The sequence below is a fragment of the Halomonas garicola genome (assembly GCF_055382465.1).
This window is the reverse complement of record NZ_AP043931.1, coordinates 2,820,044-2,875,695: the sequence shown is the minus strand read 5'-3', so window position 1 is coordinate 2,875,695 and position 55,652 is coordinate 2,820,044. Positions and strand designations below refer to the sequence as shown.

Below are 55,652 nucleotides of genomic sequence, written 5' to 3'. Positions count from 1 at the left end.
GGCTGGCGGTCAGGCCCAGCGCCTCGGCGGCGACGACTTCGCTGCCGTAGAGCGCCACCAGCCAGTGCACCGGGCGGGAGAACTCGGTGCGGGTGTCGCCCCAGCGCATGTACTTGGGCACCGGCAGGGCGCTGATGGCCTTGTGCAGAATGCCGGGCAAAAGCGCGCCGACGCTCTCGCCGGTCTGTTGTTCGCGGTAGCCAAGCCAGGTGCCCTTGGCGGTTTCAAGCTCGATGAGCTGATCGACGCCGACCCCGCAGGAGCGGGCAAAGCCCTCGGCGGCCTTGGTCGGCGCGCCGTCCTTGAAGGCGGCGGCGAGGGCGGGGCCGCGGCGCTCGACTTCGCGGTCGGGCTGCTTGTCGGCAAGCGCGCTCACCTGGACGGCCAGGCGGCGGGGCGTGGCCAGGGCGCGAACCTCGCCAAAGGGTACGTCGGCGGCGTCCAGGCCGTTTTTGATGCCCTCGGCAAAGGCATCGGAGAGCGCGTCAAGGGCCACCGGCGGCAGCTCCTCGCAGCCGAGTTCGAGTAACAGCGTATCCGTGGCCATTCAGGCGTCTCCCTTGTCGTTGACACTTTGGTCGTCAGCGAGCAGCTCGTCTCGCAGGGCCTCGGCGGCGAGCGGGAAGCCCGCCGCCTTGCGCGAGGCGTAGTAGGCGCTACCCACGTCCCGGGCCAGGGTACGCACGCGCAGGATGAAGCGCTGGCGTTCGGTCACCGAGACGGCGTGGCGGGCGTCCAGCAGGTTGAAGGTGTGCGATGCCTTGAGCACCTGCTCGTAGGCGGGCAGCGGCAGGCCGGCCTCGAGCAGGCGGGCGCATTCGCCTTCCTGGTGGTCGAAGGCCTTGAACAGGTAGTCGACGTCGGCGTGCTCGAAGTTGTAGGCGGACTGCTCGCGCTCGTTCTGCAGGTAGACGTCGCCGTAGGTGACCCGGCTGCCGTCCGGGGCGACCGTCCACACCAGATCGTAGACGCTGTCCACGTCCTGAAGGTACATGGCGATGCGCTCGAGGCCGTAGGTCAGCTCGCCGGTCACCGGGAAGCACTCGATGCCGCCGGCCTGCTGGAAGTAGGTAAACTGGGTGACTTCCATGCCGTTGAGCCAGACCTCCCAGCCCAACCCCCAGGCGCCGAGCGTGGGCGATTCCCAGTTATCTTCGACAAAGCGCACGTCGTGGACCAGCGGGTCGAGCCCCAGGCGTCTGAGCGAGCCCAGGTAGAGGTCCTGGAAGTGGGCCGGAGAGGGCTTCATCACCACCTGGAACTGGTAGTAGTGCTGCAGGCGGTTGGGGTTTTCCCCGTAGCGGCCGTCGGTGGGGCGTCGCGACGGCTGCACATAGGCAGCGTTCCAGTTTTCCGGGCCGATGGAGCGCAGAAACGTCGCCGGGTGGAAGGTGCCCGCGCCCACTTCCATGTCCAGCGGCTGCAGCACCACGCAGCCCTGCTCGGCCCAGTATTGCTGCAGGGCCAGAATCAGTCCCTGGAACGTCGACACGTCGGGTGTCGAGCTATTGGTTGAAACACTCATCGAAGCACCGTTGACCATGAATTCATAGAGCGTCAAGTATACAATTCATGGCAGACAGGTTATAGGCGCGTGCCGCTTCGGGCGCAGGGCAATGGCAGCTGTATATGCGCAGGAGAGTCGGTAACAGGTCAAAGAGAGGGTTCTACGCCAAGGATGGCGTAGGTAGCGTCCAGGGATGGATTCATAGCGCCCTCTCGGCGACCTGTTGCCGGTTCTAACTGCGATAGTTCTGCGATAGCTCCGGGGGCGTAGAGCGCGGCATCAATAGCATACGAGACAAGCAGGAGCGAACATGATCGTAGTCACAGGCGGTGCCGGGTTTATCGGCGCCAATATCGTCAAGGCGCTGAACGCGCGGGGCCGCACCGACATCATGGTGGTGGACGACCTGCGCGACGGCACCAAGTTCGTCAACCTGGCGGACTTGACGCTTGCCGACTACCGCGACAAGGACGCCTTCATCGCCGACGTGCGCGCTGCCCTTGCCGGCGAGCCCACCGATCTACCCCGGATCGAGGCGATTTTCCACGAGGGCGCCTGCTCGGACACCACCGAGTGGGACGGCCAGTTCATGCTGGAGAACAACTACGCCTACTCGCGGACGCTGCTCGACTACTGCGACCGCTACGGCGTCGCCTTTCTCTACGCCTCCTCGGCGGCCACCTACGGCGGCAGCAGCGTGTTCAAGGAAGACCCGGCGTTCGAGCGCCCGCTCAACGTCTACGGCTACTCCAAACTGCTGTTTGACCAGCACGTGCGCGCGCGCTGGGATTCGCTTACCACCCAGGTAGTGGGCTTTCGCTACTTCAACGTCTACGGCCCGCGCGAGCAGCACAAGGGCAAGATGGCAAGCGTGGCGTTCCATCATCACACCCAGATCAGCGGCGGCGACAACCTCAAGCTGTTCGGCGCCTGGGACGGCTATGAGGCGGGCATGCAGAGCCGGGATTTTGTCTACGTCGGCGATGTGGTCGACGTCAATCTGTGGTTTCTCGATAATCCCGGGCGCTCGGGCATCTTCAACCTGGGTACCGGCCGCGCCGAGCCGTTCAAGGCCATCGGCGAGGCGGTGATCGACTTTTACGGCCGGGGGCAGATCGACTATATCGACTTCCCCGACGGGCTCAAGGGCCGCTACCAGAGCTATACCCGGGCGGATATCGAACACCTGCGCGAGACCGGCTGCGACGTCGAGTTCAACACCGTCGCTGAAGGCGTCAGAGCCTATCTGGAGTGGCTGAATGGCTAAAGCGGTAGAGCACCTGCTGGTGGTCGGGCCGTCCTGGGTGGGCGATATGGTGATGGCGCAAAGCCTGTTTATCACGCTGAAACAGCGCTACCCCGACGCCACGATCAGCGTGGTAGCCCCGGCGTGGTCGGAGCCCATCCTTGCGCGCATGCCCGAGATCACCGAGGTGATGCCGCTCGCCGTGGGTCACGGCGAATTCGGCTGGGGGGCGCGGCGCGCAATGGCGCAGCGGATGCAGGGGCACTTTGACCGCGCCATCGTGCTGCCGCGCTCGTGGAAGTCAGCGCTGGTGCCGTTTCTGGCGCGAATCCCCGAGCGGGTGGGATTTCTCGGCGAGCAGCGCTACGGGCTATTAACCGAGCACCGGTCGCTGGATAAAAGCGTGCTCGACCAGACGGTCAAACGGTTTGTCGCCCTGGGGCTGCCCGCCGCTGAAGCGGCGCCGGGCGATTTTGCCATTCCTGCGCCGCGCCTTGAAGTCGACGCTGATAATCAGGCGAGCCTGCGCCAGCGCCACGGGCTGCCCGCGCGCCCGGCCATCGGCATGATGCCCGGCGCCGAGTTTGGGCCGGCCAAGCAGTGGCCGCTTGAATACTTTCACGAACTGGCGAGAAGATTAATCGACGACGGCTTCGCCGTGCGCATCTTCGGCGGCCCCGGGGACCACGCGGCCGGGGAGACCATCGTTAGCGGGCTTGCGCATGCTCACAACCTTTGCGGGGCCACCTCGCTTGCCGATGCCGTGGACCTGCTGGCGGACTGCGCCCAGGTAGTGACCAACGACTCCGGGCTGATGCACGTGGCCGCCGCGGTGGGCACCCGGGTGCAGGCAATCTACGGCTCCTCAACGCCCGACTACACGCCGCCGCTGACCGATAACGCCCGTATCCACTACCTGGCGCTTTGGTGCTCGCCGTGCTTCAAGCGCGTGTGCCCGCTGGGGCACACCAACTGCCTGAACCACCTCTACGTCGAGCCGGTGTACCGGGCGGTGCGCGAAAGCGCCGAGCCTCCCCAGACGCTGCGCCCTCAGCCGTCGATGCCCAGGCGTTAATGCTCAGTCGTTAATGCCAGTCCTTAGGGCCTGTTGACGTTTCACATTGGTAGCCATAAAAAGCCGCATGCCAAGGCCACCATGCTTTCGTAATTTCGTTTGAGCTTATCGTAGCGCGTCGCAATGGCGCGATACGGTTTCAATCGAGCAAAGGCATTCTCAACCAGATGCCGGTAGCGATATAACCCTCTGTCCAGATTGGCATTTCCTTTTTTCGAGTTACGCCTGCGTGGAATGACGGCAGCCATTCCTTTGGCTTCGACCTGCTCACGGATACGTTCACTGTCATAGCCTTTGTCAGCCACCAGCGCGTCACCTGCCGGCAAACCGTCAATCAATGCCTGGGCTTCCGTGCTGTCGTGCACTTCACCCCCGGTTATTCTGAAGGCGATCGGCAACCCATAAGCATCCACGGCCAAGTGGATCTTGCTGGTATTGCCTGCACGACTTTTGCCAATGGCTTCTGCATCTTCCGTGGCAGCCCCAGTGCTATCTTGGTGAGCCTTGACGTAGGAACCATCAATAAATAGCCACTCGACATCAGGATCTTCCACCAGAGAGATGAAAATCCTCATCAGCTTTCCACTCGCTGACCAGGCGTTGAAGCGCTTGTAGACCGTGTTCCAGGGGCCAAACGCCTCCGGTAGGTCCCGCCACGGGCAGCCGGTTCGCATCCGATAAAGGATGCCTTCCACCGTGGTACGCAGATCGGTCTTGTCATAAATACCTTGTTGAAGCAGGATAGATTTCAGCTTCGGCCAGTGTTCATCCGTGAGCATTTGTCGGGGCATGGCAGGCTTGCAGTTTGTTGGCTTAGGAACCTTTATTCTGTGAGCTTGCCCCTATCCTGCCAATACCCCTGCCATGAAACGTCAACAGACCCTAATAATTGTCCTGGGGCGGCTCCTGGTCCTCGCGCCGCTGGGGCGCAAGGCCTTCCCAAAGGCGATGCTGCAGCTCGTTTTCTTCCAGCAGCCGGGCGTTGATCTTGTCCTTGCCGTAGCGCTCAAGCAGGGTGTGGGAGTCCGGCTTCAACAGCGACGCGCCGAGCCCGGCCCGGTGCTCTGCGGCCGGGTAGCCCATGGCGTCGAGGATGGTGGGAAACAGATCGACGATCGAGGCGCGCCGGGAAATTCGCCGGGGTTCCAGGCCGTTGCCCAGCAGCATAAAGGTGTTTTCCCGGGGCAGGCCGACAAGCTCGTCCCAGACCGAGACGCGCATGGACAGGTGGTCGCTTGCCACCACCACCAGGGTATCGTCCAGCAGGCCTTCGTCCTCCAGCCGCTCGACCAGCCGGCGGGCCAGCCAGGCCGAACACTTCACCGAGTAGAGAATGTCCTGATCGTCCCATTCGCCCTGGCGCTCGCGGCAGCTCTGGGCCGGGAAGCCGGCGGGCGCATGGGCGGACAAACTGATGTTGACCACCCCCCAGGGGCCGTCGCTTTCGGCGTCCAGGCGCTTGATTTCGTCGACGGTGAGGTCGTAAAGGGTGTCGTCGTAGAGCCCCCAGTCGTTGACGTAGTCGGGGTCGTCAAGCCCGTCCTTGAGTTCGTCGAGGCCCATGACGTTGTCGAAGCCGTGGCCTTCGTAAAAGCGCCCCTTGCCGGCAAAGGATTTGCTCGCCCCGCCCAGGTAGCTGAGCCGGTAGCCCTGCTCGTCGAGCAGGTCGCCCAGGCACTTCACCCCGGGTACCACTTCGGCCAGCGGCTCGAACTGGCGGTCGTGAACCAGCCCCGCGGGCATCAAGGGAGTGCCGCACTGGCTGCCGATCATGCCGGCCATGGTCCAGCCGGTGTTGTTGATCTGCTCGACGCCTTCAAACACCACGGCGTCTTCGCCAAGCTCGCGCAGGTCGTCGTAGGTGTCGCCGAAGGTGGCGTCGCCGTAGGTGCGCTCCAGGCTTTCCAGGTAGAGGATCACCAGGTTGGGCGGGTCGTCCTGCCTGTCGATGGCGGGGTGCTGGTAGTGGCGGTCGAGCCAGCCGCCGTCGTCGGTGACCACCGCGGCGCTGCGCTCCCCGAGCCCCAGCAGCAGCGGGTTGCCCACCAGCAGCGCCAGCGCAATCAAAGGCTCGATGCGCCGCAGCCGGGCGTCCCGGCGCACCAGCCAGGTAAAGGCGCATAAAAGCCCGATCATGCACAGCGTATAAACCCCGGCGGCGATCAGGCGCTCGGTGCCGCCGTGGTCGGTAATCCCCGCCTGAAGGTGGAAAAACACCGCGCCCAGGTCGACGTTGCCGAAGCTGTCGGCAAGGTAAACGTAAAGGCCCCAGAGGCACAGCGGCACCAGCGACCACGGCCAGGCCCGGCGGTAGCCGCCAACGTTGCTGCCCACCCGCAGCTGCAGGCCCAGGGCGCCGGCCAGCACGGCCACGCAGGGCAGCGTCCACCAGGGCAGGCGCGTCAGAGTGATCAGCGTATAGCCAAGGCCGAGGCCAAGCGCCGTTGCGGGGAGCCAGGCGGCGAGCTTTAAACGGGCAAGCATGGGGCAGTTTTCCTGATGGTAAGGCGTTGCAGCCCGCCAGGCGAGGCCGCGTCAGCCATTGGGGGTCAACGCTGCTCCGTCGGGCGGAGAGCGCCCGCGGCAATGAACAAAAGCTTATCACGAGATACAAAAACGGCACGACCCGAAGGCCGTGCCGTTACCCCTGTACCGCCGGGAAAACGCGCTGCCGCCGCGGCAGCTCAGCGCTTGGACGCGTGATTGGCCGCCAGAACGTCGGCCTTGATCACGCTCTGCTCGGCGATCAGCTCGTTGACCACCGCGCGGCTTTCCTTGTAGTGCTCGGTGGTCTTGTGCTCGGCAAGCGCCTCCTTGCTTTCGTAGATTTCGTAGAGGTGGAAAAGGTCGGGACTGTTCTGGTCCTCGAGCACGTCGAAGACGTAGCAGCCCGGCTCCTCGCGCACCGAGGCTTCGGCGTTGGGCAGCATGGCGCGCAGAAACTCCTCGCGCTTGCCGGGCTTGAGCTGGGTCTGAACAATAATGCAGTACATGGCATCTCCCTGGGTTGACGGCTATACTGGCGGACAATAACGTAATGGAAAATATTTCCATAGTCCGCCCGGTGGCGGCGATTTTCCACCACAACCCATCCTTGTTTCAACTCACGGAGCTTTTATGCAACGCCCACCCGCCTTTAACGGCATGCGCCATATCGCCCTGCAGGTACAGGACCTGGAAGCCTGCGAGCGTTTCTACACCGAAATCCTGGGCATGTCGCTTCTGCGCCGCGCCCACGAAAACCTCGTCTACCTGACGCTTGGCAACGACAACTTCTCGCTCGCCCGGGCCAAGGAAGACACCGGCGGCGACCCCCAGCGCCTCGACCACTTCGGCTTTGTGGTCGATAACAAGGAAGATGTCGACAAGTGGTACGACTACCTGGTCGCCCAGGGCATCAAGGTCTCGCGCCCGCCACACGACCACGGCGACGGCGGCTACAGCTTCTACTGCCTCGACCCCGACGGCAACAGCGTCCAGCCGCTCTACCACCCCAGCGTCTCCGGCCAGACCTTCAGCGAAGCCAAGGGGTAAAGTGCCGCCTGCTGCCCTGCCGCCGGGGCGGTGGCACAAGGCCCTGGTGGCAGCAGGGTGTTGTGGGAGCTGACTTCAGTCAGCGATGATGTAGCCACCAAAGAGCTACTCAGTCACTGCCGAAAAGATCGCGCGTATAGACTTTATCCTTGACGTCAGCGAGCTCGCTGACCATACGGTTGCTGAGGATCACATCGGCTTTGGCCTTGAAGGCGTCCAGGTCGCGCATCACCCTCGAGCCGTAGAAGGTGTCCTCTTCCAGCACCGGTTCATACACGATCACCTCAACCCCCTTGGCCTTGATGCGCTTCATCACCCCCTGCATGGCGCTGGCGCGGAAGTTGTCCGAGCCGGCCTTCATGATCAGGCGATAAACCCCCACCACTCCCGGCCGGTGGTTGATAATCTGTCCGGCGACAAAGTCCTTGCGGGTGCGGTTGGCATCGACGATCGCCTGAATGATGTTGCTGGGCACGTTCTGATAGTTGGCCAGCAGCTGCTTGGTATCCTTGGGCAGGCAGTAGCCGCCGTAGCCAAAGCTGGGGTTGTTGTAATGATCCCCGATGCGCGGGTCGAGCCCCACCCCCTCAATGATCTGGCGGCTGTCCAGCCCGTGGGTCTCGGCGTAGGTGTCCAGCTCGTTGAAATACGCCACGCGCATGGCGAGGTAGGTATTGGCAAACAGCTTGATCGCCTCGGCCTCGGTGCTGTTGGTCAACAGCCAGGGGATGTCCTGTTTTTCCGCCCCCTGCTTCAGCAGGCCGGCAAACCGCTCGGCGCGCTCGGAGCGCTCGCCGACAACAATCCGCGAGGGGTGCAGGTTATCGTACAGCGCCCGCCCTTCGCGCAAAAACTCCGGGGAAAACAGCAGGTTTTCCGTACCAAAGCGTTCGCTGGCCCCCCGGGTGTAGCCGACCGGCACGGTGGACTTGATCACCATCAGCGCCCCGGGGTTGACCGCCATGACGGTCTGGATCACCGCTTCCACGCTTGAGGTATCAAAGGTGTTGGTCTTCGGGTCGTAGTCCGTGGGCGTGGCGATCAGCACGATATCGGCCTCGCGGTAGGCTGCTTCGGCGTCCAGCGTAGCGCGAAAGCTCAGCGAGCGGTTGGCGAGAAAGTCGCTGATCTCGGCGTCCTCGATGGGCGAGATGCCGTTATTCAACAGGCCGACTTTTTCCGCCACGATATCCACGGCGACCACGTCATTATGCTGGGCCAGCAGCATGGCGTTGGAAAGGCCGACGTAGCCGGTACCGGCAACAGCGATGTTCATGGGGGAGTCCTTTTCATTGGTTGTGCTTAAAAGAGCAGCGTGCATGCCCGATATGTCATGGCGAGCGCAGCGCGATACCCGCTACGTCACGGCGAGCGCAGCACTACCCCCACTACGTCATGGCGAGCGAAGCGTGGCCATCTCGGGTTTTGCCCGATATCGGCCCAAGAGATCGCCACGTCGCTACGCTCCTCGCGACGACGGTAGCGGGCGGTGAGCGCCATATCTACTACCAGTCATGGCGAGCGAAGCGTGGCCATCTCGGGTTTTGCCCGATATCGGCCCAAGAGATCGCCACGTCGCTACGCTCCTCGCGACGACGATAGCGGGAAGCGTACACCATCCTCACGACGGCGATAGCGAGCCGCGCGCTCCGTCAGCGGGCGTAGCCCTGGGGGTTGGCCTGCTGCCAGCGCCAGGTATCCGCAAGCATGTCCTCGAGCCCGCGTTCGGCGTGCCAGCCGAGTTCCTCGCGGGCCAGCGCCGGGTTCGCCCAGCACTCGGCGATATCGCCTTCCCGGCGGGGCTCCACTCTGTACGGCACAGGGCGGCCCGAGGCGCGCTCAAAAGCACGAACCATCTCCAGCACCGAATAGCCGCGCCCGGTGCCCAGATTCCAAATGCCAACCCCTCGGCGCGCGGCCAGCACCTGCATGGAGGCCAGGTGGCCCTCGACCAGATCCATGACGTGGATATAGTCGCGCACGCCGGTACCGTCGGCGGTGGGGTAGTCGTTGCCAAAGACCGACAGCGCCTCCCGCCGGCCGACGGCCACCTGGGCGATAAACGGCACCAGATTGTTGGGCTTGCCGTTGGGGTCTTCGCCGATGCGCCCGCTTTCGTGGGCGCCCACCGGGTTGAAGTAGCGTAAAAGCGCAATCGACCAGCGCTCGTCGGCGCGGGCGAGGTCCTGCAGCACGTTCTCCACCATCAGCTTGGAGGTGCCGTAGGGGTTGGTGGGCTTCCCCGTAGGCAAGCCCTCGTGAATCGGCATCGGGTGGCCGTCGCCGTACACCGTGGCCGAGGAGCTGAATACCAGCCGATAAACCCCGGCTGCCGCCATGGCCTGGCACAGCGTCAGCGTGCCGGCGACGTTGGTTTCGTAATAGCGCAGCGGCTCGGCCACGCTCTCGCCCACCGCCTTCAGCCCGGCAAAGTGCAGCACGTCGCTGATCGCGTGGTCGGCAAACAGCGCATCCAGAGCGTCACGATCGCGGATATCGCCTTCAATGAAGGTGGGCGCCTTGCCGGCCAGTTCGGCCACCCGGCGCAGCGCCTCCCGGCTGGCGTTGGCCAGGTTATCGAGCACGACGACGTCGTGCCCCGCCTTAAGTAGCGTCAGCACCATATGCGAGCCGATATAGCCCGCGCCGCCGGTGACCAGTATTGCCATGGTTAACTCCCTGGGTTGGATTCGTCGTGAACCTGAGTCTGGCGGCCGCCTGCCCGCTGTTCTGCTGCCCGTCGCAAGGCCGCCCAGCAAATCACACACAGGCCAAGATAACCGCTGAGCCCGCGCACGTCGCGCAGCATCGACTGGGTCAGGCCGAAGTCGATAAAGGCGATGGGAACCATCATGCCGGCGGTCGCCAGCGCGCTCAGAGCCGGGTCGCGGTGCGAGCCCTTCGCACGCCGCCAGAACAGCCACAGCGGCACGCCGTAGAGCACTAGCAAGGTACCCAGGCCAAGCAGCCCGCGGCGCGCCGCGGTGTCGATCATGTCGCTGTGCAGCTGGTCGTAGCGGCTGATGCCGGGCGGGAACTCGCCCTTTGCCACAAGCCGGTCGCGGGCCGCTTCCAGGTGGCCTTCCCCCCAGCCGGTCAGCGGCCGCTCGGGGAAGAGTGTGGCCCCGGCGCGCCACATCTCCAGCCGCAGGCCCACCGAGGTCCCGCGTGACTCACCCTGCCAATACTGCTGAAGGTTGCTGACCGCCTGATCCACTCGCGCCACCACCCCGCTCTGCGGCAGCAGCACCACGCCCAGCAGTATGGCGACGATCCCCGCGGTAATACCGCGGCGAAGGCCGGTAGGTACCAGGCCGCGTGCTGCCCGATACACCAACAGCAACAACAGCGGCGCGGCGATCCAGCCGCCGCGGGTACCCGACAGCAGCGAGCCGGTCAGGCCTGCTGCCGCGCCCAGCAGGCTCAGCGCCAGCAGGCCGCGCCGGCCAGAGAGACCGCGGCCCAAACACCACAGCGCGCCCATCAACGAGAGCGCCCCCAGCAGCAGCGCAAGGTTGCCGAAGGGAATAGCGTTCATACCGTTGGCGGCGCGCGCCTGGCCCAGCACCAGCCGTTCGTAAAGCGCGATGGCGCCCGCGCCCAGCGCGCCGCAGCTTGCCGCCCACCATAGCGTTTGCGTCGGCGGCGGAAAGCGGCGCAGCCACACCAGCAGCGCCGCGGCCAGCAGTGGCCATAGCGGCAGCAGCACGCCCTGATTGCCTTCGCCCACCGGCCAGATTCCCGTACGCCACACGTCGCCAAGCCAGAGCCCGCCATAGGCCAGCAGCGCGGCCCCCAGCAGGGCATCGTCGCGGTCGAGCCGGCGCCAAAGGCGCTGCGGCGGAGTGAGCGCCAGCCCCGCCAGCAGCGTCACTCCCGCCAGCAGCGGCACCATGGCATAGCTTAAAGGCACCACAATCAGCAGCGCCACAAAGGCAAACACCCAGACACCGTTCAAACGCGTTAACAGGCGCCCGAGCTGCATGTTGTTAATAGTCACTTCCTCCCGGCAAAGCGCCCTCCACGCCATCAAGTACGAGATCGCCACGTCGCTACGCTCCTCGCGACGACACGCCCGTCATAGCGAGCGCAGCACTACCCCCACTACGTCATTGCGAACGCAGTGAAGCAATCTCGGGTTTTGCCCGATATTGGCTCAAGAGATCGCCACGTCGCTACGCTCCTCGCGACGACGGTAGCCGGGAAAGGCGCCACCGCACTTCCTGCGTCATAGCGAGCGAAGCGTGGCTATCTCGGGGTTTGCTGACAGCCCCCACACCGTCTACGTCAAGGCGAAGACCAGCAGGCACGGCTACGCTTGATGAATAATCCCACCAAGGCAACCCTCGCCATGCCGGAAAAAACGTATTACGTCTACATGCTCACCAACCGGCACAACCGCGTCTTGTATACAGGGGTTACCAATGACCTGGTGCGCCGCCTCTATGAACACAGAAACAATCTGGCACCGGGGTTTACCAGCCAGTATCGCTGCCACAAACTCGTCTGGTGCGAGCTATATGACCACCCCCAAGACGCCATTCAACGCGAAAAGCAGCTTAAAAAAGGCTCACGAAAGAAAAAGATCGCGTTGATTGAAGCAGAGAACCCCAGCTGGGAAGACCTGATGCCGTGGTGAAGCCGTTACAATGCCACCGCACTCAAGAGATCGCCACGTCGCTGCGCTCCTCGCGATGACGCGCCCGTCATAGCGAGCGAAGCACCACCCCCACTACGTCATAGCGAGCACTACCCCCACTACGTCATTGCGAACGTAGTGAAGCAATCTCGGGTTTTGCCCTGACGAATCCCCACGAATATGTTGCTACTCGCCGCATAGGCTCTGCTCCCTGACTTCCTCGCGAAGTCGTGCTCGGAGGGTTGTCCAAGCAGGCCAAGGCACGGCGTCGGGTTGATGACGACGAAGACATTCCAAGCCCAGGCGCCACACGGAAAGCACGCTCCGGTGCCGGATACTGTTGCTCTGATAGCGCCGCTGTTGCCCCCGGGCTCGGACATCCAGGCCGGCCACCATCATGGCCACGTTCGCCAACATGGCGATCAGCAGCAGGACCTCGATGCGCTTGCCCTGGCGAGACTGATGCATGCCGAAGCCCAGCCCGAACAAGGGACTTTTGACATCGCGGAACCCTTCCTCAATCTGCATGCGCTGTCGGTAGATCGTTACCACTTTATTCGCCAGCGTTGAGCGGTCCGGCAGATTGCTGACCAGCACCCAGGGCTCCTGCTGACGCCGGGCGATCGTCCGGCTGCCGCCGTCCCGAGAGATCCGGCCTTGTTTATTGCGATGCTTACGTCCCCGTGGCGGTCGATAATAGAGCACCATCTGAGCGCGGAACGGATGGTTTTCGGCGATCCGGACGGAGCCCCACGCCTGCGGTTCCGATGTCGCGTGTTGAAACAGGGTCTTCACGGGTTGCCATGCTTCGCCTGACGCCTGGTAACGGGCGGGCTGACGGACCCGTCCAACGATATACCAGCCGCGCGCTTCAACGGCCCGAAACCACGGGTTACGAAAGCCGGCATCGGTCACCAGGATCGGCGTGGCCTTGTCGGGCAGGATCCTTGCCAGCGCATCCAGCAGATAGGCTTCACAGTATGGGCATCCTTCCTTGTGATGAACCTTCTCGAAGATGGGCAGCGATCGCCCGGCGAAGGGCACCGCCGCACGCAGCAGGAAATGCCTGCCGCGGTCATCAATCGGCGACCAGTCCACCAGAATCAGTGGGCGCGTTGTATGGCCGATCAGCAGCGAGGCCATGAGCCAATAGAACAGCGGTCGTTCCTGATGAAGGTGAGGGTTGCCTAATAGTCGATCGACTCGTTTGATGGCGTGCTTGGCATCCGTCGAGCTCGGCAACGCACGGCCAATGGCCGTTAATCCCAGACGTCGCTCGCCCAGCAGAGCGCCAACGGTATCGAGGACGGTCTGTAGCCGCTTGGCATGGATCACGGAGAGTGAAGACGTCAGCAAGTTATGCAAGAATCGAGGGGCCTGCATGGGTCTCCTTCGCATGTTGTTGTGTGTCGTAACTCACAACATGCATGACTCATGCAGGCTTTTTCAATCCTATCATGCTGATTTTATTACCCATTTCATGGGGATTCCTCAGGGTTTTGCCCGATATCGGCTCAAGAGATCGCCACGTCGCTACGCTCCTCGCGACGACACGCCCGTCATGGCGAGCGAAGCACTACCCCCGCTACGTCATGGCGAGCGAAGCGTGGCCATCTCGGTTTTTCTCTACAGCGCCACCGCACTGCACAAGATCGCCACGTCGCTGCGCTCCTCGCGACGACACGCCCGTCATGGCGAGCGAAGCACTACCCCCGCTACGTCATGGCGAGCGAAGCGTGGCCATCTCGGTTTTTCTCTACAGCGCCACCGCACTCAAGAGATCGCCGCGTCGCTGCGCTCCTCGCGACGACACGCCCGTCATGGCGAGCGAAGCACTACCCCCGCTACGTCATGGCGAGCGAAGCGTGGCCATCTCGGTTTTTCTCTACAGCGCCACCGCACTCAAGAGATCGCCGCGTCGCTGCGCTCCTCGCGATGACACGCCACTACGTCATTGCGAACGCAGTGAAGCAATCTCGGGTTTTACTGACCGGGCCCCGCAAGTACGAGATCGCCACGTCGCTACGCTCCTCGCGATGACGGTAGCCGGGAAAGGCGCCACCGCACTTCCTACGTCATAGCGAGCACTACCCCCACTACGTCATTGCGAACGCAGTGAAGCAATCTCGGGTTTTACTGACCGGGCCCCGCAAGTACGAGATCGCCACGTCGCTACGCTCCTCGCGATGACGATAGCCGGGAAAGGCGCCACCGCACTTCCTACGTCATGGCGAGCACTACCCCCACTACGTCATAGCGAGCGAAGCGTGGCTATCTCGGGTTTTGCTGACCGGGCCCCGCAAGTACGAGATCGCCACGTCGCTGCGCTCCTCGCGACGGCAAATCCCCCTCACTCAAGCCTCAGGGCCAAGTGGCCCAGCGCTTCATACATTGCCCGCTCGGTCTTGTGAAGGTGGCGGGCAGAGGGCAGCCAGTAGCCCAGCGAATGCTGTTTGCCGACGTCCAGTAAGTAATGCGTCGGTGCGGCGACGGGGGTCAGGCCCGCCTTCTGGAAATGGCGCATCGCGCGCGGCATATGCGAGGCGGAGGTGACCAGTACCACGGTGGCGCCTTCGCCAAGCGCCTCACGCACCGCCTGCGCTTCCTGCCCGGTGTCGGTAGCATGGTCAAGCAGACGCAGCCTGGTTTCGGGCACCCCAAGCGCCTTGGCCGCGTCGCCGTAGCCCCGGGCAATCGGCGCCTCTCCAGGGTCACGGCTGGCGCCGGTAACGATCAGCGGCAGGTCAGATGCCTGCTGCCATAGGCGTATTCCCTCCATCAAGCGAATAGCGGAGCTGTTATTCAAGCGCCCAACACTCGACCAGGGAGCGCCTGGCCGCCAGCCGCCGCCCAGAACGACGACGGCCTCGGCCGGGGGCGCCTCCGGCAAATCCTGAAGCGCCGGATAGCGGGTTTCCAGCGGCATCAGCAAGCGCTCCGCCACCGGCCCCCAGCTGGCCAGCGCCAATACCGCCGCCCCCAAAGCAAAGGCCGACCACCCGGCCCGCCGATAGCGGCATTTCAGCAGCACCGCCCCCAGCGCCAAAAGCCCCATGCAAAGGGGTAACGGCATCAGAAGTTGGGCGGCCAGCGTCTTGACCAGCTCGTACATATGGCTTTCTCGCAGCTCGGGGCGCTTAACATGCCCCTGCGCTCCGAGCTCATGGCGAGGCCGCTAACCGTGTCAGGGAGTGGGGCATTACTCAGAAGAAATCTGCGCACCGCCTGGGTATCACCCAGCCCCGCCTCAACGACCTGCTGAACGGTCGCATGGGAAGCCCTGTCCCTTTAGCGACGGCTCCATATCGAGGGGGTGACTGCCTCGATAGCGCTGGGCGCGTTTCCAAGACGTCGAAAGCTCGCCTGGAAGGGTACGAGCATGTCGGCGACCTCAGCCTCGTCCAGCGCCTCCGGGTCGAACTTGCCACCGAGTACCTCCAATAGCTCTTGGCCGTGTTCATCCTGTTCGCCGGCGGCGGCCGCCTTCAACGCCTCATAGCCCACCGTGCCGCCGATGTCTTCTGGCGGGCAGGCCATGGCACCGTCAATAAACCGCGGGCAGGGGTCGGTCTTCTCCAGCTCCGTAGCCTCGATGATAAGGCGGTGTTCCCAGCCGTCGCCGAAGTCGTAGAGGTAGTGAAACGCATTGTCCCTGACACGTGCAGCCATCGCCTTGAGCCTGGCGTTGCGTGCCTGCGCAATAGGCAGGTCGCTCCACTCGTCCGGCTCGCCGTAGTAGCGGCCGTTGCATTCGAACTCATAGAGGTGGCAGTCCGCCCAGCCCATCACGTCCTGGATCAGTTCGTGGAGGCGGTGCAAGTTGATTTGTTCAGGCACCACCACGCGGCGCCAGACCAGCGGGTCGGTATTGAGCAGTTCAATGCGCAGGCGAATGTCGGCCATGGATGGGCTCCGGCAAGTAAGGGTGTAGCGCCATGGTAGCGCGAGTTCTCCGCGGGTCCAGCCCCCGGAATCAGAAGACTCCAAAGCTCATGGACAATAAGGCAACGCGGTATGGCCCGACGAGCGCTGCCGGCGCGCCCAGTCGCGCTGGAAGGCGGCAATCTGCGCCGCGGCGATCAGCAGCACAATAAAGCCGGTAGCGCCGGCATGGTAGAGCGGCATGGAAAGCAGGCAAAGCACCAGCACCGTGACGCCGCAGCTGAGAAGGCCAAGGCCCCACATGGCGTGCCAGTGGCGGCTCAAGCAGGCCCAGGCCAGCGCTTTCAGGGGCAGCAACACGACGGCGGCAAAGCCGAGCAGCCCCACCAGCCCCAGGCCGGTGGCCACGCTTGCCAGCAGCGAGACGTAGTCGCGATAGCCCGCCAGGGTACCCTCCCCCGTCAGCGGCGCAAGGTGGCCGGTGCCCAGCAGCCAATGCGCCTGGAACACCTCCCAGGCCTCGCCCCACAGCGCCACGCGTTCGACAATACCGGGATTCAGCGCCCGGGCCTGGTCGAACGCGCCGTTGAGGATCAGGCCAATGGCCTGCAAGGGCTCGACCAGGCGCTGAGTCAGCGGCGAGGCGGTCGGCAGCAGCCAGTCGTGGCTGACCGTCCCCAGCAGCAGTACCGCAAGTAGCGCGATCACGCCCAGCCGACCCAGCCGATAGCCCTGATGGCGCCCCAGCACCGTGGTAGCGACGACATAAACCCCGCCACCCGCGGCCGCTGCCAGCCAGGCCGTGGTATAGCCCGTGCCCATCAGCACCATCATGGTAAGCACCGTGACCAGCGAGGTCAGCAGCAGCTGCGCGGAAGGGCGCCAGCCGGTGCCCAGCCGCTGCAGGCTGGCCAGCAGCATCGCCAGTACCATCACCAGGCCAACGCTTGCCATAAACCCGGTCTGCGAAGGTACGCCCCAGGCGGCAGGCTGGCTGAAATGCATATGCCGCAGCAGGGTGTTCTGGTCAAGTCAGAGCGGACACATTTTCAAGCCACAGCTGCCAATTCAACCTCCCTCGGCGTCTGGTAGCCCAGGGTCGAGTGGAGTCGGCAGCTGTTGTACTCCATCTCGATGTACTCGATCACGTCACGCCGCGCTGCCTGTCGGCTCACATACCGCTGGCCTGCCAGCCACTCGCTTTTCAGTGAACCGAAGAAGCGCTCCATGACGGCATTGTCCCAGCAGTTTCCCTTCCGGCTCATCGAGGCCTGGAACCCGTGCCGATCCAGCGTGGAGCGGTAGTCACGAGACGCATACTGACTGCCGCGGTCGCTGTGATGGATCAACCCGCTATCAGGCTGCCGGCGCCCTACGGCCATCTCCAGGGCGTCCAGCACCAGCGACGTGCGCATGTGGTCAGCCATCGCCCAGCCCACGAGCTGCCGGTCGTGGAGGTCGAGCACCGCCGCTAAATAAAGCCATCCTTCCAGCGTCCAGATCGCGGTGATGTCGGCCACCCAGGTCTGGTTCGGCTCCGCCACCATGAACTGGCGGTTCAGCAGATTGGGCGCCACCGGGAGGCTGTGCTCACTGTCGGTTGTATGACGCCAGCGGCGCCGCTGCCGTGCCGCTACGTCGGCTTCTCGCATCAGGCTACGGGCCTGGTACCGGCCGACGTCGTGGCCGCGGCGTCGCAGCTCTATGGCCATGCGGCGGCTGCCGTAGCTGCCGCGCTTCCGGCGATGGATCTCTCTGACCTCGCGGAGCAGGGCCTGACGATGGTCATCAGGGCCACGCTGTCGCCAGGCATAGAAGCCACTCCGGCTGACCCGCATGACTCGGCACAGCACGGCTACGGGATAGGTGGCCTTCTCCGACTCGATGAACTGATATCTCAGCTCGACTCTTTGGCGAAGAAGGCCGCCGCCTTTTTTAAAATATCCTTTTCAATCTGAAGCTTACGAACCTCTTCGCGAAGCTGTTTGATCTCGGCGTCACGATCATTCTGCTGCCATTCTGGGGTGCCGGAGACCCGCTGTCGGTGCTTGCGGCACCAGCGATCCAGCACGCTACGCTCCACGCCCAGCCGCCGGGCAGCCTCGGATACGGAATACCCCTGGTCAATCACCAGGCTCACCGCATCCGCCTTGAATTCATCGGAAAACCGACGTCGAGTCTTCTTGGTCATGAACACCTCCATTGCCTCCATTATGAGGCTTATCGGGGTGTCCGCTCCAATTAGACCACTTCATCTTGCCTTCTGCGGTCCTTCGCGCAACGTACACCTTAGTTGGCTCGTGGCCTCGCATTCGCACAATCGCCGCGCGATAGATGGCAGCATTGAGCTGTCTGTGTCCACCCCTGTTGATTCTATATCGGCCTGATGTCATGCCTGATGAGGCGGGAATAGGGCTAATGCCGGCCAGCTTTGCCAATGCCGCCTCGGATTTGATCCTTTCAGGATTATCTCCCACAACAATCAGTATTTCTGCTGCCGTGTGAGTGCTGATGCCATACGACTCGACCAGCTGCGGTACGGCTTCTTGGACAAGGTCATAGATCATTTTATTCAATGCACCGGCTTCCTCATCCAGAGAAATCCAGCGCCGAGACAGGGAACGAAGCGTATGTTTAATGCTATCTGTCGTATTCTCCAACAAGCTGGGACGTAGCCTGGAAAATTTGTGTGCAAGCGCCAATGGCGTTTTCGCTTCAGCGCTAGCCCGGACATCGTCTGGTGCATGAACCAGCATGGCCTTCAGGGTCACCATGGCCGCTGTACGGGCTTTGACGGCCGTATCATAAGCCACCTTCAGCTGCCGAACCATTTCAGCAGTGCCATCGGTCACCTTGGGTATAGCGGTTGCCGTTCTGGACAGAACAGCACGGGCGGCATTCTCGGCGTCTAGGGTATCGGATTTTCCATTCAGCCGCCTGAGACGGCGATTGGGGCGACTCACCTCGATGACCAACGTGTCATGCCGGCGAATGAAGGAAGTCAGAGCGGCGCCGTAGGAACCGGTGCCTTCCACACCAAAGGCCAGGATTCGACCAAAAGAGCGTGCCCAGGCCAGCAGCTTTTCAAAGCCGTCACGGTCCGCCGTAACTGAAAGCGTTGATCGTAGGCCAGCGGTTGTATCTACAACGGCAGCAACATGGATATGCTTATGCGTATCCACCCCAACGACGATATGGCCGGAAGGTGCGATATCAGGTAACTGTAAAGCCGTCATGTCAGCCTCTGAGTATGTCGAGTTATGGTCTCCAGAATCGGCCAAGTGGACAGGACTGTCATGAGAGTATATGCCTTCAGGCTCCTATTAAGTCACAGCTTCGCCATACTGGATCAGGTGCCCGGTCCGGAGCTGACAGATCAACGCCAAGGCATGCAACGGCCAATCATTGCAAGAGTCAAGCCACCAAGACCAGGTCTTCCGGATCGATTATGAATCCGACGTATAAAGACTGACAGTCGTTGCTAACCCTTGGCCGGCTGTACGACGGGGTGATGCCCAGATCGTAGAGCTTCTCCAGGAAGGTCGCCGCCTTCATCGGACTGCCGTTATCGGAATGCAAAATCAAGGGTTTATGAGGGTCTGTCAGATGCTCTCGCCAGCAGGCTTTCTGGATCAGTTCGGCGGCCAGTTCGCCGGTTTCCGTTTCGTAGACCTCGTGCCCGACGATCTTGCGGCTGAAGATGTCCATGATCAGGTACAGGTACCACCAAGTACCGCGTGCAGGGCCCGGTAACCAGCTGATATCCCAGCACCAAAGCCGGTTTGGCGCCGTGGCCTGGTGCGTGGTCGGCGGTCGCTTGCGCTGTGGGGCCTGCTGTCGGCCCCGATGGTGTTGCTGGTCATATTCATGAAGCACTCGGTACATCGTCGACTCAGAGGCCAGGTAGCGGCCCTTGTCCGCCTGATCGGCCACGATGAAGGCGGGAGGGCGGCTCCGATACTCCGGGGCGTTGCACAGCGCCACAACAGCCTCTCGTTCCTCGGGCGACAGCTTGTTGGCCGGCTCCGGGCGGTCGGCGTCGGGGCGGCGATCCGCCGTCACTTCGCCTTCCGCAACCCAGCGGTAATAGGTTCGCACATTGATGCCCATCACCTGACAGGCCTTGGCCAGCCGAGCACCGTCACGCTGGGCGTCTTGCACCAGAGTCACGATACGCTGGCGATCCGGGAGGCTGGTCAGTCGTCCTCGTCGTTGGTCGTGCCCCAGATCGCCTCGGCTTTTTTTGACAGGGCCAATAGCGCCGCCGTCTCGGCCAGGGCCTTGTCCTTGCGGTGCAGCTCGCGCTCCAGCTTACGGAGTCGCTTCTGCTCCGCCTTACGCGCCTGTCGAAGCTGCTTGGCCTGCGCTGCCGCATCATCGTTGGCGTTCATGCAGGCATCCCGCCAGGCCTCCACCTGCTCGGGGTAGAGCCCGCGCTCGCGGCAGTAGGCGCTGACTTCCGCCTCGTTCATCGGAGCTGTCTCCAGGACGATCTGGAACTTCTCCTGGCTGGTCCACTGATCGGGTTGGGTGGAACGTGATGGCAAAACCTGTCCTCGTGCTCTGGCCTGTTTCCGCCAATTGTAGAGGGTTGTCGCGGTGATGCCTTCCTGCTCGGCTAATTCCGGGATGGTCATGCTCATGGGCGGTGCCATCTTCTTGAGGATGGCTTCCTTACGCTCTGCTGGGTAACGCATGTTGATCACCTCTCAATCCGTTTGGGTGACAACTACGCTGGCAGATAGGGATTCGCCGGCATGACACGTTAGTCATCGAGGTGAGTCGCCCCAATCGCCGTCTCAGGCGGCTGAATGGAAAATCCGATACCCTAGACGCCGAGAATGCCGCCCGTGCTGTTCTGTCCAGAACGGCAACCGCTATACCCAAGGTGACCGATGGCACTGCTGAAATGGTTCGGCAGCTGAAGGTGGCTTATGATACGGCCGTCAAAGCCCGTACAGCGGCCATGGTGACCCTGAAGGCCATGCTGGTTCATGCACCAGACGATGTCCGGGCTAGCGCTGAAGCGAAAACGCCATTGGCGCTTGCACACAAATTTTCCAGGCTACGTCCCAGCTTGTTGGAGAATACGACAGATAGCATTAAACATACGCTTCGTTCCCTGTCTCGGCGCTGGATTTCTCTGGATGAGGAAGCCGGTGCATTGAATAAAATGATCTATGACCTTGTCCAAGAAGCCGTACCGCAGCTGGTCGAGTCGTATGGCATCAGCACTCACACGGCAGCAGAAATACTGATTGTTGTGGGAGATAATCCTGAAAGGATCAAATCCGAGGCGGCATTGGCAAAGCTGGCCGGCATTAGCCCTATTCCCGCCTCATCAGGCATGACATCAGGCCGATATAGAATCAACAGGGGTGGACACAGACAGCTCAATGCTGCCATCTATCGCGCGGCGATTGTGCGAATGCGAGGCCACGAGCCAACTAAGGTGTACGTTGCGCGAAGGACCGCAGAAGGCAAGACGAAACGTGACATTGTCAGGTGCCTCAAGCGTTACATCATTCGTGAGGTTTATCGTCTCCTACGGTATGGCCCCAAAGTAGCTGAATACGCGACTTGACAGATATAGGAGCATCAACGCCTTCGCCGAGTCGGCCTTCAAGACACTGAAGTACCGGCCGGGATTCCCCGCCGACGGCTTCGCCACGCTGGCCGAGGCACAAGACTGGGTCCAGCAATTCACCGAGTGGTACAACCATGAGCACCGGCACAGCGCCCTGCGCTACGTCACGCCGAGCCAGCGTCACAACGGCGAGGCCAAAGGCATTCTGACGCAGCGCCGAGAGGTTTTTGAAGCCGCGAAGCAGCGCCACCCGGAGCGGTGGTCAGGTGAGATCCGGAAACTCAGCCTGCCGGATGTAAGTGCTTACGCATAATTAATCGTGTGTTCCGTCCCGTAACCTTTGAGCAGTCGATGGACTTCATCGCAGAGCCGATCAAATGATAGATAGGCATCGAGGGGCAGCCAGTGGTATTTGACCTGCCGCCAAAGGATCTCGATTAAGTTCAGCTCTGGCGAGTAAGCGGATAGGTAAACCAGATGCACGCGATGCGACATCCATTCCAGAATCTTGCGCTTAAACGCTTTGGAGCGATGCATACTGGCATTGTCCAGCACGACGATGGCGAAGGCCTCGGGGTCTTTCTGAGCCACAAATTGATCAAACGCCTCGATGACGGTCTCCGTGGTGACCGACTTGGTGGTCGTATGGTAGACCAGCTTCCCTTTTCGGCTCACAAAGCCCAGCACGTTCAGCCTATGGCTATGTGAGTACGCCGTCACTTCCCATGGCTTGCCGACGGAGCTCCATGCATAAGGTATCGATGACGACTGGGAAAAGCCGGATTCATCGAAGTAGTAAAGCTCGTGTTCGCCTCGATCCTCTTGCTCTTGGAGCACTTTCAGAAGGCCCTGGGTATTGCGAAAATCCGTCTCATCGCGTCGGCCCTTTAGTGAGTGCCGAATGCGCTTGAAGCTATTTTGATTTTTTTTTCAATGCCCGGCGCAAGGTGTCCGTGCTGAAGGTTTTTCCTGTTTCCTCCTGAAGCCTAGCCTGCAGGGTGCGTAGCTGATGAGGATGCTCCTCCACCAAGGTCTGTAGCCGCTCTCGATCGCTGTCATCAAGAATTGGGGTGCGGCCACTACGGGGCTTATCAACGAGCTCTTCGAGACCGGAGGCTTCCCACTTCTTGAACCAGATCGTCAAGGTATTTCTTCCGACCACTAAAATGTCGCCGATCTGGGCGATGGTGTAGCCTTGGTCGCTCAAGAGGATCGCATGAGCGCGACGGCGCGAGGCGCGTTTCTGCCCGTACTGATGGACATGGGTCAACGCCTGTCGGTCGGTTTCTGTCAGAGGAGAGATGAAGCGCCTTACCATGCTGCCGTCCTAAGCTGATATTATACCGACATTATGCATGAAAATATTTGCCTAGGCACTTAGTGCACCTGAATCCCGAACGGGACCCAGTACCACAGGCCGCAGGATTTTAAAGAGCCGAAGTCATTTTATATGGCAACTATGTTGACAGACTCCGACGATCTGGGCGCGCTGCTCGTAGGGAATTAGCGTTTTCTTCCCTTTATTGAGGTTAAACTCGTCCGTGGAAACGGCGACGACGACGCGGTCGGCCATCTCGCTCAGGCGGCGCAATAGTTGAAGATGCCCCACGTGGAACATGTCGAAGGTGCCGTAGGTGATGATTGTTTTGGTCATGGTCTCTTTTTTGGGAGTCGTTGAAGATAGTGTCAGTGTGATGCTGTTTTAGCGTGTTAGAAATGCAGTATTCGGGCCTTTGATGAATAGATCAAGAAGTTTCCCAGTGGTTAGCAAAGGAGGGCCGCTATAGGCAGTTTTATCATTGAAGATTCTGCACTAATAAGCATTTTTATTATTAAAGCCTTTGAAGACCGTCAAGAAGATGATACGCAAGTCCAGCCACAGGGACCAGTTGTCGATATACCACAGGTCACACTCGATACGCTTGGCAAGATCGGTATCACCTCGCCAACCATTGATTTGTGCCCAGCCCGTAATACCAGCCTTGACCATATGTTTTTGCATGTAACCGGGTATCTCATGTTTGAATTGATCGACGAAGACCGTGCGTTCCGGCCGCGGACCGACAATCGACATATCCCCCTTGAGCACATTGATGAACTGAGGCAGTTCGTCCAGACTGGTGCGACGGATGAAGGCGCCGAACCTGGTGGTGTTTTTCTTCTGCGCACCGCCCCACTGCACGCCATGCTTCTCGACATCCACCGGCATGGAGCGGAACTTGAGCATCTCGAAGGACCGACCGTTCCAGCCGACGCGTTCTTGCCGGTAGAAAACGGGGCCCCGAGAAGACAACTTAACTCCTATGGACACCACCGCCAGAATCGGGCTGATCAACAGCAGGATGATAGCCGCGATCAGCCGATCCTCACCGGCTTTGAGAAAGCGACTCCATCCCGTCATGGGACTGCAGCTCAAGTCCAGCAGGTAGAGATCGGCCACGTTCGAGACACTATGGTTGATCAGGCGAAAATCATGCATATCCGGCATGTAGCGCACATTACTGGTAGAGAGGCTCAGATTATTCTGAATCTCACGAACCGCCTTTCCTTCCGATACGGGAAGGCAGATCCAGACCTCTTCTTCTTCGTGCTCGATGGGAATTCCAGGAAAGTATTGCTGAGGGTCTCGGCCTTGGAGTTCATCTTGATCATCATCCCCGACCAGTAGAATGCGATTCACGTCGAAGCCGGCCGACGGTACGCGCGTCAGGTGGGTATAGGCAGTAGCGCAGGAGTGCGCATCACCGACTAACAGAACGCGACGCCGGTTCTTGCCGCGCGCGCGCAGATTATTCAGCACCGGATAGGCGATGGCGCGTACCAGGATAGACAGCAAAGCACCATTGAGCATCCAGCCAAATACCCACAACCGTGAAAAGTCGAGGCTTCTGCCACTAAAGAAGGCGACAACAGTAAGCCCCGCACCGATGACTAGGTAAGCAACAGCCAAGCGCACCATCAGCTCGGCACGCAGCCTACCTCGCCAAGACTGATAGAGACGAAAGCTGGGCAGGATAACCGACGCCAATACCACACCGATCGTCACTGCCCACACATAGCGCTCGGACATTCCCAAGGTGCCAAAGCGCATGATATGCGCCAACATAGCGGCTAGTACGACAATAAGCAGGTCGGCACTGCGCGTCAGGATATGAGTATAGCCTTGGAAGCCGCTGATCTGGCGCGTCCTGGTTGATATGCTTGACATCGAAAAACCCTTTACCCGATGAACCGCTGACTATTGTCGACCATACCAGTCCTCGAACCGCACGATGTCATCTTCGCCCAAATAAGAACCCGATTGAACCTCAATGAGTTCCAGAGGAATTACCCCGGGATTCTCCAAGGAGTGCGTTTTCCCGATAGGGATATAGGTCGATTGGTTTTCCGTCACCAGATAGCTCTTGTCGCCATTAGTCACCTTGGCGGTACCGCTGACAACGATCCAATGTTCGGCGCGGTGATGATGCATCTGCACGGAAAGCTTGGCGCCCGGCTTCACGGTGATACGCTTAACCTGATAACGGTGCCCCTGATCCACCGAGTCGTAGACTCCCCAGGGACGATAGACCTCACGATGATTGTGGTACTCACTGCGCTCCGCCTTCTTCAGCCTGGCGACAACTTGCTTGACGTCCTGCACCTTACCCTTGTGCGCCACCAGCACGGCATCCTTGGTTTCGACCACCACTAGGTCCTCGACCCCTAATGTTGCCACCAGGCGATGTTCAGCCTGTACCAGGGTATGGGACGTGGCCTCAGCGAGCACATCACCGCGCAGCACGTTGTCGTTGGCATCCTTGTCGCTCACCTCCCAGAGTGCTGACCAGGAGCCGATATCACTCCAGCCGGCATCCAGGCTGACCATGGCGGCACTCTCGGTTTTCTCCATCACAGCATAGTCGATGGAGTCTTCAGGGCAGGCCGCAAAGGCGTCCTTACCTACCCGCAGGAAATCTAGATCTCGCTTTCCTTCCTCCAATGCCTGCCGACAAGCCGTCAGTATCTCCGGGGTATGGCGCTGTAGTTCTTCCAGGTAGCGACTGGCCCGGAACAGGAACATGCCGCTGTTCCAGAAAAACTCCCTACTGGCCAAGTAGTCTTCGGCCGTTTCGTGGTCGGGCTTCTCGACGAAGCGCGATACCTCGAAGCCCTTCCCGCTCAGGTTGGCACCCCGCTGGATGTAACCGTACCCAGTCTCAGCCTGGGTCGGCACGATGCCAAAGGTCACTAGCCGACCCGCTTCCGCCAAGGGCAGCGCCGCATTGATTGCCTCGTGAAACGCTTCTACCCGCTGGATCAGGTGATCCGCCGCCAGCACCAGCAGCACTGGGTCCTCTTCCCGCTCCAGGGCATGCAGCGCGGCCAGGGCAATGGCCGGCGCCGTGTTACGCCCCACCGGTTCCAGCAAGATGGACGGGGCCTTGCCCAGTTGACGCAATTGCTCAGCCGCAAGGAAGCGATGCTCCTCGTTGCAAATCAGGATCGGGTCGGCATGCGGGATGCCGTCGAGGCGCTCCATGGTAGCCTGCAACATCGACCGATTGCCGGTCAGTGGCAGAAACTGCTTGGGATTGAGCTGACGCGAAAGCGGCCACAAGCGTGACCCCGTACCACCGGCCATGATCACCGGACAAAGCGGTTGTGACATGAGTTACTCCAAAGCACCAAAAAATTCCTGGCAATCCGACTCGACGAAGGCCTTGAAGCGCTCCTGAAACACTGCCGTCGAAAAGCGCTCGGCGTTTTGACGTATTCGCCAAGGCTCGAAAGTGAAATCACTCTCGAACCGACCGACCGCAGCCTGCAGCGAGGCTTCGTTCTGCTCGTCGAAGAATACACCCGTCTCACCTGCCACTACGGTCTCACGGGCCCCGCCCCTGCCGTACGCGATCACCGGCGTGCCGCAGGCCTGAGCCTCCACGGGGATGATGCCGAAATCTTCTTCGGCAGCGAACACAAACGCCCTGGCACGTGCCATATGGTCCTTAAGCACATCGAAGGGCTGATAGCCGAGCACCTGGATATTGGGGGTAGCCGCGGCCTTTACCTTCTCCATTTGCGGCCCATCACCGATCACTACTAGTTGCTTGTCGGGCATCCCGGCGAAGGCGCGGACGATCAGGTCCACCTTCTTGTAGGGCACCAGGCGTGAGGCCGTGACGAAGAAGTTCTCCTTGGTATCGACGACGTCGAAGTCTTCCACCGCCACGTTAGGGTAGATAGTCTTAGCCTCTCGACCATAGACCTTTTTGATGCGCCGGCCGATGTAATCGCTATTTGAAACGAAATAATCTACCCCGTTGGTGGTGCGCAGGTCCCAAAGCCGCATCTTGTGCAGAGACCAACGTGCCAGCCAGCTCTTGAGCCCCTTGGTAAGCCCCGCCTCTCGAAGGTACTGATGCTGCAGGTCCCAAGCATAGCGAATGGGCGAGTGACAATAACAGATATGCAGCTGATTGGGCCCGGTAATCACCCCCTTGGCCACTGCATGCGAGCTGGAGATCACCAGGTCATAGCCCGACACGTCCAGCTGCTCGATGGCCAACGGCATCAAGGGCAGATAACCCCGATGCTTCTTCTGGGCAAAAGGCAGCTTCTGGATGAAGGTGGTATGAGCCTTTCTGCCTTGAATGAAGCTCCGCTGATCGTCGGGCAGGAAGTCGACAACCGAAAATATATCGGCAGAGGGGTAGATGGCCAAGATTTGTTCAACAACGCGCTCAGCGCCTGCGTAGGTAATCAGCCAGTCATGGACAACAGCCACTTTCATCATGACGGCTCTCCCTCAATCAACCCCAGCATATGCTGTGTCCTTATCTGATAAGTATGCTCACGCGCTACATTCAGCCGTTCTTCCAAGGGGGGGATATCGCCAGATAGCGTCTTTTCGATGGCAGCAATGAAATCCTCAGGAGTTTTTGCAGTTTCTACTACATGTGAAAAATCACGAAGTGATTTAAGGTCTACACTTACCACGGGGCAACCTGCCGCCAGGTACTCAGGGAACTTCATTGGAAACATAGCGTCAGTATATTCATTAATGTGATTTGGTAAAATCGCCACATCAACCCCCTTCAAGTATGAAGGAAGACTTCTATATTTCCTTGGACCAAATAAATGCAGATTATCCAAATCATCAAGTAGAGTGCTGTCAGTCCAGGGATCTCCTTCTCCCACTTCTCCAATAAGCACAACAGACCAATCAGGATGCGCCTCTGCAACCTGGCGAATCAATTTAAAATCAACTTTATAGCCACTAAGTGCGCCTATAAAACCTATGCGTGGATGCGGTAACGCCTCCAAGTCGGCAGGGATGACGGTGTCAGAATCTAGGGCATCATTGAAATGATGGTAATCCGCCACATTAGGAAAAAAATGTGTGTTTTCATTCCAGTATTTTCTGGTCTCCGTCAACTTGGGGGAAGTCGTAAAAACAATATCAGATTGTTGAACGAGCTCTTTTTCGGCCGCCTCCAGCAATTCCACTGGCATACCCGGTTGAGCCTTAATTTCATCGACACAGTGATACACTCGATAAGAAAATTTAGCCAAGTCAAAGAATTCTGTCGTTAGAGGATTGTACGTCCACAACCAAGGCTGTTTAAACTTCAGGGCTAACGACCAAACCCATAACCCTGCTGATAGCAATGCCCGATTTAACCGTCGCACAACAGGGTGTTTATGCCACGGCAAGACAATGGGTGACCAGACCCATAAATTCTCTTTAACTTTTCGCGGTGCACGTGCGGCCTTGAACAATCGTCTGACGATACGCTTAAAGTCACGGGCACTAGCACTGGGGCGGCGTAGCCCAAGCGAATCAATATATAGCACTCGATACCCCATTCCTGCCAGCTCGACTGCCACATGTTGCTTGTTAGTCCAGAAAGGGTTATCCCAATCAGCGGTGGACAATAAAACGATATTATTCGAACTCACGCGGTTTTCCTCAATTTAGGTGCAACCACATCAACAACGGCTTTCCTTATGTGAGGGACTAAAACCACCCACAGCGTCCAATAGATCATAGCGACAGCGATAGCCATGCTTAATTCCCGCCAAACAGATTCGGGCCGGGGCAACACGTAATTGAGTAGCAAATAACCGATAGCAGCCACTGCCAATATCCAACCGCGCTCAAGCACATCTCGCCAAAGTCCTAACGCCGTCAAGGTACCACCTAGTAAAACTAACCCATAGGCGGCATTTCCAAGGCCAAGCGTTATCGCACCAAGGTGAGGATACAAAACTAGATTGCATGCAGCATTCGCTAACAATGCAACGGCCATGATTCGTAATACTGCCCCATTGCGACGCTGAGCATTCAGTGCCTTGATCAACACATAGCCAAGCACCTGTGCCCATAATCCAATAGCGATCCCAAGCAAAATATTTGCCGTCACATTCACCGAAGCCATATCAAATGCACCACGTGAGTAAGCAGCCTCAACCACGGTATATGAATTAACAATTAGAAAAGATGATACAGGTATTGAAATAAGCAACACAGGAAAAGACAGCTTACTTAACTGCTCATTCATCTCGTCATGAGACAACTCACTCCAACTCCCAAGACCAACAAATGCTAATGGAACTGAAACTAATAAAATGAGCGTTTCACTCACGAACTTAGCGTAATCTATGCTTGAAACAGCCGCCAAACCTAGCAAAGATGCTACTGAACGCTCAACGGCAATGTTCCCTTGCAACATAACAGGAAGAAACAATAATGGGAGAAGCGTCCGCCAAAAAGAAGAAAGCACTTCTTTGACTCGTGGCCAGACCCATTTTTCCGGCCAGCATAACAGCCCAGACCTCCACTCTCTCACAACCACCCAGGCGCTAAATGCCACATAGGAAGATGTGAACCCCCAAGCGAGGAAAACAGCATTTTTGAGAGAGAAAGCCAGGATAGCGCCAGCGATCAGTCCGATATTCTGTATCGAAGGGCGTGCTGCCATCGGCACAAAATCGTCATTGGCCATACCAAGAAAAATTAACAGCGCCGAAATTATATAGAAAGGCACACCGAAACTCATTATTCGCAGCATATCCGTAGCTAGGCCGGACGTACCTGCATCCAACCCCGGCGCTAGTAAACCTACCCATGGCTCAGCCAATAGCCAAAGGCCCACACTTAGTAAGGCACTTAGAGAACCAAATAGGATAGCCAGCGACCAGAATAGAGTTTGTGCACTTTCTTGGGATACTGCCTTCAACAACTTATATTGAGGAACAAACGCTGAATTCAGGCTATCGCTTGTGAAAAAATTGACTGGCACCAATGTCCCGACCTGAGCAACGCGATAAGAACCGATAGCCTGCCCAGTGCCGAATAAGGCTGCTGTCAACACCTCCCTCCCCAGCCCTAAAAACTTGGAGAAAAGGTTGCCACCGAAAAGCTGAATTACGGATTTTCGCACTCGACATCCTGAATATTATTTACGCATGAAATGGAGTAGTTGGCGGATTCAGACTCTAAGAACAATACGATCAAAGGGTGGATGGTGGCACTTCACGATTTATCGCCATCACCTTCAAATAATTTTCAGCAACATATCTAAGAGCATATTGGCTGGGCAAATTGCTTTCTGAAAAGCGCCAATCATTCCTGCTCAATTGAAAAAATACAGCCTCCTCAACAGCACTTGATACTGATGGCCTTACTTTATAAATATAGCTGCTTACCGGTAAGCTCAAATGGTCAGAAACCACACATGGCAGCCCGGTAGACAATGCTTCCATAACATTTAAAGTCACTCCAACCTCAATGCGTTCTGTAAGGAAGAGAAACACATCGGAAGCTTGTAAAAATTGCGCTAACTCGTTTCGTTTGATCGCTCCTAAAAAACGCACACTATGTATAATATCCAGATCATTTGCTAGCGTTTCTAGGCGTTCCCGTTCGGGACCGTCGCCAGCAATTAGATAAACGGCATCAGGAAATTTTCCAAGTATTTTTGCAAAGGATTTTAGTCCTTGAACTATTCCTTTCTGAGCATGCAGCCGGCTCGCAGAGATTATTACCGACGTAGAGCCTGATATCCCTAAGTACTCACGTACTTTGACTCTATTCTCCATTGAAGGATGGAAGATTGCGGTATCAATTCCATTTTTCATCAAGTGAACATGATTTTCAGGTAATGCCCAATTTACTGGCACTCTTCTCAAATCTTTGAAAACACGCTCACCAACAGCTATCACTGCATCGAACTTACGATACGCATGCATATCTTTAGGCAGCCATGCGATATTTTTGGCCGAGCCCAGCAAGCTACGTAAACGCTTGCTTCTCCATTTTGATATTACCTCGCCCCATGACGTACCATGAGCTTGCATAATAAAAGGCACGTCAGGCATATGCTTTTTAAGCGGCAAAATACCGAAAGCCGCGGCGCTTACGCTCAAGACAGCCAGTGTAGTATCCATGCAGTGAGCAGAAAAATAATGGCGTGATTCTCGCCACCAGGCACGCGAGTAACGTCCCGATGAAGCCTTGGCCAAAGGGACTACGTAAACGCCATCCTGCTCAAACTCCCCCCGTCGATCAGGTAGTGATGTCGTGATGACACGTACAGGATATTCCAGGCGTGCAAACTCAACGGCAAGATCCCAAGCCACAACCTCCATCCCACCAAGCCCATGATGGGGCAGGGAGCGTGCTAGAATAACGATTTCTTGCTTCACCCGACCACCCGATCATAAATAGCTTCAAGTTTTGAAGTTTGATGACGAATATCAAACCGAGATTCACAAAAGGCTCGAGCCTCTAACCCCATGGCCCTACGCCGACCTTGATCCGCCAGCAAGACATGGAGTCGCTCGGCTAGTGCTTCAGTATCCCGCTCAGCCACAAGGAAACCTGTCTTGCCATCAACAATGGCTTCGGGAATGCCGCTGTGCCAAGTTCCAACGACTGGTATGCCCAAGGATGCTGCTTCCAGTATTGCCATAGGCAAACCTTCTGTATCACCGCTTAGTGCAGTAACACTTGGGATTGCTAGTAGGGCCGCCTTGAGCATCGAAGACAACACCTCCGCGTGTGGGCGCGCGCCCATAAAGTGAACTTGGCTTTTCAGCCCAAAGGATTCAACAAGTTTTTCCAGCGATTCACGTAACGGCCCATCCCCGATAATAACCAGTTCCACATCAGGGAAATCATCTGATATCTTAACAAATGCCCGAATAAGATATTCTGTCCCTTTTTTCTCAACAAGGCGTGCAACATGCAATACGATCGGTTTTTCGCCTTCCGGGTCGCGTGGTTGGACCGATTGCGTATCGATTCCGATATGATGCACATGCGTCTGATCCTCGGGAAAACCAAGCTCAAGTACACGCTGCCGAATGAATTCAGAGACGCAGAGAAAAATATCGCCGTGACGTGCCAGTTGGTGCCGTCTAACCGCATAGTTCATCCACGATGGTGACCGCGAAGCCAGCAGGGACTTTGTAGATAGTGTTGCGTCAAACCCGTGGAAGGTGGTAACTAAAGGGATATCTAACCTTCGTGCCAGCGGCAGCGCATACACGCCTTCCACACCAAAATGCGCATGAATGAGTGCTGGGCGACGCTGGTCGAGTAGTCGAAGATAGGGGCGTGGATCGCGTGTCACGACTTGCCACAAGCGCCGTGAGATCCGGCGTTGCTCCGGCATGTCTGTCAACGCAAGCGATTTGGAACCAACTGGCGCTTCACCAAATCGCTTTCTTCCCAAGTATACCGGAGAAAACTGACGAAACTGTTCTGCCTGCTGAGTAATAAATGGCTCAGATACTTTGAACATTTGATGACGAAATATTGCCACTTCTCTCATGCGATTTTCCTAACTAAATTTTTATTGCTCATGCTGCAGGAAAAAGCAAGGAGTGTTGCCAATATCGGTATCATATGTATATCACCAACCAGGCCAAAGTTTGTGCCCATTCCATGGATAAAGGTCCACGCAAAAGCACCAAGCATTATCACTGCAATGCCAGAGCTTTGGGGTTGTCCTTTAAGTATTTGCTGAAGTCCTGAGATTGTTACAAATAACATGAAGGCAAAGCCAAAAAGAAGCGCCAAAATACCACCCTGCGACCACAGATAAATAAGCGTGTTATGAGGCGGAAAGCTATCTTTTATACCAACTGACTCTGCATAGCTTGAATATCCTTGCTGCCAGCCACCGAAGCCTTGTCCTAAAAATGGTTTTTCGAGGAAAGCCTCAGCACCGTAGCGCCAAACCAGCAAACGGATGCCTAGCGTTGATTCAGACTGTTGTAAAAAGTCTTCCTGCTCCGTCTGCTCCGTCTGCTCAGCGGTATTGTGTGTAATTAATTGAGGACCTATCAAGCCGAGAACTATAACTATCCCGACCATCAAAAACCCTTTTATAAGGAAGGGGGGGCGGGAAGACAAATGCCAGGCTATCGTGATCAAGACGATTGTCGCTAATACAGGAAACAGCAGCACTACTGCCTTTGATCCCGAGAAATAGGCAGCCACTATAAAGAAAGAAGACAACACATACATGCTGCGTTTTCTTTTGCAGACAGCAAGCATTGAACTCGCCATTGCCATGATCCACAAATAGGCGCCAGCCACATTTCCATTGGTAAAAAAACCTCCGGATTTTTCGGGATCTAAAACGTTATTTCTTCCTGTTGTGTATAGAGCTTCCAAAGTATTTGGGTTGATAAAAAGCTGTGCAAAATTGGAGTCCAGAAAAGTCGCTTCCAGTTCCGGACTAATACGAAACGCGATCACCACTCCGGCTTCAATTGCCGCGAAAAGCACAGTTAAGCTCAATAGCTGCCATGCCACACGCTCATCCTTTTCCAACTGTAGCACAACAGCAGAAAAAATTGCCAAAAATACCCAAAGATAGACTATCGAACGCACTCCCAAGCGTAGATCCGTGGACCACAATAGGCTTAAACCATAAGCCATTAAAACACCTAGCAGCATTAAAACAGGTGGCCAGCGGTAAAGAGAGCGCACGCCATGCAAAAATTCTGGCCACAAGGCAAGGCCACCTAGCAATGCCAAAGGCGGCATATAGCCATCTCCCCCCAAGCCTGGGATGTATATCTGAAATACCGATATAGGGATGGCTAAAAAAAGACGCCATTGCAGCTCAATAAAAAAAGCTGAAATAATAAAAATGACAGCAGGCAGCACGGCAAGGAGCAATGTCGATTCCTCTAAGTTAGGGTTATGCTTTTCAATAGCTTTTTACAAAAGGCATGAGAATATATTATAAATATACAGCAGAAATATCTGCTAGGTACTGCTTACTTTTCATCTATAACGTCCAGGCACGCTACCGCCCGGGATTACATTGGGCGTATTCCCTTACCCAGAAACCAATAGCGGTGCAGACCCTGGGAGCTGCATGTGGCTAAGCCATGCTTCCTGGGATCGTTTTTGGGGCTGCCCACGCGCAGCAAAGGCGTTTTGGCAGCCAGTCTATCGAAGCAGGCAAGGATACCGTGCCGGGCGGTGCCTCACAATGGCGCCCGCCCTTGCGGGGCATGGTTGCGGGGGCGCTGTTGGTAAACCCCGAGATAGCCGCGCTTCGCTCGCTATGACGTAGAGGGTGCGGTGGCCGCACTGGCAAAGCCCGAGATAGCCGCGCTTCGCTCGCCACGACACAAGAGGCCGCTTTCCATGGCAAGTATGGCGCTCACTGCCCACTATCGTCTTCGCGAGGAGCGTAAGCGACGAGGCGATCTTGTGCGGTACCGAGGCCACCCAACCCCGAGATTGCTTCACTGCGTTCGCAATGACGTAGTGGGTGTAGTGCTTCGCTCGCCACGACACAAGAGGCCGCTTTCCATGGCAGGTATGGCGCTCACTGCCCACTATCGTCTTCGCGAGGAGCGTAAGCGACGAGGCGATCTTGTGCGGTGCCGAGGCCGCCCAACCCCGAGATTGCTTCACTGCGTTCGCAATGACGTAGTGGGTGTAGTGCTTTGCTCGCTATGACACAAGAGGCCGCTCGCTATGACGTAGAGGGTTCAGTGGCCGCACTGGCAAACCCCGAGATAGCCGCGCTTCGCTCGCTATGACGTAGAGGGTGCGGTGGCCGCACTGGCAAAGCCCGAGATAGCCGCGCTTCGCTCGCCATGACACAGCGCTACTGTCGTCGCGAGGAGCGTAAGCGACGTGGCGATCTCGTGGGTGGGCATTGGGTATGCGCCAGGTAGCGCTCGAACACCAGCATGGCGATGAGCCTTTCCCGCTGGGGGTGGAAAAACTCGGCGATGTAGCGGTTGGCGTTGTCGACGATGGCTTTTGCTTCGTCGGGGTGGGCCAGGTAGTAGGCGATTTTTTCGCCCAAATCGGAGAAGTCGTCTTTCACTTCGACGTAGTGGTAGCCCGGGATCAGCGTGCCCTCCATGAACCAGGTCTCAAAAATCGGGCGCTTCATGAAGCACAGCGAGTTGGAGGCCATGATCCACTTCAGGTTGGTGGCGACGTCGTTGCCTTCGATGCTGAAGATGAATTTGTGCTCGAGCTGCTGCTCGATGGCCATGAACGACTTGCGGTAGGCGGCCGTTTCCGGCTTGTCGTCGGTGGCGCCGACGTCGCAGCGGGGCAGGTCGTGGCACTGGGCCAGAAAGCGCTGCCGGTGCGGCTGGTGGGCTGCCCCCCGCCATACCAGCGCGTCCTTCTTGTCATCGTAGGGCCGGGTGTCTTTCACCGTGTAGTAATGGCGCACGCTGTCGAGCTTGAGCAGTACGGAGTTGCGGTTATCGCCGTGAATGGGGCGGCTTTTGACGAAAGTAGGCTCGTCGGGCACGAAGGTCTTGTCGCCAAAGCGGTAGTGATAGGCCGCGCCCGGGGGGAAGTATTTCGCAATCTGGTAAAAATCCAGGTGATACGACGACTTTCTCGCGCGGAGGGCAAAGTCGCGGTTCTGGACGGCCTCGCTGGACAGGGTGACGGGCGCATCAAGCCGGTGGTAGTGCGTTACCCGCGCCATGATGGCTTCCTGCTCGGCGGCGGGGAGGGCGTCGAAGGCGGCCAGAAGCGCCCGGCGCCGGTGACGAAAAAAACGCCGAGGGGGCAGGGCGCCCAGCAGGCCGGCGAGGTAAAACTTCAGCTTGTGCGCCTGGTAGGCGCTTTTTCCGCTCATCATGGACGAAGCACCTACGTTTCTGACGGGCCCCGGGCCGTACGCGGCGGGGAAAGAGGAGCGTATAGCGCCAGGTAAGCGTTGGCCATGGCGTCGGGCGAATAGTCGGCCAGGCGTTGGGTGGCCCGGTTGGCCAGCGTCTGGCGCAGCGCCGGGTCCTGCAGCCGGGCCAGGCGGTCGGCCAGGGCTTCGTCGTCGCCGGGAGGAAACAGCAGCCCCGTTTCGCCGTCGCGGACGATATCCGGAATGCCGCCGACCTCGCTTGCCACCACGGGAACGCCGGCGTGCATGGCGTCGAGCAGCACCGAGCCCAGCCCCTCGTTGCGCGACGGGAAGGCAAAGACATCCAGCGCCGGCAGGTAGTCGCCGATGTTGGCCTTGAAACCGGCCCAGACGACGTTCTCCAGCCCGGCGCTTTCCTGCTTCAGCGCGGCCTCGTCTTCCCCGCGGCCGAAAAACACGAAGCGCATGTCCGGCTGGGTGCGCTGCAGCCGACGAGCGGCGTCGAGGAGCACGCGCTGCCCCTTGTGGCGGTCCACCAGGGCGCCGGCGTGGCCGACGAGAAACTGCCCGGGGTAGCGCGCGCGAAAGGCCCGGGCGACGTCGGGGTCCGGCGCCAACGGGGTATAGGCGCTGGGAATTTTCACCACCGGGTGCGGGCTTAGCGGCGCTACCTCGGCGGCGATGACCCGAGACAGCGCCACGCAGCGGTAAGCGCCCCGGTAAAAGGCCAGGTTACTGCGCTTGCGTTTGATCGGGGTGTCCACCCGTCGGGTAATCAGGTAGGGCGTTTTGTAGCGCCGGCGATGGAGCCAGGCCCAGTGCACCGCCTTGGCGTCGTGGGCGTGGACCAGGGTGGCGCGCCCGGCCCGGCGGTGGCCGGCCAGCTGGTGGCGGGCGCCGACAAAGCGCACGCCCGGGGTGGCGGCAAGCTCCGCGCGCAGGGGGGAGTCCGGCCGGCACACCAGCGTCTGGGACGCGACGGCGTCCTTGCCGGCGAGCGCCTGGATCAGCAGCACCGTTTGCCGCTCGCCGCCGCGAAACCCGCGGGCCAGGTTGGCGTGGATGATGTGCAAGGCCGCCTCGCTGAAGGTTAATGGGAGCATTTGTGGGAGTCACGGCGGCTATAGTAGCATCCGCTTTCTATCCTGACAGGACGGTCCGACATGCTGGCCAAGCTAAGCGCCGTGATCATTACGCGCAACGCGGCGGCGACCCTGGCGCGCACGCTGGACGCGCTCGACGGCGTTGACGAGGTGGTGGTGTACGACAACGGCTCCACCGACGCCACCCTCGATATCGCTCGGCGCTACGCCAACGTCTCGCTCCATCAGGGGGAGTTTCTCGGCTTTGGCCCGACCAAGCGCCACGCGGTGTCGCTGGCCCGCCACGACTGGGTGGTATCTCTGGACGCCGACGAGGCGCCGAGTGCTACCTGGCTTAACGCGCTCGCCGAGTGGCTGCCCGGGGCCGAGGCGCAGCAGGTGGTGGAAGTCCACCGGGAAAACTGGCTGCTGGGCCGGCCCGTGCGCCATGCCGGCTGGGGCAACGATTGGCTGGTGCGCGTGTTTCACCGCGACCGGCACAACTTCAACGACGCCATGGTGCACGAGTCGGTGGTGGTGCCCGCTACCGCGCAGGTGGTGCGTCTGGACGGCTGCCTCGAGCATCTGGCCGTTACCGAGCTTGGCCAGTTTCTGGACAAGATCAACCGCTATTCGGGAATTCGCGCGGGCTCGGATGCGCTACGGGTGTATCCCGTGGCGGTGATCGTACTCAAGGCGGCGTTTGCCTTCCTGCGGACCTACCTGCTGCGGCGTGGGTTTCTCGATGGCTGGCGCGGGCTGGTGATCGCCGTGGCCAACGCCAACGGTGTATTCTGGAAATACATGAAACGTCGCGTCCGCGATCTCTAACCGCGCTCTGGAAACCCCACACCGATGACTCACGCCGCTTTACCGTTCTCTGCCTCCGCTGACGCGTCGCGGCGCATGCTGACCGGCGCCGCCGTTTTCCTCTTCGCCGCGCTCTCCCTGGTGGTCCCCACGGGCTACTCGCTGGGCCCCCTGATCCTGCTGTTGGCAAGCGCAACGCTTGCGGTGCGGCGCCCGAGCCTTGGGCTGCAGCGCGACGACTATTGGCTGATGCTGGCGCTTTGCGCCTATACCGCCGTGGTGATGGCGGGGGCGCTGTGGCACGGCCAGGGCCTGAGCAGCGTGGACCGGCCGCTGCGCTTCTGGCTGGCGCTGCCGGTGCTGTTCTGGGTCATGGCCTACCCGCCAAGGCTTGGTGCGGTCTGGTCGGGGCTGGCGCTCGGCGCCATGGGGGCGGCCGGGTTTGCCCTTTACCAGCACGGCCAGGGCGCCTCCCGGGCGTACGGCTATATGCACCCTATTCAGTTTGGCAACATCAGCCTGCTGCTGGGGATATTTTGCCTGGCGGGGCTGGGCTGGGCATGGCAACAGCCACGCCGCCGCGCCTGGCTTGCGCTGCTGGGGCTGGGGGCGGCGAGCGGTATTCTGGCCTCGCTTTTATCCGGCAGCCGGGGCGGCTGGGTCGGCCTGCCGCTGGTGTTCTGGGTGCTGTACCGCGCCTACGGCCGGGGCACGCCGCTCAAAACCCGGCTGCTGGCGCTGGTGCTGGTGCTGGCCGCGGGGCTTGCGGCTTACGGCCTGCCGCAGACCGGGGTCCAGCAGCGCGTCGGCCAGGCGGTGGATGATATTGCCCTGTACGTCAGCGGCGAAAAGCGCGATACCTCGGTCGGCCTGCGCTTCGAGATGTGGCAGGGCGCCGCCCATCTGATAGCGGAAAAGCCGCTTGTGGGCTGGGGGGATCGCGGCTATCGGGAAGGCGTGACTGATCTGGCCAAGCGCGGCGTGGTTCACCCGAGAGTGGCTAACTACGGCCACGCGCACAACCAGTTTCTGGATACCCTGGCCAAACAGGGGGTGCCCGGCTTTGCGGCTCTGCTGCTACTGCTGCTGTTGCCCCTGCGGCTGTTCGGCGTCTATTTGCGCGATGACGATTTAACCGTGCGCGCGCTGGCCACCGCCGGCGCGCTGCTGTGCGTCGCCCACGTGGATTACGGCCTGACCCAGGCGGGCTTCAACCATAATAGCGGCGTCATGGTTTACGCGTTCTGGCTGGTGGTCTGGTGGGGGCTTCTGTCTGGCTATCGCCGCCGGCAGGACGCGGCCCCGGCTCGGGAGACGACTCAATGAAAATAGCGCTGGTCCACATGCGCCACGCCGCCTCGGGCGGCACCGAGCGCTTTCTCAACGAGCTGTCGCGCTACCTGGCCGAGCGCGGCGAGGACGTCACCATCGTCTGCCGCTCCCACGTGGCACCGTCGCATCCGGCCATCCGCTTTGTTCGCCTGCGCCCGTTCAGCGTGGGCAAGGCGCAGCGTATGTGGCGCTTTGCCCGGGCCGTGGAGCGCCACGTCAGGGCGGCCGACTACGACCTTGTCTACGGGCTGGGCAAAACCTGGACCCACGATCTGCTGCGCATCGGCGGCGGCACCGTTCACCACCACCTGGCCTCGAAGCCCGAACGCCAGCGGCGGCGCAAGGACCGGATAGCGGCGCGTATCGAGGCGAAGGCCATGGCGCCCGGTGCCTACTGCCATGTGGTATCGAACTCCCGGCAAAGCGACGAGGAAATCGCCGAGGCCTACGGCGTGCCGGAAAGCAGGCGCTCGGTGATCCACAACTTTGTCGATACCCGCCGCTTTGACCGCGCCCGGCTGGGCGATGACGCCCGGGCGCTTGCCCAGGAGCTGGCGCTTGATACGCATCGGCCGGTGTTTTTATTTTTGGGCACCGGCTACCAGCGCAAGGGCCTCGCGCCGACGCTTGAGGCCTTCGCCCGGCTCGACGCTGACGCCACCCTGCTGGTGGTCGGCCGCGACTCCCGCCAGGCGGAATACCAGGCCCGCGCCCGGCAGCTGGGCATTGCCGACAAATGCCGCTTTCTCGGCGAGCAGCCCTCGCCCGAGCGCTATTTCGCCCTGGCCGACTGCTACCTGCTGCCGGCGCACTACGAGCCGTTCGGCTTTACCGTGCTCGAGGCGCTGGCCTGCGGCACGCCGGTGATTACCACCCAAAGCTGCGGCGCCAAGGAGGTGGTTACCCCCGAGGTGGCAACGGTGATCGACCGGGCCGACAACCGCGAGGCGCTGGCCCAGGCCATGGCGTACTGGGCCGGGCGCAAGGGCGAGGCGGCGCTGCGCGAGCGCTGCCGGGCGCTGGCGCTGGCGCTGGACGTCGAGGAAATCATGGCGCAGAACTACCGCTGCCTGCTGGACGTGGCCCGGCAAAAGCAGGCGGGGCAATGTTGAGCAGGGGGCAGAAAACAAGGCTGAACACGGACGAATGGCGCGTTATCGGCCGGGGCGACGAGCGGATCTGCTATCAGCACCCGGACGACCCCGGCCGCTGCGTCAAGCTCAGCCGGCGGGAGAAGGCCAAGCAGACTCGACGCGAGCTGCGCTACTTTCGTCGCCTCAAGCGCCGGGGGGTGCCGTTTACGCTGATCCCCGAGTTCTTCGGCGCGGTGGAGGATGCCGAGATGATCGGCATTGAGCAGGAGCTGGTGCTCGACGATCGGGGCGAGCTGCCGCCCAACGCCGGGGAGTACCTGGCCGGGCCGCTGACGCCGGCGCAGATCCGCCGTTTCTGGGTCGGGCTGGACGCGCTCAGGGCCTATCTGCTGGCCTATAACGTCATCCCCTGCGACCTGGTGATGAGCAATCTGCTGGTGCTCGAGCGGGCGGACGCCACCACGGTCATGCTGATCGACGGGCTGGGGGCGTCCGAGCTTGTGCCGCTGGCGGAATACATCCCCTGGCTGGGGCGGCGCAAGATACGGCGCAAATGGGCCAGGTTCATGAGAAAGACGGTCATGCCGCGCTTTGAGGCCACCCAGGGGCGTCAGCCGGCGTAGCCGGCGGCAATATGCTCGCCGGCGCGCAGGGCTTCTTCCGGGGCGGCGAACTTGCCCAGCGAGCGCGTAAGTCGGGCAAGGTTGGTGTGTTGCCACTTGCCCGGGGCGCGCAGCCGGCAGCGGTCAAGGTCGATCAGCCAGGGCGTGTCGTCGGGATCGATCAGGATATTGCGCGCGTTGAGGTCGACGTGGTCGAGCCCCGCGTCGTGAAAGCGGCGGATCATGGCGCCGACGCCCTGGAGGAGCGCAGGGCCCGCAGTGCCGTGTTCCAGCCGTGCGGCCAGGGCAGCGGCGCCGGGGATGCGCCGGGTGATCAGCGCGGCCTCGTAGGCAAGCCCGTGGCGGGTGACGCAGGCAGCCACCGGGCGGGGGACCGGCAGGCCCTGATTGAACAGCCGGGCGGTCAGGCGCATTTCGCGAAAGGCCCGGGTGCGCTCGGCGCCGGTCCACAGATAGCGGGCCTCGCTCAGCCGGGCGACCATGCCGCCGCGGCGGTAGGGGCGCAGTACCCATTGCTCGTTGCTCCCTTCTTCGGGGCTGATGAACAGGCTGCTGCCGCGGCCCGGGGCCTCGCCGGTCACCAGCCCGCGCGCGCGCCAGACGTCCGGCGAGAAATCGTCCGGGGCGAAGGGGGCAGAGGAAGACGGCTGACGCTGCTTTTGGCGCAACCCCGGCGCGTCACATAAACTGTCCGCATCGTGTAGTATCAAACTCTTTTTCTGCCGGAGTGTTGCTAAGCGCATGAAGCCCCCTTTGCCTGCCAATCCCCGCCATATTGCCGTGCTACGCCTTTCCGCGCTGGGCGACGCCTGTAACCTTGTGCCGACGATTCGCGCGCTGCAGCGCCATTTTCCTGAGGCGCGCATTACCTGGATCATCGGCAAGGGCGAGCACAGCTTACTGGCGGGGCTTTCCGGCGTCGAGTTCGTGGTTTACGACAAGGCCAGCGGCCTTGCCGGCATGCGCAAGCTATGGCGCGAACTGGCCGACACCCGCTTTGACGTGCTGCTGCACATGCAGCAGGCCCTGCGCGCCAGCGTGCTCTCGCTGGGGCTCAAGGTGGATGCCCGGCTGGGCTTTGACAAGGCCCGGGCCAAGGACTGCCAGCACTGGTTTACCGGCTACCAGCTCGCCCCCCACCCCCGGGCCCACGTGCTCGAGTCGTTCATGGACTTTGCCCGGGCGCTGGGCGTGGAAGACGACCGTCCGGAATGGCACCTGCCGGTGCCGCCGGGGGCCTACGAGGAGGCGCGCCAGCTTAGCGGCGAGGCGCCGTATCTGGTCATCAACCCGTGCAGCAATGTGCGGCTGCGCAATTTTCGCAACTGGTCGGTGGAGGGCTACGCAAGCGTCATCGAGCACGCCTGGGTGCAGCACGGGCTGAAAAGCGTGCTGACCGGTGGCCCCTCGGCGCTCGAGAACGAAACGGCCGGGCAGATACAGGCGCTGTGCCAGCCGGCCAGCGTGATCAACGCCGTGGGCGCCACCTCGCTCAAGGGCCTGCTGGCGCTGATCGATGGGGCGCGTGCGGCCATCGCCCCGGATACCGGCCCGGTGCATATGGCCAACGCCCTGAGCACGCCAACGCTTGGGCTTTACGCCACGACCAATCCGGACCGGGCGGCGCCCTATCTGTGGCGTGAATTCGTGGTGAACGCCTACCCCCGGGCGCTGCGCACCTACCTGAACAAGGGTGTCGACGACGTGGCCTGGGGCCAAAGGGTGCGCCACGCCGACGCCATGGGGCTGATCCAGGCCGATGAGGTTATCGCCCGGCTCGACGCGCTGCTCGAAGACACCGCTGCTCAAGGAACCCTCGATGAACATTGACCTTTCTGCCCTGGAGCGCGCCCGGGTGCTCGTCGCCGGCGACGCCATGCTCGACCGCTACTGGCACGGCGCTACCTCGCGGATTTCTCCCGAGGCGCCGGTGCCCGTGGTGCGGGTGGAAGACGCCGACGACCGCCCCGGCGGTGCCGCCAACGTCGCGCTTAACGTAGCCGCGCTGGGCGCCAGTGCGGCCCTGGCCGGGGTGGTAGGCGACGACGACAACGCCCGGCTGCTCGCCGGCCAGCTTTCGACTGCCGAAGTGAGCACCCACTTTCAGCACAGCGCCTTTGTGCCGACGATCACCAAGCTGCGGATAATGAGCCGCAACCAGCAGTTGCTGCGCCTGGACTTTGAGCAGCGCCTGGATAACGTCGATACCGCCGAGCTGGTGGCTCGGGTGGAAGCCGCCCTGGAAGGGCACGACGTGCTGGTGCTGTCCGACTACGGCAAGGGCACGCTCAACCGCGTGGGCGAGCTGATCGGCATCGCGCGCCGGGCGGGCAAGCGCGTGCTGGTGGACCCCAAGGGTACCGATTTCAGCAAATACCGCGGCGCCAGCCTGATCACCCCCAACCTCGGCGAGTTCGAGGCCATCGTCGGCCGCTGCGACACCGACGCCGAGCTCGCCGCCCGGGGCGAGGCGCTGCGCGCCGAGCTGGAGCTCGAGGCGCTGCTCATTACCCGCAGCGAAAAGGGCATGACGCTGATCCGCGAAGGCGAGTCGCCTTTGCACCTGCCCACCCGCGCCCGGGAGGTGTTCGACGTCACCGGCGCCGGCGATACCGTCATCGGCATGATGGGGCTTTCGCTTGCCGCCGGGCACGGCTTTGCCGAGGCGATGACCCTGGCCAACCTGGCCGCCGGCCTGGTGGTGGCCAAGCCCGGCACTGCGACGCTCTCGCTTGGCGAGCTGTACACCGCGCTGCACGGCGATGCCCTGGGCGAGTTTGGCGTGGTGGGGCAGAGTGCGCTGGTCAACGCCGTGCGCGCCGCCCAGGCCCGGGGCGAGCGCGTGGTGATGACCAACGGCTGCTTCGATATTCTCCACGCCGGCCACGTGGCCTACCTGGAGCAGGCGCGCACGCTGGGCGACCGGCTGGTGGTCGCGGTCAACGACGACGCTTCCATCGCCCGGCTGAAAGGCGACGACCGCCCGATCAACCCGCTCAGGCGGCGCATGCAGGTGCTCGCCGGGCTGGGCGCGGTGGACTGGGTCGCGCCCTTTGCCGACGACACCCCCCAGGCGCTGATTGAAACCGTGCTTCCCGACGTGCTGGTCAAGGGCGGCGACTACCGCCCCGAGGACATCGTCGGCGGCGAGGCCGTTCGCGCCCACGGCGGCGAGGTCAAGGTGCTGGGGTTTGAGGACGGGGTGTCGACCTCGGCGATGATTGCCGCCATCCGCGGCCGCGGGCGTTAAATGGCACCCTGGCCGCGCCTCGTCTACTGCGCCGCACTCTATGCGCTTTCCCCGCTGATCATCGCTCGGGTGTGGCGCGAGCAAGTGCCCACCTGCGTTACTACCGGCCCGCGCCGCCAGCGGCTGGGGCTGGGTGCCGAAGTCCACGAGCCTGCGCTGTGGCTGCACTGCGCATCAATGGGCGAGGTGCGCGCCGCTCGCCCGCTGATCGAGGCCCTGCTCGGGCGCTATCCCGGCCACCGGCTGCTGGTGACGACCATGACGGCCACCGGCGCCGAGCAGGTGCAAGCGCTTGCTAACCGGCTGGCCGCCGAGCCGGCGGCGCGGCTCGAGCACCGCTTTGTGCCGCTGGACTGGCCGGGCAGCGCCCGGCGCTTTGTGACCCGGGTGCGCCCGGTGCTCGCGGTGATGTTCGAAACCGAGCTGTGGCCCAACCTGCTGCACGCCTGCCGCCGCGCCGGCGTGCCGGTGGCGGTGGTCAACGGCCGGCTCTCGCCGCGCGCCTTTGCCCGCTACCGGCGTATCAAACCGCTGATGCGCCAGGCGCTGGGTAACGTCGCTTGGCTGGCGGCCAAGTCCGCCGCCGACGCCGAACGCTTTGCCGCGCTGGGCATGGCGCCCGAACGCACCGACGTCGTCGGCTCGCTCAAGTTCGAAGTAGCCCCTGAGAAACAGACTCTTGAGGTAGGTGAGCGCTTACGCACCGAGCTCGAAAAAGATGGCGGCGAGCGGCCGATATGGGTGGCCGGCTCCACCCGGGACGGCGAGGAAGCCGCGCTGCTGGAAGCGCACAAAACCCTGCGCACGCGCTACCCCGACGCGCTGCTGGTGCTGGTGCCCCGCCACCCCCAGCGCTTCGACGCCGTGGCCGACGACTGCCGCGCCGGCGGCTTTGCGCTAGCTCGGCGCAGCCGGGGCGAATCGGTCACCCGGGAGACGGCGGTGTACCTGGGCGATACCCTGGGCGAGCTCGGCGCGCTCTACGCCGCCGGCGACCTGGCCTTTGTCGGCGGCAGCCTGGTGCCATTGGGCGGGCAGAACGTGGTCGAGCCGGCAAGCCTCGGGCGGCCGGTGCTCACCGGCCCCTCGCTTGACAACTTCGATGACGTGGCCGAGCCGCTGAAAGCCGCCGGGGCGCTGGCCACCGTGGCCGACGCTGACGCCCTGGCGGAAGCGCTGGTTGGTGCGTTTGATGACCCGCCCAGGACCCGGGCAAGAGGTCGCGCCGGCAAGGCCGTGGTAGCCGAGCAGCGCGGGGCGCTGGAGCGCACGCTCGACGGCCTTGGCCGGCTGCTGACTCCCATCCATCAAAGGGGAGGTTAGTTGCCATGACGCCCAAGGCGGTGGAAGGCCGTATCAAGCGTGCCGCCGTGGCGGCCAAGGCGGGGACGGGGCCGGAGTTCAGCGCCGCCTTGCAAGTGGCAAGCGACGCGCTGGACGCGTTGAAGGAAGAGTATCCCGGGCACCCGAAAGTTGGCCTGTATGCCAGCCGCATCGCCAACCTGAGGAAGCTGGAAAGCTCCACCTGAGCCTTTAACTCCGCGCCGTACGCTCAACGCCGGTGCCCTTGCCCAGAAGCAGCACGTCGGCGCCCCGGGCGGCGAAGAGGCCGTTGGTGACCACGCCTGCGATGGCGTTGAGCCGGGCTTCCATTTCGATTGGGTCGTCGATCATGAAGTCGTAGCAGTCGATGATCTGGTTGCCGTTATCCGTGGTGACGCCCTGGCGGTAGACCGGCTCGGCGCCCAGTTTGACCAGCTCCCGGCCGACGTGGGAGCGCGCCATGGGGATGACCTCGACGGGCAGCGGAAAGTCTCCCAGCTGGGCGACGTACTTGGACGCGTCGGCGATGCAGATAAAGCGCGTGGCGCAGGCGGCGACGATTTTTTCCCGGGTAAGGGCCGCGCCGCCGCCCTTGATCATCTGCAGGTGAGCGTTCACTTCGTCGGCGCCGTCGATGTAGAACGGCAGGGTGCCGGCGCTGTTGAGATCCAGCACATCGATGCCCAGCGCTTTCAAGCGTTCGGCGCTGGCCTCGGAGCTTGCCACCGCGCCCTGAAAGCTGTCGCGCAGCGGCCGGAGCCGGTCGATGAAAAGGTTGACGGTGGAGCCGGTACCGATGCCAAGCACGGTGTTCTTGTCCAGCCAGGGTTCGATTTCCTTGATGGCGGCGTCGGCCACGGCGGCCTTGAGTGCGTCCTGGGTCATAAAGCCTCTGGGTCGAAAAATCATCGGATGTGAAGCGCACAGTATAGCGCCGCGATGCCGCGCTGCCGATATGGGCTTATGGCTGAAGCGCCGGCGTCAGTCGGTAGAGTGCTCCATCGGCGGCGTCCTTAAGCAGATAGATGGCGCCGGCGGGACCCTGACGGACGTCCCGGATGCGTCCGATCTCGCCCTCCAGCACCATTTCATGTTCCACCACGTCATCACCTTCCAGGGCCAAGCGGACCAGGCGCTCGCTGGCCAGGCCGCCGGCCAGAAAGTGACCCTGCCAGGCGGAGAAGGTGTCGCCGGTGACCTCGGCCAGCCCCGAGGGGGCGAAGCGCCCGTCGAAGTCATGCAGCGGATCACGCATGCCCGGCGCGCTGTCACGACCGATGGGCTGATTGGTGGCGTAGTCGTTGCCGCGGCTGACCACCGGCCAGCCATAGTTGTCGCCGCCATCCTGGCCGCGGGTGCTCACCTCGGGAACGCCGTCCAGGCGGGTAATCTGCCCCGTCTGGTCGATGCGTGCCAGGTGTCCCGGGCGCTCGCTGACCAGCAGGTCGCCGCCGGGCAGAAAGACCAGCGACCAGGGGTGCTCGAGGCCCGAGGCGATGCGTTCCAGACGCAGGGTGTGATGATCGCTCTCCAGGCGCTCGATCAGGGTCTCGGCTGCCTGGGCCTGAGCGCCGAGGGTCAGGCCGCTCAGCAACAGGGTGATGGTTAGCCTGCGTAGCATAGTCAGCCTGCGTCGCATGGTGGGCATATCGTGTCTCCTCCAGATGCTGGGTGGGCCTACATCAGCCAGGCCAGCAGCAGCGGCAGATAGAGAAGCGAGAGCAGGGTCGAGCAGAACACCAGGCTGGCGACATACTCCGGCTCGCGGCGTGCCTTCTGGGCGAACAGGTAGTTGAACACCGCCACCGGCATGCTCATTTGCAGCACCACAATGCTGTGGGCCAGCGGCGGTAAGCCGAGCAGGGCGCCGATGCTCCAGGCCAGCGCCGCAGCCACCGGGATGCGCAGCAGGCTGAAGCCGATGCCGGATCGCAGGCTTTTGACCTGAATGCTGGCCAGCGACACGCCCAGGGTGATCAGCATCAGCGGCACGGTAAACCCCGAGATCAGCTCGACGCTATTGGCGAGCCACAAGGGCAGGGCGGTGTCGGTAAGCAGCAGGACCAGCGACAGCAGGATGGCGTAGACGGTTGGCGTGCGCACCAGGGTGCGCAGCGGGTTGCCGCCGTTGCTGGCCATCACCGAGCCCAGGGTGAACTGGAACAGCGAGACGGTGACCATCACCGTGATGCCGTAGGCGAAGCCGGCGCTGCCGAAGGCATAGAGCACCACCGGCAGGCCCATGTTGCCGGTGTTGGGGTACATGGCCGGCGCCAGCAGCACCCGCCAGTCCTGGCGCAGCAGGCGTGCCAGCGGCCAGGTCATCGCCGCCATGGTGCAGATCACCAGCGCCGTGGCGAGCATGGTGCGGCCAAAGCTGCCGGCCTCGATCTCGGCGCTGGAAAGCGAGGCGATGACCAGCGCCGGCGTCCCGATATTGAAGACCAGGCGGGTGACGAACTCGACCGGATAGGGCTGCCCCAGGCGCACCCAGAAAAAGCCCAGACCCGCCCCGGCGAGTACCGGGGCCATCACCGCGAAGAGTTCGGCAAGCATGCAGGCGCCTCAGGAGAAAAGGAGAACCCGTTATTGTCCTGGATTAGCGCAATGCCTGGCAAGGCGCTCGTGGCTCCACGCTTATACCAATGTCTGGACGCGCCGGGTGTCGATCTGCTAACAATAGCGGGTTGCCTGCTTTTTGTACGACAAGCGAGTCATCCTCTTTTCATCCGCCGGCGTGCGGCCCTTTCCCGTGAGATACCAGAATGCTCGAAGCTACCGTGAAGAAGATCCTCCAGGCCCGTGTTTACGACGCCGCCTGCGAGACCCCGATTTCCCCCGCCCCGTTTCTTTCACGCCGCTTCAACAACACCATTCTGATTAAGCGGGAAGATCTGCAGCCGGTGTATTCCTTCAAGATTCGCGGCGCCTACAACAAGATGGCGCAGCTTGACGACGAGCAGAAGGCCAAGGGCGTGATCGCCGCCTCGGCGGGTAACCATGCCCAGGGGTTGGCCATGGCGGCGAAGCAAATGGGCGTGAAGGCGACCATTGTGATGCCGCGCATCACCCCGGAAATCAAGGTCGCCGCGGTGCGCGCCCGGGGTGCCAGGGTAGTGCTCAGGGGCGACGCCTTCAGCGAAGCAGCGGAGCACGCCCAGACGCTGGTGGAGGAGCACGGCTACACCTATATTCCCCCCTTCGACGACATCGACGTCATCGCCGGCCAGGGCACCGTGGCGGTGGAAATGCTGCGCCAGCACAGCGGGCCGCTGGACGCGATCTTTGTGCCCGTGGGCGGCGGCGGGCTGATCGCCGGCGTGGCGGCCTACGTCAAGTACCTGCGCCCGGACATCAAGGTGATCGGCGTGGAGTCCGAAGACAGCGCCAGCCTCAAGGCGGCGCTCGCCGCCGGCGAGCGGGTGACGCTGGACCAGGTCGGCGTATTTGCCGAGGGCGTGGCCGTGGCGTGCACCGGCGAAGTGCCGTTCAAGCTGATGCAGGGGCTGGTGGACGAGGTGATTACCGTCACCGCCGATGAAATGTGCGCCGCGGTGAAGGATATCTTCGAGGATACCCGGGCAGTCTCCGAAACCTCCGGGGCGCTGTCGCTTGCCGGGCTGAAAAAGTATATCCAGCAGACCGGCGCCGAGGGCGAGACGCTGATGTGCATCAACTCCGGCGCCAACACCAACTTTGACCGCCTCCAGCACATCGCCGAGCGCACTTCTCTTGGCGAGCAGCGCGAGGCCATCCTGGCGGTGACCATTGCCGAAAAGCCCGGCAGCTTCAAGAAGTTCTGCCGCACCCTGGGCAAGCGCATGGTGACCGAGTTCAGCTACCGCTACGCCGACGACAGCAACGCGCACATCTTTGTCGGCGTGCAGGTCAAGCCCGGCGGCGGCGACCGCCAGGCGGTGATCGACAAGCTGCGGGAGGCCGGCTACCAGGTAGAGGACCTGACCGACAACGAGCTGGCCAAGGTGCATATCCGCCATCTGAGCGGCGGGCGCCCCAGCGCCAACGTGGCCGAGGCGCTGTATCGCTTTGAGTTTCCCGAACGCCCGGGTGCGCTGATGAACTTCCTGACCCAGCTGCCCCACGACTGGAACATTTCGCTGTTCCACTACCGAAACCACGGCGCCGCCTACGGCCGGGTGCTGGTGGGCATCCAGGTGCCCAACGGCGACAGCGACCACGTGGAAGAGCACCTGGATGCCATCGGCTATCGCTACTGGGAGGAAAGCGATAATCCGGCTTACCGGCTGTTCATGGCCTGAGCGGCTTTGCTCCTTTTGTCGGAAACGGGGCGGGGGAAGGCCGCCTGCCCTGTTGTCAAGGGACGGCGTCGCGCCTTATAGTCTCGAGTTGATAATGAAAAGCGTCACTAAAAACGCTGATGCGGCGTTTTTAGTTCCCGACGCTGTACCGCCCGAGCGGGAGTTTCTCGGGCGCTTGTGTCTTTTGGGAGAAGCGGTATGCGTCGTAAAAAGCCGGACATGATCACGGCCCTCACCCTCGTATTTGCCCTGGGCGTTCTCGTCACGGGCTACGCCCAGGCGTTAGCCGGGGGCTAGGTGGGTTTTTAACCTCATCGAGTTGTTCCCGAGAAGCTCCGCTCGGCTAAGCGGCGATGGTTAATGAAACCGGGCGGACACTCAGCATGAATGGCAAACGGTTAAGGCCAGTGGCTTTATTTGGCGCTGTACGTCGCTTTATCGATATGCTTTTCTACATCGTCCCAGGGCAGCCGGCGCTTTTTGTTTTTCATTCGCTCCACTGCGCCGCGGGTTTCTTCTTTGGTCAAAAAACCACACTCAATCATCTCGGTTAGCACCCAAAGTGTCCCTCTGATCTCGGCTCCCTCCTTGCTGGCTACGGCTCGTAGCCTTAGATCGCCCGTGACCAGTGGGCAGGCCTCCTGCTTGGCCAACGCCAGAGCCAAGCGGTCGTAGAACCCGGGTTCGTCGCCATACATTATCCCCAGCTCGCTAGCATATTCGACGTATTTCGATTCTACCGTGAGTATCTTTAGACCCAGGTCAGTCAAACCCGGACTCCCCTCCTCAATCTCGTCGAAGTAAAGGATGTCGGGCATGGCGAAACGGTAAGGGAGCCTGAAAAGGGTGGGGAGAATATTTCCCGCATCGAGATCAATGATGACGTTGGCGTCACTGATGAGCAGCAGCATCTACCGGCTCCATAAAACGCTCCTGGTAAAAGCGCATGCGTGAGATGTCCAGTAGCCCCGCTGCTTTTGTCTCTGTAATGTGGTCCTCGGCCAACGCCCGATATACCAGCTGTTCAAACTGACGGGGTGTTTCCGCTGGTAACGCATCCCAGGGTTCCCGGGTTCGCCATCCGCGCCGGGAAAAAGCCTTCATTGTCCGAAGCCGTGTATCTTCGCCAATCACACCACACTGAAAAGCCCGTATCAGCCAGCCCATCATGGAAAGCCCGTATTCATGCTTAAGACGGTATAGCTCAAGCGGCTCAAGGCGTTTGCGCTGCGCCCCGAGCTCCTTGATTACTGCTTCTTTAGGGGCCAGGAAAGCCCCCGCGAAGCGGTCGCAGGCCTTTTCCTCATCTACTCCGTTAGCCAGACGGCCAGCCAAAACGATATGGGCTAGTTCGTGGGCCAGCGTGAACCGCTGGCGATCTCCGGGCCAGCGAGATGACACAGCAATGACATGGTATGACTTGTCGGCGGCCAGTGCGGTAGCCGTCATACCCGAAAATCCCGGATGTTCGACGTCAATCGCCATGACTAGCAAGCCGAAGGATTCCAGCTCAGCCGTCAGGTCAGCAATGGGGTTCATCCCCAAATGCCAGGCACGACGCACACGCTCTGCCATTGCCTCGATGTCTTCCAGTGCTTCTATGCGCTCGGGTATGCCATCAGGCACTGCGAAGTCGGGGATGGGCGATTCAGGAAACGCGTCGAGAATTTCGACACGCTTTTCAGCCATCTCCGCAATGCGAATCCTTGCAGCTTCTGAACGCCGCTTGCCAAAATCAACGTTCTTGCGGAACTCAATCCCCGATAGCTCTACCGTGGACTGACGGAAAAAATACTCTGTGCGAATACCACATGTCTTGGCAAGGGCGAGCAGTTTCGAGGAGTCCGGAGTCGATGAACCTCGCTCATATTTTTGTATGGCTGCCTTGGTCACACCCAGCTCGTTGCCCAACGCTTCAAGCGTCAGGTCAGCGGCAAGGCGGGCCTGTCGAATACGTTGTCCGAGCATGGTGCACCCTCTTTCGGTTTACTTACACCACAAGAATACACCAAAAGTAAACTAGCGGGACATTAACGATTTCCAGAAAAAATTTCAATTTGGGTTTTTGACGAGGCATTTGGGGTCGAAAAGGGCCTGTTGAAGGTCAAGAGAGGCCCGATAAGCTGAGGGAATCGGGTGCTGAGCCGCTGTGAAATTGTGGAAGGGCAAGTTACCGTCTCACGCGTTTGCGCGGTCGCACCACGGCGGTGTCGGTGGCGATGGCGGTCAGCGGGATGTCCCAGGGCTCCACGGGAAGCGCTTCGGCCTGCTGGCAGGCGTGGGCGACGCCGATCAGCGCCGGCGCCGGGCGCCGGTGGCGCATGAAGGCGAGCGTGCGGTCGTAAAAGCCGCCGCCCATGCCCATGCGGTTGGCGTCGGTATCGAAGCCCACCAGCGGGACGATCAGGGTATCCAGCGCCCAGGCCGGCAGGCGATTGGCGCGGCGGGCGCCAAAGGCGATGGCGGGTTCGCGGATGCCGAAGCGGTTTTTCACCATGGGCGTGCCCGGCCGGTAGGCCACGAACCACAGCGAGTTGGCGGAGAACGGGCGCAGCACGGGCAGATAGACGTTGACCCCGCGACGGTATAGCCAGGGGAGCAGGGGTAATGGGTCGATTTCGCCGCCCACGGGCAGGTACAGGCTAACGCGGCGGGCGCGGAGCAGTTCGGGCAGGGTTTTCAGCCGGCGACACAGGGCAGAAGCGGCAGCGCGCTGTTCGCGGGCGGTGAGGGCCCGGCGGCGGCGTCTCAGCTCTCGGCGCAGGGTGTTTTTCGCCTGGGCAGGCGGCGCTGTCGGCATGGTCTGAAGGTGGTTAACGGGAAGAAAAGGGCTTTTCAAACAAAGCGTGCCAAAAAAGGCTTGTTAAAAAGGGTTCTCCAGAGTGCCGCTGTCGTTCTGGCCCTGAACCTTGAGGTTCAGGTGGGTGGCCGCAGCCGAGCCGTCAGGCTTTCCGTCGCACGGACATGCACACGGGCTCGGCTAGCTTTTGGCCTCCCTGGGTATTACGCATAGGCTCGAGGGACTATAACGACTGGCGCACACCCCAGAGAACGCCTCCATCTTACCAGAGGCCCGCCCTCAGGCCAAAGAGCGGGGCTCAAGCGAGCAGGCGATCATCGTTGATCGGGGCTTTTAATCGGATCCGGCGACAGGCCTACAAGGGGGCGCTGTGAATCCATCCCTGGACGCTACCTACGCCATCCCTGGCGTAGAACCCCCTTTACGACCTGTCCCCGGATCCCGTGGGCATATCCAGCCATAATGTCGCTTTGCTATGGAGAGCCGGGGGATCATTCCCGGTCTTTTTTCAGCGCCTCGTCCAGGCGCTCGCCCAGGCGGGTAAGCTCGGCCTCGCGGTCGCGCTGCTCGTCCAGGGTTTCAAGCAGCTCGTGGGTAATGTTGAGCGCGGCCATGACCGTGACCCGGTCGTTGCTCAGGGCAGCGCTTTGCGACTGGATGCCGTGCATGGCGCGGTCCAGATAGCGCGCGGCGCGTTCCAGCTTGTCTTCTGTCCCCGGGTCGCAGGCGATGGTGTAATACCGCCCCAGCAGGGTGATTTCTGTGGTTGGACGCTTGGCGTCACTCATCCGTTGCTCCAGCGCAGGCCATCGAGGGATCTATGCGTTAACATGCCCGTATGGGCAAGTAAAGCGAGGCTTGGTCCGGGCCGGCGCGAGCCGGTGCCGGACGCTACAAGCCGCTTAACTATAAGAGAGCCTGCGCGCCGGGGTCAACGCGCAACCCTGACCATCGCGCTTGCCGTGTCGCCTTTTCTTACTCTGTTTCAACTTCTGTTTCAACTTCTGTTTCAACGGATCGCTTTTTTATGTCCCTGATCGACGAACGCCAGGATTTTTCCGCTATTGCCGACGTGTTTCTGCTGCATGGCAGCATGCAGTCGCCGGCTTTTCTCGACGGCCGGCTGTGTGCGCTGCTGGCGCTCAAGGACGTTAGCGCCGAGGCCTGGCTGGACGAGGTGTGCTCGAGCCTGGGGATCGAGCAGCCCCGGGACGCGGCCAGCGCCGAGCGGCTGTTGGGCTGGCGCCGACAGACCGTCGAGGCCCTGGGCGCCAGCGAAATGAACTACGAGCCGCTGCTGCCCGACGAGCTGTTTTCCCTGGCCGAGCAGGCCCAGGGCCTGCAGGAATGGACGCTTGGCTTTATCGAAGCGCTCGATGAAACCGTCGATGACGCCCTGCGCAAGCAGTGGTCTGCCGCCCTGCGCGAGGCGCTCGACGACCTGCCGGCGCTTACCCAGATGGAAACCGCTATCGACGACAGCCCGGAAAACGAAAACGACCTTTTCGCGCTCACCGAACACGCGCGGATGGCCGCCATGATGCTGTATACCGAGCAGCATCCCGGCCAGCCCCAGGTGGAGCAAAGCGACGCGACGCTGCACTAGCGCCTTTCGCTCGAACACCTTCCCCTCACCAACCAGGAGTCTTCATGCTACCCGAGTCCATGCCGCGCCCGGCGGCGATTTCCCCCGATGTCTACGCCGCGCGCTGCGCCGCGCTGATGGCTGAGCTGCCCGCTAATGCGGCCGTGCTGGTGCCCGGCGCGGGCCTTGTCACCCGCTCCCGGGACAGCGAGTTCGCCTTTCGCCAGAACAGCGACTTTTACTATCTCACCGGCATCGTCGAGCCCGACGCGCTGCTGCTGTTGCTGCCCGGCCGCGACGCCGGCGAGGCGGTGGTGTTCTGCCAGGACCGCGACCCGACGCTTGAGGCCTGGACGGGGCGGCGGCTGGGCGCAGCCGGCATGGTCGCCGAGCACGGGGTGGACGAGGCGTTCGAAAACGCCGAGCGCGACGAACAGCTCGACGCGCTGCTGTCCGGCCGCGAGCAGCTTTACCTGCCCTTTGAGGACCCCGAGGCCATGGCGCTGGCCGAGCAGGCCTACGCCGAGGCCGCCGCCGGCCGCCGCCGGGGCGTCGCGCCGGTGAGCGGCTTTCACGACGTCAGCCCGCTGATTCACGCCATGCGCCAGGTCAAGACGGCCCAGGAGCTTGACCTGATGCGTCATGCCGCCGAGATATCCGCCCGGGCCCACTGCCGCGCCATGCGCGCCAGCCGGCCGGGGCTTTTTGAATACCAGCTCCAGGCCGAGCTGGAGCACGAATTCGTCTGGCAGGGCGGAAGCGCTCCGGCCTACAGCACCATTGTCGGCGGCGGCGCCAACGCCTGCGTTTTGCACTACGTGGAAAACAGCGCCTCGCTCAATGACGGCGATCTGGTGCTGATCGACGCCGGCGCCGAGTTTGACCTCTACGCCGGCGATATTACCCGCACCTTTCCCGTTAGCGGCACCTTCAGCGCCGCCCAGCGCAGGCTCTACCAGGCCGTGCTCACCGCCCAGGAAAACGCCGTGGCGGCGATTCGCCCCGGTGCTACGCTGATCGACATCCACCGGGGCGTGGTGCGCGACATGACTGCGGGGCTGATCGAGCTGGGGCTGCTTGACGGAAGCGTCGATGAGCGCATTGCTGACGATAGCTACCGGCGCTTTTACCTGCATTCGACCTCGCACTGGCTGGGGCTCGACGTCCACGACGTGGGCGACTACCGCCAGGCCGACGGCACGCCGCTGCCGCTTGCAGCCGGCATGGTGCTCACCGTGGAGCCCGGTCTTTATATTCCCGACGACGCGGATATTCCCGAGGCCTACCGGGGAATGGGCATCCGCATCGAGGACGACGTCGCGGTCACCGCTGAGGGCCACGAGGTGCTCACCGCCGGCGTGCCCAAGCAGATGGCGGATATTGAGGCGCTAATGGCCAATAAGTAACCGTTTTGGTTTTGACGTTATTTTAATTACGTAATTTACGTTACGGCTAATTTCCTTCTTCCCGTCGTGCGCTTTGGCAGGAAATATAGAGATAAAACAGCCGTTTAGGAGTCTGCTATGGAGACACCCGCGCAGCCGCTCACCCACGATATGGTCATCGTGGGCGGCGGCCTGGTGGGGGCCAGCCTGGGTTGTGCGCTGGCCCCGCTGATCGAGCGCTACGGCCTCAGGGTGGCGATCATCGAGGCCGCGCCGCTGCCGGCCGCGCCGCAGCCAACCGAGTGGCAGCCCAGCTTCGATGCCCGGGCCAGCGCTATTGCCGAAGGCTCGGCGGAGCGCTTTCATCGTCTGGGAGTGTGGCGGGCCATGCGGCGCGAGGCCGAGCCGATCCGCCGTATCCACATCAGCGAGCGCGGGCGGCTGGGGGTGACGCGACTCGATGCCGAAGACGTCAGCGTCGAGGCGCTG

Annotated in this window: 54 protein-coding genes and 1 other RNA gene (2 of these 55 running past the window's edge); 18 read left to right on the top strand and 37 right to left on the bottom strand. The window is 61.2% G+C overall.

What is annotated here, in order from left to right:
* Positions 1–547, bottom strand: the 5' end (the start) of a protein-coding gene (gene glyS / locus ACZ46Y_RS13740; RefSeq protein WP_311954819.1) for a glycine--tRNA ligase subunit beta. It extends 1,520 nt beyond the left edge of the window; only the first 547 of its 2,067 coding nucleotides appear in the window; it begins with the start codon at positions 545–547; its stop codon lies beyond the left edge, outside the window.
* The gene (gene glyQ / locus ACZ46Y_RS13735; RefSeq protein WP_311954820.1) at positions 548–1,525 is read right to left on the bottom strand and encodes a glycine--tRNA ligase subunit alpha; all 978 of its coding nucleotides are present in this window, start codon (positions 1,523–1,525) and stop codon (positions 548–550) included.
* Positions 1,526–1,817: 292 nt separating this feature from the next.
* Between glyQ and rfaD the strand changes: the two genes are divergently transcribed.
* Together rfaD and waaF are read left to right on the top strand one after the other, a co-directional pair.
* The gene (rfaD, locus tag ACZ46Y_RS13730) at positions 1,818–2,774 is read left to right on the top strand and encodes an ADP-glyceromanno-heptose 6-epimerase (protein WP_311954821.1); all 957 of its coding nucleotides are present in this window, start codon (positions 1,818–1,820) and stop codon (positions 2,772–2,774) included.
* Complete coding sequence (gene waaF / locus ACZ46Y_RS13725; protein ID WP_311954822.1) at positions 2,767–3,828, top strand: lipopolysaccharide heptosyltransferase II; 1,062 nt, start codon at positions 2,767–2,769, stop codon at positions 3,826–3,828. The genes rfaD and waaF overlap by 8 nt, the downstream gene beginning before the upstream one ends.
* A 41-nt stretch (positions 3,829–3,869) precedes the next feature.
* Here the strand turns inward: waaF and ACZ46Y_RS13720 are convergent, their stop codons facing one another.
* From ACZ46Y_RS13720 to ACZ46Y_RS13710, 3 genes are all read right to left on the bottom strand, one after another.
* Positions 3,870–4,619 carry an IS5 family transposase gene (locus tag ACZ46Y_RS13720; protein WP_311881913.1) on the bottom strand — a complete coding sequence of 250 codons (750 nt, stop codon included), beginning with the start codon at positions 4,617–4,619 and terminating at the stop codon, positions 3,870–3,872.
* A 91-nt stretch (positions 4,620–4,710) separates the two neighbouring features.
* Positions 4,711–6,312, bottom strand: a complete 1,602-nt coding sequence (locus ACZ46Y_RS13715) for a sulfatase-like hydrolase/transferase (protein WP_311957701.1) — start codon at positions 6,310–6,312, stop codon at positions 4,711–4,713.
* Between the two features lie 200 nt (positions 6,313–6,512).
* Positions 6,513–6,821: a putative quinol monooxygenase gene (locus ACZ46Y_RS13710; RefSeq protein WP_311957700.1), complete on the bottom strand. Its 309-nt coding sequence runs from the start codon at positions 6,819–6,821 to the stop codon at positions 6,513–6,515.
* Positions 6,822–6,945: 124 nt separating this feature from the next.
* Here ACZ46Y_RS13710 and ACZ46Y_RS13705 point away from each other — a divergent pair, with 124 nt between their 5' ends.
* Positions 6,946–7,362: a VOC family protein gene (locus tag ACZ46Y_RS13705; RefSeq protein ID WP_311957698.1), complete on the top strand. Its 417-nt coding sequence runs from the start codon at positions 6,946–6,948 to the stop codon at positions 7,360–7,362.
* Positions 7,363–7,471: 109 nt separating this feature from the next.
* Here ACZ46Y_RS13705 and ACZ46Y_RS13700 read toward each other — a convergent pair whose 3' ends face one another.
* The 3 genes from ACZ46Y_RS13700 to ACZ46Y_RS13690 form a co-directional block, all read right to left on the bottom strand.
* Positions 7,472–8,638: a nucleotide sugar dehydrogenase gene (locus tag ACZ46Y_RS13700; RefSeq protein WP_311957697.1), complete on the bottom strand. Its 1,167-nt coding sequence runs from the start codon at positions 8,636–8,638 to the stop codon at positions 7,472–7,474.
* A gap of 376 nt (positions 8,639–9,014) precedes the next feature.
* On the bottom strand, positions 9,015–10,031 hold the full coding sequence (gene galE / locus ACZ46Y_RS13695; protein WP_311957695.1) for a UDP-glucose 4-epimerase GalE: 1,017 nt from the start codon (positions 10,029–10,031) through the stop codon (positions 9,015–9,017).
* A gap of 2 nt (positions 10,032–10,033) precedes the next feature.
* The gene (locus ACZ46Y_RS13690; protein WP_311957694.1) at positions 10,034–11,362 is read right to left on the bottom strand and encodes an O-antigen ligase family protein; all 1,329 of its coding nucleotides are present in this window, start codon (positions 11,360–11,362) and stop codon (positions 10,034–10,036) included.
* Between the two features lie 321 nt (positions 11,363–11,683).
* Between ACZ46Y_RS13690 and ACZ46Y_RS13685 the strand changes: the two genes are divergently transcribed.
* Positions 11,684–12,001, top strand: coding sequence for a GIY-YIG nuclease family protein (locus tag ACZ46Y_RS13685; RefSeq protein WP_311957693.1), 318 nt, complete (start codon positions 11,684–11,686; stop codon positions 11,999–12,001).
* Between the two features lie 186 nt (positions 12,002–12,187).
* Here the strand turns inward: ACZ46Y_RS13685 and ACZ46Y_RS13680 are convergent, their stop codons facing one another.
* The 8 genes from ACZ46Y_RS13680 to ACZ46Y_RS13645 form a co-directional block, all read right to left on the bottom strand.
* Positions 12,188–13,384 carry an IS4 family transposase gene (locus ACZ46Y_RS13680; RefSeq protein ID WP_311882096.1) on the bottom strand — a complete coding sequence of 399 codons (1,197 nt, stop codon included), beginning with the start codon at positions 13,382–13,384 and terminating at the stop codon, positions 12,188–12,190.
* 967 nt (positions 13,385–14,351) lie between these two features.
* Positions 14,352–15,113 carry an ElyC/SanA/YdcF family protein gene (locus ACZ46Y_RS13675; protein ID WP_311957725.1) on the bottom strand — a complete coding sequence of 254 codons (762 nt, stop codon included), beginning with the start codon at positions 15,111–15,113 and terminating at the stop codon, positions 14,352–14,354.
* A gap of 176 nt (positions 15,114–15,289) precedes the next feature.
* Positions 15,290–15,904 carry a plasmid pRiA4b ORF-3 family protein gene (locus tag ACZ46Y_RS13670; RefSeq protein ID WP_311957729.1) on the bottom strand — a complete coding sequence of 205 codons (615 nt, stop codon included), beginning with the start codon at positions 15,902–15,904 and terminating at the stop codon, positions 15,290–15,292.
* A gap of 87 nt (positions 15,905–15,991) precedes the next feature.
* A complete protein-coding gene (locus ACZ46Y_RS13665) occupies positions 15,992–16,837 on the bottom strand; it encodes an O-antigen ligase family protein (RefSeq protein WP_311957734.1) in 846 nt (281 codons plus the stop codon).
* Between the two features lie 95 nt (positions 16,838–16,932).
* Positions 16,933–18,074 (bottom strand): IS3 family transposase gene (locus tag ACZ46Y_RS13660; protein ID WP_311957736.1). Its coding sequence is split into 2 segments (ribosomal slippage): positions 16,933–17,813 and positions 17,813–18,074, totalling 1,143 coding nucleotides; the frame shifts between segments, so codons are not numbered across the junction.
* Positions 18,040–19,119, bottom strand: a complete 1,080-nt coding sequence (locus tag ACZ46Y_RS13655) for an IS110 family RNA-guided transposase (RefSeq protein ID WP_464380053.1) — start codon at positions 19,117–19,119, stop codon at positions 18,040–18,042. The genes ACZ46Y_RS13660 and ACZ46Y_RS13655 overlap by 35 nt, the downstream gene beginning before the upstream one ends.
* 178 nt (positions 19,120–19,297) lie before the next feature.
* Positions 19,298–20,053, bottom strand: coding sequence for a DDE-type integrase/transposase/recombinase (locus ACZ46Y_RS13650; RefSeq protein WP_464380052.1), 756 nt, complete (start codon positions 20,051–20,053; stop codon positions 19,298–19,300).
* 26 nt (positions 20,054–20,079) lie between these two features.
* Positions 20,080–20,580, bottom strand: a complete 501-nt coding sequence (locus ACZ46Y_RS13645) for a transposase (protein WP_040242112.1) — start codon at positions 20,578–20,580, stop codon at positions 20,080–20,082.
* An 80-nt stretch (positions 20,581–20,660) separates the two neighbouring features.
* On the opposite strand from ACZ46Y_RS13645, the gene ACZ46Y_RS13640 reads away from it, so the two are divergent.
* Together ACZ46Y_RS13640 and ACZ46Y_RS13635 are read left to right on the top strand one after the other, a co-directional pair.
* Positions 20,661–21,467, top strand: coding sequence for a transposase (locus ACZ46Y_RS13640; protein WP_464380051.1), 807 nt, complete (start codon positions 20,661–20,663; stop codon positions 21,465–21,467).
* On the top strand, positions 21,451–21,783 hold the full coding sequence (locus tag ACZ46Y_RS13635; protein ID WP_464380095.1) for an integrase core domain-containing protein: 333 nt from the start codon (positions 21,451–21,453) through the stop codon (positions 21,781–21,783). Before ACZ46Y_RS13640 ends, ACZ46Y_RS13635 begins: the two co-directional genes overlap by 17 nt.
* Here the strand turns inward: ACZ46Y_RS13635 and ACZ46Y_RS13630 are convergent.
* From ACZ46Y_RS13630 to ACZ46Y_RS13575, 12 genes are all read right to left on the bottom strand, one after another.
* Positions 21,774–22,788, bottom strand: a protein-coding gene (locus ACZ46Y_RS13630; protein ID WP_464380050.1) for an IS630 family transposase whose coding sequence is annotated in 2 segments (ribosomal slippage) — positions 21,774–22,400 and positions 22,402–22,788 — 1,014 coding nt in all. Because the reading frame shifts where the segments join, the coding sequence is not laid out codon by codon here. The genes ACZ46Y_RS13635 and ACZ46Y_RS13630 overlap by 10 nt on opposite strands.
* Positions 22,789–22,911: 123 nt before the next feature.
* Positions 22,912–23,124, bottom strand: coding sequence for an adenylyltransferase/cytidyltransferase family protein (locus ACZ46Y_RS13625; protein ID WP_311956502.1), 213 nt, complete (start codon positions 23,122–23,124; stop codon positions 22,912–22,914).
* Between the two features lie 159 nt (positions 23,125–23,283).
* Complete coding sequence (locus ACZ46Y_RS13620; RefSeq protein WP_311956501.1) at positions 23,284–24,678, bottom strand: undecaprenyl-phosphate glucose phosphotransferase; 1,395 nt, start codon at positions 24,676–24,678, stop codon at positions 23,284–23,286.
* 30 nt (positions 24,679–24,708) lie between these two features.
* Complete coding sequence (locus tag ACZ46Y_RS13615) at positions 24,709–26,121, bottom strand: mannose-1-phosphate guanylyltransferase/mannose-6-phosphate isomerase (protein ID WP_311956500.1); 1,413 nt, start codon at positions 26,119–26,121, stop codon at positions 24,709–24,711.
* Positions 26,122–26,124: 3 nt separating this feature from the next.
* Positions 26,125–27,246, bottom strand: coding sequence for a glycosyltransferase family 4 protein (locus ACZ46Y_RS13610; RefSeq protein ID WP_311956499.1), 1,122 nt, complete (start codon positions 27,244–27,246; stop codon positions 26,125–26,127).
* Entirely contained in the window at positions 27,243–28,412 is a 1,170-nt protein-coding gene (locus ACZ46Y_RS13605; RefSeq protein ID WP_311956498.1) for a glycosyltransferase, read from the bottom strand. The genes ACZ46Y_RS13610 and ACZ46Y_RS13605 overlap by 4 nt, the downstream gene beginning before the upstream one ends.
* Entirely contained in the window at positions 28,409–29,896 is a 1,488-nt protein-coding gene (gene murJ, locus ACZ46Y_RS13600; RefSeq protein WP_311956497.1) for a murein biosynthesis integral membrane protein MurJ, read from the bottom strand. The genes ACZ46Y_RS13605 and murJ overlap by 4 nt, the downstream gene beginning before the upstream one ends.
* 70 nt (positions 29,897–29,966) lie before the next feature.
* Positions 29,967–31,160 carry a glycosyltransferase family 4 protein gene (locus tag ACZ46Y_RS13595; RefSeq protein WP_311956496.1) on the bottom strand — a complete coding sequence of 398 codons (1,194 nt, stop codon included), beginning with the start codon at positions 31,158–31,160 and terminating at the stop codon, positions 29,967–29,969.
* Positions 31,157–32,290: a glycosyltransferase gene (locus ACZ46Y_RS13590; RefSeq protein ID WP_311956495.1), complete on the bottom strand. Its 1,134-nt coding sequence runs from the start codon at positions 32,288–32,290 to the stop codon at positions 31,157–31,159. The genes ACZ46Y_RS13595 and ACZ46Y_RS13590 overlap by 4 nt, the downstream gene beginning before the upstream one ends.
* A complete protein-coding gene (locus ACZ46Y_RS13585) occupies positions 32,287–33,648 on the bottom strand; it encodes an O-antigen ligase family protein (protein WP_311956494.1) in 1,362 nt (453 codons plus the stop codon). The genes ACZ46Y_RS13590 and ACZ46Y_RS13585 overlap by 4 nt, the downstream gene beginning before the upstream one ends.
* A 946-nt stretch (positions 33,649–34,594) precedes the next feature.
* On the bottom strand, positions 34,595–35,599 hold the full coding sequence (locus ACZ46Y_RS13580; RefSeq protein WP_311956493.1) for a glycosyl transferase family 90: 1,005 nt from the start codon (positions 35,597–35,599) through the stop codon (positions 34,595–34,597).
* Between the two features lie 11 nt (positions 35,600–35,610).
* Positions 35,611–36,702, bottom strand: a complete 1,092-nt coding sequence (locus tag ACZ46Y_RS13575) for a glycosyltransferase family 4 protein (protein WP_311956492.1) — start codon at positions 36,700–36,702, stop codon at positions 35,611–35,613.
* 60 nt (positions 36,703–36,762) lie between these two features.
* On the opposite strand from ACZ46Y_RS13575, the gene ACZ46Y_RS13570 reads away from it, so the two are divergent.
* From ACZ46Y_RS13570 to ACZ46Y_RS13555, 4 genes are read left to right on the top strand one after another with little or no spacing between them, the layout of a single operon-like run.
* Entirely contained in the window at positions 36,763–37,512 is a 750-nt protein-coding gene (locus ACZ46Y_RS13570; RefSeq protein WP_311956491.1) for a glycosyltransferase family 2 protein, read from the top strand.
* 24 nt (positions 37,513–37,536) lie between these two features.
* Entirely contained in the window at positions 37,537–38,817 is a 1,281-nt protein-coding gene (locus ACZ46Y_RS13565; RefSeq protein WP_311956490.1) for an O-antigen ligase family protein, read from the top strand.
* A complete protein-coding gene (locus ACZ46Y_RS13560; RefSeq protein WP_311956489.1) occupies positions 38,814–39,935 on the top strand; it encodes a glycosyltransferase family 4 protein in 1,122 nt (373 codons plus the stop codon). The genes ACZ46Y_RS13565 and ACZ46Y_RS13560 overlap by 4 nt, the downstream gene beginning before the upstream one ends.
* Positions 39,929–40,540 carry a YrbL family protein gene (locus ACZ46Y_RS13555; RefSeq protein WP_311956488.1) on the top strand — a complete coding sequence of 204 codons (612 nt, stop codon included), beginning with the start codon at positions 39,929–39,931 and terminating at the stop codon, positions 40,538–40,540. Before ACZ46Y_RS13560 ends, ACZ46Y_RS13555 begins: the two co-directional genes overlap by 7 nt.
* Here the strand turns inward: ACZ46Y_RS13555 and ACZ46Y_RS13550 are convergent.
* Positions 40,528–41,283 (bottom strand): 3-deoxy-D-manno-octulosonic acid kinase, encoded by a 756-nt coding sequence (locus tag ACZ46Y_RS13550; RefSeq protein ID WP_311956487.1) that lies wholly within the window; start codon positions 41,281–41,283, stop codon positions 40,528–40,530. The genes ACZ46Y_RS13555 and ACZ46Y_RS13550 overlap by 13 nt on opposite strands.
* On the opposite strand from ACZ46Y_RS13550, the gene ACZ46Y_RS13545 reads away from it, so the two are divergent.
* Genes ACZ46Y_RS13545 through ACZ46Y_RS13530 form a run of 4 tightly spaced genes read left to right on the top strand, consistent with a single transcriptional unit; the run spans position 41,282 to position 45,319 of the window.
* Positions 41,282–42,370, top strand: coding sequence for a glycosyltransferase family 9 protein (locus ACZ46Y_RS13545; protein WP_311956486.1), 1,089 nt, complete (start codon positions 41,282–41,284; stop codon positions 42,368–42,370). The genes ACZ46Y_RS13550 and ACZ46Y_RS13545 overlap by 2 nt on opposite strands.
* The gene (gene hldE, locus ACZ46Y_RS13540; protein WP_311956485.1) at positions 42,360–43,790 is read left to right on the top strand and encodes a bifunctional D-glycero-beta-D-manno-heptose-7-phosphate kinase/D-glycero-beta-D-manno-heptose 1-phosphate adenylyltransferase HldE; all 1,431 of its coding nucleotides are present in this window, start codon (positions 42,360–42,362) and stop codon (positions 43,788–43,790) included. Before ACZ46Y_RS13545 ends, hldE begins: the two co-directional genes overlap by 11 nt.
* On the top strand, positions 43,791–45,113 hold the full coding sequence (gene waaA, locus ACZ46Y_RS13535) for a lipid IV(A) 3-deoxy-D-manno-octulosonic acid transferase (protein WP_311956484.1): 1,323 nt from the start codon (positions 43,791–43,793) through the stop codon (positions 45,111–45,113).
* A gap of 5 nt (positions 45,114–45,118) precedes the next feature.
* Positions 45,119–45,319, top strand: coding sequence for a hypothetical protein (locus ACZ46Y_RS13530; protein WP_311956483.1), 201 nt, complete (start codon positions 45,119–45,121; stop codon positions 45,317–45,319).
* A gap of 4 nt (positions 45,320–45,323) precedes the next feature.
* Here the strand turns inward: ACZ46Y_RS13530 and rpiA are convergent, their stop codons facing one another.
* From rpiA to ACZ46Y_RS13515, 3 genes are all read right to left on the bottom strand, one after another.
* Positions 45,324–45,998 (bottom strand): ribose-5-phosphate isomerase RpiA, encoded by a 675-nt coding sequence (gene rpiA, locus ACZ46Y_RS13525; protein ID WP_311956482.1) that lies wholly within the window; start codon positions 45,996–45,998, stop codon positions 45,324–45,326.
* Positions 45,999–46,074: 76 nt separating this feature from the next.
* Positions 46,075–46,761 (bottom strand): PQQ-dependent sugar dehydrogenase, encoded by a 687-nt coding sequence (locus tag ACZ46Y_RS13520; protein ID WP_464380049.1) that lies wholly within the window; start codon positions 46,759–46,761, stop codon positions 46,075–46,077.
* A 29-nt stretch (positions 46,762–46,790) separates the two neighbouring features.
* Positions 46,791–47,669, bottom strand: a complete 879-nt coding sequence (locus ACZ46Y_RS13515; protein ID WP_311956480.1) for an AEC family transporter — start codon at positions 47,667–47,669, stop codon at positions 46,791–46,793.
* Between the two features lie 209 nt (positions 47,670–47,878).
* Here ACZ46Y_RS13515 and ilvA point away from each other — a divergent pair, with 209 nt between their 5' ends.
* Positions 47,879–49,393, top strand: a complete 1,515-nt coding sequence (gene ilvA, locus ACZ46Y_RS13510; protein ID WP_311956479.1) for a threonine ammonia-lyase, biosynthetic — start codon at positions 47,879–47,881, stop codon at positions 49,391–49,393.
* A 413-nt stretch (positions 49,394–49,806) separates the two neighbouring features.
* On the opposite strand, the gene ACZ46Y_RS13505 is transcribed toward ilvA, so the two are convergent.
* From ACZ46Y_RS13505 to ACZ46Y_RS13485, 5 genes are all read right to left on the bottom strand, one after another.
* Positions 49,807–50,304 (bottom strand): PIN domain-containing protein, encoded by a 498-nt coding sequence (locus ACZ46Y_RS13505; RefSeq protein WP_311956478.1) that lies wholly within the window; start codon positions 50,302–50,304, stop codon positions 49,807–49,809.
* Complete coding sequence (locus tag ACZ46Y_RS13500) at positions 50,285–51,361, bottom strand: helix-turn-helix domain-containing protein (RefSeq protein WP_311956477.1); 1,077 nt, start codon at positions 51,359–51,361, stop codon at positions 50,285–50,287. Before ACZ46Y_RS13500 ends, ACZ46Y_RS13505 begins: the two co-directional genes overlap by 20 nt.
* A gap of 202 nt (positions 51,362–51,563) precedes the next feature.
* A complete protein-coding gene (locus tag ACZ46Y_RS13495; protein WP_311956476.1) occupies positions 51,564–52,193 on the bottom strand; it encodes a 5-formyltetrahydrofolate cyclo-ligase in 630 nt (209 codons plus the stop codon).
* A gap of 70 nt (positions 52,194–52,263) precedes the next feature.
* A non-coding RNA gene (gene ssrS, locus ACZ46Y_RS13490) (6S RNA) lies at positions 52,264–52,447 on the bottom strand.
* A gap of 237 nt (positions 52,448–52,684) precedes the next feature.
* Positions 52,685–52,981: a cell division protein ZapA gene (locus ACZ46Y_RS13485; protein WP_311956475.1), complete on the bottom strand. Its 297-nt coding sequence runs from the start codon at positions 52,979–52,981 to the stop codon at positions 52,685–52,687.
* A 239-nt stretch (positions 52,982–53,220) separates the two neighbouring features.
* Between ACZ46Y_RS13485 and ACZ46Y_RS13480 the strand changes: the two genes are divergently transcribed.
* From ACZ46Y_RS13480 to ubiH, 3 genes are all read left to right on the top strand, one after another.
* A complete protein-coding gene (locus ACZ46Y_RS13480; protein ID WP_311956474.1) occupies positions 53,221–53,799 on the top strand; it encodes a UPF0149 family protein in 579 nt (192 codons plus the stop codon).
* 44 nt (positions 53,800–53,843) lie between these two features.
* Positions 53,844–55,184, top strand: coding sequence for a Xaa-Pro aminopeptidase (gene pepP, locus ACZ46Y_RS13475; protein WP_311956473.1), 1,341 nt, complete (start codon positions 53,844–53,846; stop codon positions 55,182–55,184).
* 117 nt (positions 55,185–55,301) lie between these two features.
* Positions 55,302–55,652, top strand: partial view of a 2-octaprenyl-6-methoxyphenyl hydroxylase gene (gene ubiH / locus ACZ46Y_RS13470; protein WP_311956472.1) — the start only. The gene runs 867 nt beyond the window's last position; the window shows 351 of its 1,218 coding nt (coding positions 1–351); it begins with the start codon at positions 55,302–55,304; its stop codon lies off the right edge, out of view.

What these genes read in the sequence shown, in the direction of transcription:
- glyQ (WP_311954820.1), bottom strand. Translation starts at nt 1,525, where the DNA reads ATGAGTGTTTCAACCAATAGCTCGACACCCGACGTGTCGACGTTCCAG.
- rfaD (WP_311954821.1), top strand. Translation starts at nt 1,818, where the DNA reads ATGATCGTAGTCACAGGCGGTGCCGGGTTTATCGGCGCCAATATCGTC.
- waaF (WP_311954822.1), top strand. Translation starts at nt 2,767, where the DNA reads ATGGCTAAAGCGGTAGAGCACCTGCTGGTGGTCGGGCCGTCCTGGGTG.
- ACZ46Y_RS13720 (WP_311881913.1), bottom strand. Translation starts at nt 4,619, where the DNA reads ATGCCCCGACAAATGCTCACGGATGAACACTGGCCGAAGCTGAAATCT.
- ACZ46Y_RS13715 (WP_311957701.1), bottom strand. Translation starts at nt 6,312, where the DNA reads ATGCTTGCCCGTTTAAAGCTCGCCGCCTGGCTCCCCGCAACGGCGCTT.
- ACZ46Y_RS13710 (WP_311957700.1), bottom strand. Translation starts at nt 6,821, where the DNA reads ATGTACTGCATTATTGTTCAGACCCAGCTCAAGCCCGGCAAGCGCGAG.
- ACZ46Y_RS13705 (WP_311957698.1), top strand. Translation starts at nt 6,946, where the DNA reads ATGCAACGCCCACCCGCCTTTAACGGCATGCGCCATATCGCCCTGCAG.
- ACZ46Y_RS13700 (WP_311957697.1), bottom strand. Translation starts at nt 8,638, where the DNA reads ATGAACATCGCTGTTGCCGGTACCGGCTACGTCGGCCTTTCCAACGCC.
- galE (WP_311957695.1), bottom strand. Translation starts at nt 10,031, where the DNA reads ATGGCAATACTGGTCACCGGCGGCGCGGGCTATATCGGCTCGCATATG.
- ACZ46Y_RS13685 (WP_311957693.1), top strand. Translation starts at nt 11,684, where the DNA reads ATGAATAATCCCACCAAGGCAACCCTCGCCATGCCGGAAAAAACGTAT.
- ACZ46Y_RS13680 (WP_311882096.1), bottom strand. Translation starts at nt 13,384, where the DNA reads ATGCAGGCCCCTCGATTCTTGCATAACTTGCTGACGTCTTCACTCTCC.
- ACZ46Y_RS13675 (WP_311957725.1), bottom strand. Translation starts at nt 15,113, where the DNA reads ATGTACGAGCTGGTCAAGACGCTGGCCGCCCAACTTCTGATGCCGTTA.
- ACZ46Y_RS13670 (WP_311957729.1), bottom strand. Translation starts at nt 15,904, where the DNA reads ATGGCCGACATTCGCCTGCGCATTGAACTGCTCAATACCGACCCGCTG.
- ACZ46Y_RS13665 (WP_311957734.1), bottom strand. Translation starts at nt 16,837, where the DNA reads ATGGCAAGCGTTGGCCTGGTGATGGTACTGGCGATGCTGCTGGCCAGC.
- ACZ46Y_RS13655 (WP_464380053.1), bottom strand. Translation starts at nt 19,119, where the DNA reads ATGACGGCTTTACAGTTACCTGATATCGCACCTTCCGGCCATATCGTC.
- ACZ46Y_RS13645 (WP_040242112.1), bottom strand. Translation starts at nt 20,580, where the DNA reads ATGCGTTACCCAGCAGAGCGTAAGGAAGCCATCCTCAAGAAGATGGCA.
- ACZ46Y_RS13625 (WP_311956502.1), bottom strand. Translation starts at nt 23,124, where the DNA reads ATGACCAAAACAATCATCACCTACGGCACCTTCGACATGTTCCACGTG.
- ACZ46Y_RS13620 (WP_311956501.1), bottom strand. Translation starts at nt 24,678, where the DNA reads ATGTCAAGCATATCAACCAGGACGCGCCAGATCAGCGGCTTCCAAGGC.
- ACZ46Y_RS13615 (WP_311956500.1), bottom strand. Translation starts at nt 26,121, where the DNA reads ATGTCACAACCGCTTTGTCCGGTGATCATGGCCGGTGGTACGGGGTCA.
- ACZ46Y_RS13610 (WP_311956499.1), bottom strand. Translation starts at nt 27,246, where the DNA reads ATGATGAAAGTGGCTGTTGTCCATGACTGGCTGATTACCTACGCAGGC.
- ACZ46Y_RS13590 (WP_311956495.1), bottom strand. Translation starts at nt 32,290, where the DNA reads ATGAGAGAAGTGGCAATATTTCGTCATCAAATGTTCAAAGTATCTGAG.
- ACZ46Y_RS13580 (WP_311956493.1), bottom strand. Translation starts at nt 35,599, where the DNA reads ATGATGAGCGGAAAAAGCGCCTACCAGGCGCACAAGCTGAAGTTTTAC.
- ACZ46Y_RS13575 (WP_311956492.1), bottom strand. Translation starts at nt 36,702, where the DNA reads ATGCTCCCATTAACCTTCAGCGAGGCGGCCTTGCACATCATCCACGCC.
- ACZ46Y_RS13570 (WP_311956491.1), top strand. Translation starts at nt 36,763, where the DNA reads ATGCTGGCCAAGCTAAGCGCCGTGATCATTACGCGCAACGCGGCGGCG.
- ACZ46Y_RS13565 (WP_311956490.1), top strand. Translation starts at nt 37,537, where the DNA reads ATGACTCACGCCGCTTTACCGTTCTCTGCCTCCGCTGACGCGTCGCGG.
- ACZ46Y_RS13560 (WP_311956489.1), top strand. Translation starts at nt 38,814, where the DNA reads ATGAAAATAGCGCTGGTCCACATGCGCCACGCCGCCTCGGGCGGCACC.
- ACZ46Y_RS13555 (WP_311956488.1), top strand. Translation starts at nt 39,929, where the DNA reads ATGTTGAGCAGGGGGCAGAAAACAAGGCTGAACACGGACGAATGGCGC.
- ACZ46Y_RS13545 (WP_311956486.1), top strand. Translation starts at nt 41,282, where the DNA reads ATGAAGCCCCCTTTGCCTGCCAATCCCCGCCATATTGCCGTGCTACGC.
- ACZ46Y_RS13550 (WP_311956487.1), bottom strand. Translation starts at nt 41,283, where the DNA reads ATGCGCTTAGCAACACTCCGGCAGAAAAAGAGTTTGATACTACACGAT.
- hldE (WP_311956485.1), top strand. Translation starts at nt 42,360, where the DNA reads ATGAACATTGACCTTTCTGCCCTGGAGCGCGCCCGGGTGCTCGTCGCC.
- waaA (WP_311956484.1), top strand. Translation starts at nt 43,791, where the DNA reads ATGGCACCCTGGCCGCGCCTCGTCTACTGCGCCGCACTCTATGCGCTT.
- ACZ46Y_RS13530 (WP_311956483.1), top strand. Translation starts at nt 45,119, where the DNA reads ATGACGCCCAAGGCGGTGGAAGGCCGTATCAAGCGTGCCGCCGTGGCG.
- rpiA (WP_311956482.1), bottom strand. Translation starts at nt 45,998, where the DNA reads ATGACCCAGGACGCACTCAAGGCCGCCGTGGCCGACGCCGCCATCAAG.
- ACZ46Y_RS13520 (WP_464380049.1), bottom strand. Translation starts at nt 46,761, where the DNA reads ATGCCCACCATGCGACGCAGGCTGACTATGCTACGCAGGCTAACCATC.
- ACZ46Y_RS13515 (WP_311956480.1), bottom strand. Translation starts at nt 47,669, where the DNA reads ATGCTTGCCGAACTCTTCGCGGTGATGGCCCCGGTACTCGCCGGGGCG.
- ilvA (WP_311956479.1), top strand. Translation starts at nt 47,879, where the DNA reads ATGCTCGAAGCTACCGTGAAGAAGATCCTCCAGGCCCGTGTTTACGAC.
- ACZ46Y_RS13505 (WP_311956478.1), bottom strand. Translation starts at nt 50,304, where the DNA reads ATGCTGCTGCTCATCAGTGACGCCAACGTCATCATTGATCTCGATGCG.
- ACZ46Y_RS13500 (WP_311956477.1), bottom strand. Translation starts at nt 51,361, where the DNA reads ATGCTCGGACAACGTATTCGACAGGCCCGCCTTGCCGCTGACCTGACG.
- ACZ46Y_RS13495 (WP_311956476.1), bottom strand. Translation starts at nt 52,193, where the DNA reads ATGCCGACAGCGCCGCCTGCCCAGGCGAAAAACACCCTGCGCCGAGAG.
- ACZ46Y_RS13485 (WP_311956475.1), bottom strand. Translation starts at nt 52,981, where the DNA reads ATGAGTGACGCCAAGCGTCCAACCACAGAAATCACCCTGCTGGGGCGG.
- ACZ46Y_RS13480 (WP_311956474.1), top strand. Translation starts at nt 53,221, where the DNA reads ATGTCCCTGATCGACGAACGCCAGGATTTTTCCGCTATTGCCGACGTG.
- pepP (WP_311956473.1), top strand. Translation starts at nt 53,844, where the DNA reads ATGCTACCCGAGTCCATGCCGCGCCCGGCGGCGATTTCCCCCGATGTC.